51 protein-coding genes and 3 tRNA genes (1 of these 54 running past the window's edge) are annotated in these 57,671 nt (G+C 66.2%); 15 read left to right on the top strand and 39 right to left on the bottom strand.

The features are described from left to right. Nucleotides 1-265: 265 nt before the first annotated feature. A tRNA-Met gene (locus ACYVF5_RS09120) sits at nt 266-339 on the bottom strand. Between the two features lie 35 nt (nt 340-374). Further along, nucleotides 375-446 (bottom strand) — tRNA-Thr (locus ACYVF5_RS09125). A 177-nt stretch (nt 447-623) separates the two neighbouring features. Here ACYVF5_RS09125 and ACYVF5_RS09130 point away from each other — a divergent pair. Next, nucleotides 624-2,387: a glycoside hydrolase family 13 protein gene (locus ACYVF5_RS09130; RefSeq protein WP_460945542.1), complete on the top strand. Its 1,764-nt coding sequence runs from the start codon at nt 624-626 to the stop codon at nt 2,385-2,387. A 120-nt stretch (nt 2,388-2,507) separates the two neighbouring features. On the opposite strand, the gene ACYVF5_RS09135 is transcribed toward ACYVF5_RS09130, so the two are convergent. The 17 genes from ACYVF5_RS09135 to ACYVF5_RS09215 all read right to left on the bottom strand — a co-directional run bounded on the left by ACYVF5_RS09135 (nt 2,508) and on the right by ACYVF5_RS09215 (nt 21,956). After that, nucleotides 2,508-3,623, bottom strand: coding sequence for a fatty acid desaturase family protein (locus tag ACYVF5_RS09135; RefSeq protein WP_460945808.1), 1,116 nt, complete (start codon nt 3,621-3,623; stop codon nt 2,508-2,510). A 315-nt stretch (nt 3,624-3,938) separates the two neighbouring features. After that, nucleotides 3,939-4,754, bottom strand: a complete 816-nt coding sequence (locus ACYVF5_RS09140) for an inositol monophosphatase family protein (protein WP_460945544.1) — start codon at nt 4,752-4,754, stop codon at nt 3,939-3,941. Nucleotides 4,755-4,976: 222 nt separating this feature from the next. Further along, nucleotides 4,977-5,723, bottom strand: a complete 747-nt coding sequence (locus ACYVF5_RS09145; protein WP_460945546.1) for a cupin domain-containing protein — start codon at nt 5,721-5,723, stop codon at nt 4,977-4,979. After that, entirely contained in the window at nt 5,720-7,090 is a 1,371-nt protein-coding gene (locus tag ACYVF5_RS09150) for an NAD-dependent succinate-semialdehyde dehydrogenase (protein WP_460945548.1), read from the bottom strand. Before ACYVF5_RS09150 ends, ACYVF5_RS09145 begins: the two co-directional genes overlap by 4 nt. 34 nt (nt 7,091-7,124) lie before the next feature. Further along, entirely contained in the window at nt 7,125-7,754 is a 630-nt protein-coding gene (gene otnC / locus ACYVF5_RS09155) for a 3-oxo-tetronate 4-phosphate decarboxylase (protein ID WP_460945550.1), read from the bottom strand. Next, the gene (gene otnK, locus ACYVF5_RS09160) at nt 7,741-9,030 is read right to left on the bottom strand and encodes a 3-oxo-tetronate kinase (protein ID WP_460945552.1); all 1,290 of its coding nucleotides are present in this window, start codon (nt 9,028-9,030) and stop codon (nt 7,741-7,743) included. The genes otnC and otnK overlap by 14 nt, the downstream gene beginning before the upstream one ends. Then, a complete protein-coding gene (locus tag ACYVF5_RS09165) occupies nt 9,027-9,701 on the bottom strand; it encodes a hypothetical protein (protein WP_460945554.1) in 675 nt (224 codons plus the stop codon). Before ACYVF5_RS09165 ends, otnK begins: the two co-directional genes overlap by 4 nt. Nucleotides 9,702-9,761: 60 nt before the next feature. Then, complete coding sequence (locus ACYVF5_RS09170; protein WP_460945556.1) at nt 9,762-10,844, bottom strand: isocitrate/isopropylmalate dehydrogenase family protein; 1,083 nt, start codon at nt 10,842-10,844, stop codon at nt 9,762-9,764. Between the two features lie 207 nt (nt 10,845-11,051). Continuing rightward, nucleotides 11,052-12,224 (bottom strand): MFS transporter, encoded by a 1,173-nt coding sequence (locus ACYVF5_RS09175; protein WP_460945558.1) that lies wholly within the window; start codon nt 12,222-12,224, stop codon nt 11,052-11,054. Then, nucleotides 12,221-14,851, bottom strand: a complete 2,631-nt coding sequence (acnA, locus tag ACYVF5_RS09180) for an aconitate hydratase AcnA (RefSeq protein ID WP_460945559.1) — start codon at nt 14,849-14,851, stop codon at nt 12,221-12,223. Before acnA ends, ACYVF5_RS09175 begins: the two co-directional genes overlap by 4 nt. After that, a complete protein-coding gene (locus ACYVF5_RS09185) occupies nt 14,848-15,180 on the bottom strand; it encodes a putative quinol monooxygenase (RefSeq protein ID WP_460945561.1) in 333 nt (110 codons plus the stop codon). Before ACYVF5_RS09185 ends, acnA begins: the two co-directional genes overlap by 4 nt. Then, on the bottom strand, nt 15,180-16,241 hold the full coding sequence (locus tag ACYVF5_RS09190; RefSeq protein ID WP_460945563.1) for an Ldh family oxidoreductase: 1,062 nt from the start codon (nt 16,239-16,241) through the stop codon (nt 15,180-15,182). Before ACYVF5_RS09190 ends, ACYVF5_RS09185 begins: the two co-directional genes overlap by 1 nt. Nucleotides 16,242-16,315: 74 nt before the next feature. Beyond that, nucleotides 16,316-17,485, bottom strand: a complete 1,170-nt coding sequence (locus ACYVF5_RS09195) for an ABC transporter substrate-binding protein (RefSeq protein WP_460945565.1) — start codon at nt 17,483-17,485, stop codon at nt 16,316-16,318. A gap of 50 nt (nt 17,486-17,535) precedes the next feature. Further along, complete coding sequence (locus ACYVF5_RS09200; RefSeq protein WP_460945567.1) at nt 17,536-18,246, bottom strand: aspartate/glutamate racemase family protein; 711 nt, start codon at nt 18,244-18,246, stop codon at nt 17,536-17,538. 2 nt (nt 18,247-18,248) lie between these two features. Then, the gene (locus tag ACYVF5_RS09205) at nt 18,249-19,376 is read right to left on the bottom strand and encodes an ABC transporter ATP-binding protein (RefSeq protein ID WP_460945569.1); all 1,128 of its coding nucleotides are present in this window, start codon (nt 19,374-19,376) and stop codon (nt 18,249-18,251) included. Between the two features lie 2 nt (nt 19,377-19,378). Next, entirely contained in the window at nt 19,379-21,142 is a 1,764-nt protein-coding gene (locus ACYVF5_RS09210) for an ABC transporter permease (RefSeq protein ID WP_460945571.1), read from the bottom strand. 127 nt (nt 21,143-21,269) lie between these two features. Next, on the bottom strand, nt 21,270-21,956 hold the full coding sequence (locus ACYVF5_RS09215) for a GntR family transcriptional regulator (RefSeq protein ID WP_460945573.1): 687 nt from the start codon (nt 21,954-21,956) through the stop codon (nt 21,270-21,272). 194 nt (nt 21,957-22,150) lie between these two features. On the opposite strand from ACYVF5_RS09215, the gene rraA reads away from it, so the two are divergent. Beyond that, the gene (rraA, locus tag ACYVF5_RS09220) at nt 22,151-22,618 is read left to right on the top strand and encodes a ribonuclease E activity regulator RraA (protein WP_460945575.1); all 468 of its coding nucleotides are present in this window, start codon (nt 22,151-22,153) and stop codon (nt 22,616-22,618) included. Continuing rightward, nucleotides 22,605-23,369 carry a FadR/GntR family transcriptional regulator gene (locus ACYVF5_RS09225; protein ID WP_460945577.1) on the top strand — a complete coding sequence of 255 codons (765 nt, stop codon included), beginning with the start codon at nt 22,605-22,607 and terminating at the stop codon, nt 23,367-23,369. The genes rraA and ACYVF5_RS09225 overlap by 14 nt, the downstream gene beginning before the upstream one ends. A 239-nt stretch (nt 23,370-23,608) precedes the next feature. Here ACYVF5_RS09225 and ACYVF5_RS09230 read toward each other — a convergent pair. From ACYVF5_RS09230 to ACYVF5_RS09240, 3 genes are all read right to left on the bottom strand, one after another. After that, nucleotides 23,609-23,693, bottom strand: a tRNA-Tyr gene (locus tag ACYVF5_RS09230). 113 nt (nt 23,694-23,806) lie between these two features. Then, complete coding sequence (locus tag ACYVF5_RS09235) at nt 23,807-24,703, bottom strand: carbohydrate kinase family protein (RefSeq protein ID WP_460945579.1); 897 nt, start codon at nt 24,701-24,703, stop codon at nt 23,807-23,809. A gap of 277 nt (nt 24,704-24,980) precedes the next feature. Further along, complete coding sequence (locus ACYVF5_RS09240; protein WP_460945582.1) at nt 24,981-25,688, bottom strand: lysozyme family protein; 708 nt, start codon at nt 25,686-25,688, stop codon at nt 24,981-24,983. A 163-nt stretch (nt 25,689-25,851) separates the two neighbouring features. On the opposite strand from ACYVF5_RS09240, the gene ACYVF5_RS09245 reads away from it, so the two are divergent. Further along, nucleotides 25,852-26,340 (top strand): YajQ family cyclic di-GMP-binding protein, encoded by a 489-nt coding sequence (locus ACYVF5_RS09245; protein WP_460945584.1) that lies wholly within the window; start codon nt 25,852-25,854, stop codon nt 26,338-26,340. Nucleotides 26,341-26,389: 49 nt separating this feature from the next. Here the strand turns inward: ACYVF5_RS09245 and ACYVF5_RS09250 are convergent, their stop codons facing one another. The 6 genes from ACYVF5_RS09250 to ACYVF5_RS09275 form a co-directional block, all read right to left on the bottom strand. Continuing rightward, nucleotides 26,390-27,721 (bottom strand): APC family permease, encoded by a 1,332-nt coding sequence (locus tag ACYVF5_RS09250; RefSeq protein ID WP_460945586.1) that lies wholly within the window; start codon nt 27,719-27,721, stop codon nt 26,390-26,392. Between the two features lie 59 nt (nt 27,722-27,780). Further along, the gene (locus ACYVF5_RS09255) at nt 27,781-28,806 is read right to left on the bottom strand and encodes an alpha/beta hydrolase (protein ID WP_460945588.1); all 1,026 of its coding nucleotides are present in this window, start codon (nt 28,804-28,806) and stop codon (nt 27,781-27,783) included. 15 nt (nt 28,807-28,821) lie between these two features. Next, on the bottom strand, nt 28,822-29,643 hold the full coding sequence (locus tag ACYVF5_RS09260; protein WP_460945590.1) for a hypothetical protein: 822 nt from the start codon (nt 29,641-29,643) through the stop codon (nt 28,822-28,824). A gap of 68 nt (nt 29,644-29,711) precedes the next feature. Then, nucleotides 29,712-31,076, bottom strand: coding sequence for an FAD-dependent oxidoreductase (locus ACYVF5_RS09265; RefSeq protein ID WP_460945592.1), 1,365 nt, complete (start codon nt 31,074-31,076; stop codon nt 29,712-29,714). 24 nt (nt 31,077-31,100) lie between these two features. Next, entirely contained in the window at nt 31,101-32,093 is a 993-nt protein-coding gene (locus ACYVF5_RS09270) for a polyprenyl synthetase family protein (RefSeq protein WP_460945810.1), read from the bottom strand. Nucleotides 32,094-32,256: 163 nt separating this feature from the next. After that, nucleotides 32,257-32,958: a demethylmenaquinone methyltransferase gene (locus tag ACYVF5_RS09275; protein WP_460945594.1), complete on the bottom strand. Its 702-nt coding sequence runs from the start codon at nt 32,956-32,958 to the stop codon at nt 32,257-32,259. 72 nt (nt 32,959-33,030) lie between these two features. Between ACYVF5_RS09275 and ACYVF5_RS09280 the strand changes: the two genes are divergently transcribed. Next, entirely contained in the window at nt 33,031-34,287 is a 1,257-nt protein-coding gene (locus ACYVF5_RS09280) for an isochorismate synthase (protein ID WP_460945596.1), read from the top strand. 6 nt (nt 34,288-34,293) lie between these two features. On the opposite strand, the gene ACYVF5_RS09285 is transcribed toward ACYVF5_RS09280, so the two are convergent. The 3 genes from ACYVF5_RS09285 to ACYVF5_RS09295 form a co-directional block, all read right to left on the bottom strand. Next, nucleotides 34,294-35,154, bottom strand: coding sequence for a PPK2 family polyphosphate kinase (locus tag ACYVF5_RS09285; protein WP_460945812.1), 861 nt, complete (start codon nt 35,152-35,154; stop codon nt 34,294-34,296). 129 nt (nt 35,155-35,283) lie between these two features. Further along, nucleotides 35,284-36,984: a 2-succinyl-5-enolpyruvyl-6-hydroxy-3-cyclohexene-1-carboxylic-acid synthase gene (gene menD, locus ACYVF5_RS09290; protein WP_460945814.1), complete on the bottom strand. Its 1,701-nt coding sequence runs from the start codon at nt 36,982-36,984 to the stop codon at nt 35,284-35,286. Beyond that, the gene (locus ACYVF5_RS09295) at nt 36,977-37,471 is read right to left on the bottom strand and encodes a PLDc N-terminal domain-containing protein (protein ID WP_460945598.1); all 495 of its coding nucleotides are present in this window, start codon (nt 37,469-37,471) and stop codon (nt 36,977-36,979) included. Before ACYVF5_RS09295 ends, menD begins: the two co-directional genes overlap by 8 nt. Before the next feature lie 132 nt (nt 37,472-37,603). On the opposite strand from ACYVF5_RS09295, the gene ACYVF5_RS09300 reads away from it, so the two are divergent. From ACYVF5_RS09300 to ACYVF5_RS09320, 5 genes are all read left to right on the top strand, one after another. Further along, complete coding sequence (locus ACYVF5_RS09300; RefSeq protein ID WP_460945600.1) at nt 37,604-38,764, top strand: DUF3500 domain-containing protein; 1,161 nt, start codon at nt 37,604-37,606, stop codon at nt 38,762-38,764. After that, entirely contained in the window at nt 38,761-40,107 is a 1,347-nt protein-coding gene (locus tag ACYVF5_RS09305; protein ID WP_460945602.1) for a HupE/UreJ family protein, read from the top strand. Before ACYVF5_RS09300 ends, ACYVF5_RS09305 begins: the two co-directional genes overlap by 4 nt. Before the next feature lie 8 nt (nt 40,108-40,115). Beyond that, entirely contained in the window at nt 40,116-40,841 is a 726-nt protein-coding gene (locus tag ACYVF5_RS09310) for a response regulator transcription factor (protein ID WP_460945816.1), read from the top strand. Next, nucleotides 40,838-42,280 (top strand): sensor histidine kinase, encoded by a 1,443-nt coding sequence (locus tag ACYVF5_RS09315; protein WP_460945604.1) that lies wholly within the window; start codon nt 40,838-40,840, stop codon nt 42,278-42,280. Before ACYVF5_RS09310 ends, ACYVF5_RS09315 begins: the two co-directional genes overlap by 4 nt. Before the next feature lie 116 nt (nt 42,281-42,396). Further along, a complete protein-coding gene (locus ACYVF5_RS09320) occupies nt 42,397-42,726 on the top strand; it encodes a DUF4229 domain-containing protein (protein ID WP_460945606.1) in 330 nt (109 codons plus the stop codon). A 52-nt stretch (nt 42,727-42,778) separates the two neighbouring features. On the opposite strand, the gene ACYVF5_RS09325 is transcribed toward ACYVF5_RS09320, so the two are convergent. Further along, nucleotides 42,779-43,768: a 1,4-dihydroxy-2-naphthoate polyprenyltransferase gene (locus ACYVF5_RS09325; protein ID WP_460945608.1), complete on the bottom strand. Its 990-nt coding sequence runs from the start codon at nt 43,766-43,768 to the stop codon at nt 42,779-42,781. A 259-nt stretch (nt 43,769-44,027) separates the two neighbouring features. Between ACYVF5_RS09325 and ACYVF5_RS09330 the strand changes: the two genes are divergently transcribed. Next, nucleotides 44,028-44,468 carry an Hsp20/alpha crystallin family protein gene (locus tag ACYVF5_RS09330; RefSeq protein ID WP_460945610.1) on the top strand — a complete coding sequence of 147 codons (441 nt, stop codon included), beginning with the start codon at nt 44,028-44,030 and terminating at the stop codon, nt 44,466-44,468. A 198-nt stretch (nt 44,469-44,666) separates the two neighbouring features. Here ACYVF5_RS09330 and ACYVF5_RS09335 read toward each other — a convergent pair whose 3' ends face one another. The 3 genes from ACYVF5_RS09335 to ACYVF5_RS09345 all read right to left on the bottom strand — a co-directional run bounded on the left by ACYVF5_RS09335 (nt 44,667) and on the right by ACYVF5_RS09345 (nt 47,979). Then, on the bottom strand, nt 44,667-45,788 hold the full coding sequence (locus tag ACYVF5_RS09335; protein ID WP_460945612.1) for an AMP-binding protein: 1,122 nt from the start codon (nt 45,786-45,788) through the stop codon (nt 44,667-44,669). A gap of 163 nt (nt 45,789-45,951) precedes the next feature. Further along, entirely contained in the window at nt 45,952-47,301 is a 1,350-nt protein-coding gene (locus ACYVF5_RS09340; RefSeq protein ID WP_460945614.1) for an MFS transporter, read from the bottom strand. Between the two features lie 162 nt (nt 47,302-47,463). Beyond that, a complete protein-coding gene (locus ACYVF5_RS09345) occupies nt 47,464-47,979 on the bottom strand; it encodes a flavin reductase family protein (RefSeq protein ID WP_460945616.1) in 516 nt (171 codons plus the stop codon). A gap of 142 nt (nt 47,980-48,121) precedes the next feature. On the opposite strand from ACYVF5_RS09345, the gene ACYVF5_RS09350 reads away from it, so the two are divergent. Then, a complete protein-coding gene (locus tag ACYVF5_RS09350) occupies nt 48,122-49,438 on the top strand; it encodes a PucR family transcriptional regulator (protein WP_460945618.1) in 1,317 nt (438 codons plus the stop codon). On the opposite strand, the gene ACYVF5_RS09355 is transcribed toward ACYVF5_RS09350, so the two are convergent. The 3 genes from ACYVF5_RS09355 to ACYVF5_RS09365 are packed head-to-tail and all read right to left on the bottom strand — an operon-like array spanning nt 49,439 to nt 53,712. Further along, complete coding sequence (locus tag ACYVF5_RS09355) at nt 49,439-50,782, bottom strand: aldehyde dehydrogenase (protein ID WP_460945620.1); 1,344 nt, start codon at nt 50,780-50,782, stop codon at nt 49,439-49,441. 18 nt (nt 50,783-50,800) lie between these two features. Beyond that, nucleotides 50,801-52,495: a thiamine pyrophosphate-binding protein gene (locus tag ACYVF5_RS09360; protein WP_460945622.1), complete on the bottom strand. Its 1,695-nt coding sequence runs from the start codon at nt 52,493-52,495 to the stop codon at nt 50,801-50,803. Continuing rightward, nucleotides 52,492-53,712: an acyl-CoA dehydrogenase family protein gene (locus ACYVF5_RS09365; protein WP_460945624.1), complete on the bottom strand. Its 1,221-nt coding sequence runs from the start codon at nt 53,710-53,712 to the stop codon at nt 52,492-52,494. Before ACYVF5_RS09365 ends, ACYVF5_RS09360 begins: the two co-directional genes overlap by 4 nt. 332 nt (nt 53,713-54,044) lie before the next feature. Between ACYVF5_RS09365 and ACYVF5_RS09370 the strand changes: the two genes are divergently transcribed. After that, a complete protein-coding gene (locus ACYVF5_RS09370) occupies nt 54,045-55,325 on the top strand; it encodes a hypothetical protein (RefSeq protein WP_460945626.1) in 1,281 nt (426 codons plus the stop codon). A gap of 23 nt (nt 55,326-55,348) precedes the next feature. On the opposite strand, the gene ACYVF5_RS09375 is transcribed toward ACYVF5_RS09370, so the two are convergent. Beyond that, a complete protein-coding gene (locus ACYVF5_RS09375) occupies nt 55,349-56,263 on the bottom strand; it encodes a 1,4-dihydroxy-2-naphthoyl-CoA synthase (RefSeq protein WP_460945628.1) in 915 nt (304 codons plus the stop codon). Nucleotides 56,264-56,457: 194 nt separating this feature from the next. On the opposite strand from ACYVF5_RS09375, the gene ACYVF5_RS09380 reads away from it, so the two are divergent. Both ACYVF5_RS09380 and ACYVF5_RS09385 read left to right on the top strand, forming a co-directional pair. Continuing rightward, nucleotides 56,458-57,558, top strand: coding sequence for an alpha/beta hydrolase (locus ACYVF5_RS09380; RefSeq protein WP_460945630.1), 1,101 nt, complete (start codon nt 56,458-56,460; stop codon nt 57,556-57,558). A gap of 93 nt (nt 57,559-57,651) precedes the next feature. Continuing rightward, on the top strand, nt 57,652-57,671 hold the 5' portion of the coding sequence (locus ACYVF5_RS09385) for an o-succinylbenzoate synthase (protein ID WP_460945632.1). The gene runs 970 nt beyond the window's last position; the window shows 20 of its 990 coding nt (coding positions 1-20); its start codon is at nt 57,652-57,654; its stop codon lies beyond the right edge, outside the window.

A 57,671-nucleotide genomic window follows, 5' to 3' on the forward strand; every position in this document is an offset into this window, starting at 1 on the left:
GCTGATTGTGGAAGAGACGGCAAAGTAGGATCCCGACAACAGCGCTATCAAGAAGCTCCTGCTACCACTGCGAGGTGCCCTGTACCTCTGCGGTCGGCTCTGGCGTGGGAGCGGGAGCAAGCGCACTGATCACGCAGCTTATGGCATGAGATGAAAGCGTCGAATGGTCCGCGACCGGCACAAAACCGGCACAGGGATACACCTTGGGGTACACCGCAATCACCCCAGATGCAGAAAAACCCCGGAAATCCGGGGTAATCTCCTGTAGCAGGAGCGGGATTCGAACCCGCGACCTCACGATTATGAGTCGTGCGCTCTCACCAACTGAGCTACCCTGCCGCGAATCTCTCTTCTGGCGAGAGAAGAGAGAGACGAGCCCCGAGTCGGGTTTGAACCGACGACCCCTTCCTTACCATGGAAGTGCTCTACCACTGAGCTATCGGGGCGCACGCCATCGAAATGGCACCAGTAGAGAATAGCATCACATTGAGGCCGGTCCGAAACGTGCCGTCACAGGGTCGCGGCCCACCCGCCACCCACTCCGGCCCGCTGTTCGCCGCCTCTTCCACCGCGTACCGAGGCACCGTATTCCGAGGTTCACACGACTGTCGTAGGGTGTGCCCATGACTACTGCGAGCAATCAGACTCTTCAGCACAACGCAGCCGGCCAGACCACCCCAGACCCCCGCGATGCACAGCAGCGCAGCGAGTGGTGGCGCTCAGCGGTGATCTACCAGATCTACCCACGCTCGTTCGCGGATGCCGACGGTGACGGCATCGGCGACCTGCCGGGCATCACCTCGCGGCTCGACGCTCTGAAAGAGCTCGACATCGACGCCATCTGGCTCTCGCCGTTTATGACGAGCCCGCAGAGGGATGCCGGCTACGACGTCGCCGACTACTGCGACGTCGACCCGATCTTCGGAACCCTCGACGACTTCGACATCATGACGGCGAAGGCGCACGAGAGCGGCATCCGGGTCATCATCGACCTCGTTCCGAACCACTCTTCCGATCAGCACGAGTGGTTCCAAGCCGCGCTCGCGGCTCCGCCGTCGTCGCCCGAGCGCAACAGGTACATCTTCCGAGACGGCCGAGGCGAAGAGGGCGAACTCCCCCCGAACAACTGGCAGAGCGTGTTCGGGGGCCCCGCGTGGACGCGGATCTCGGAGCCGGACGGCACGCCGGGCCAGTGGTATCTGCACCTGTTCGACTCGAGCCAGCCCGATTTCGACTGGTCGAACCCGGAGGTGTGGGATCTCTTCAGAAACGTGCTGCGCTTCTGGCTCGACAGGGGCGCAGACGGATTCCGTGTCGACGTGGCCCACGGCATGGTCAAGGCGGAGGGTCTTCCGGACTACACACCGCCCATGGCCGCGGGAAGCATGGGCGGCGGAGGCGGCGGGCCGCTCGGGCTCGAACCCGAGATCGACGTCACTCCCCCTGGCGCTCCATACTGGGGCCAGGAGGGTGTGCACACGATCTTCCGCGACTGGCGCCGTGTGCTCGACGAGTACCCGGGCGACCGTGTGCTCTGCGCAGAGGCATGGGTCGAGCCGCTCACCGAGACCGCGAAGTGGGTGCGCAGCGACGAGATGCACCAGGCGTTCAACTTTCCGTACCTCGAGACGCCGTGGGAGGCATCCGCTCTTCGCACGGTGATCGACGAGTCTCTCAGCGCGTTCGGCGAGGTCGGTGCGCCGAGCACGTGGGTTCTCTCGAACCACGACGTCGTTCGGCACGCGTCACGACTCGCGCTCACCGCAGAGAACCCGCAGGGCCACGGCATCGGACCGAAGAGCCCGGGCAAGCCCATTCCAGAGATCGGTCTCAGGCGCGCCCGCGCTGCGAGCATGCTGATGCTCGCGCTGCCGGGCAGTTCATACATCTATCAGGGCGAAGAGCTCGGTCTGCCCGAGGCCGTCAACCTGCCGGACGATGCCAGGCAGGACCCCACCTGGTTCCGCACGAACGGCTCACGCTACGGGCGTGACGGATGCCGTGTGCCGATCCCCTGGGAGCCGCACGGCCCCGCATACGGCTTCAGCGCGACGGGCAGGGCCTGGCTGCCGCAACCGGACGACTGGAACGACTATGCGCGTGCCGCGCAGGCGGGGAAGGAAGGGTCGACCCTCGAACTCTATCGACGGGCGCTCCGGGTGCGACGCGAGCACAGTCTGGGGCTCGGAAGCCTTGCCTGGATCGATGGGTTTCCAGAGACCGTCGTCGCCTTCCGCAACGGAGCGGTCACCGTGATCGCGAACACCGGCGAGAGGCTCGCTCGCCTGCCCGTCGAGCTCGCCTCGGCCGACCTGCTGCTCACGAGCGGCGAGTTCGATGGCGGGTCTGTCGCGCCGGACACCACACTCTGGCTGCGCACGCCCTGATGCCGGCTAACGAAATCATCCGTTCCGGACGTATTCACCCGTGATGCGGGATGAAAACGTCCGGAACGGATGATTTCGTGCGGCGCTGGTGCGCCAGGCCGGCAGGCTTCGGCGATCGGCTCAGTCGCGCGGGCGGTATGAGTTGACCATTGGGCAGTCGAACGGGTCACGAGCGGCGAGGCCGACCTCGTTGAGGTATCTGATGACGATCCCGTATGACTGCAGCATGGTGGTCTCTGTGTACGGCACGCCGTTCTCTGTGCAGTATGCACGAACGATCTCCTGGGTGCGGGCCAGCGCCGGGCGCGGCATGCTCGGAAAGAGGTGGTGCTCGATCTGGTAGTTGAGTCCGCCCATAAACGAGTCCATAAAGCGCCCTCCGCGGATGTTGCGCGAGGTCAGCACCTGGCGTTCGAGAAAGTCGACGCGGGCGTTCTTTGGCAGAATCGGCATGCCCTTGTGGTTGGGCGCGAACGATGCGCCCATGTAGACGCCGAAGACGGCGACATACACACCGAGGAACGCGATGGCGATCGGCGGCGACATGATGAGGAACGCGAGGGCGGCGAAGCCGACGAGGCGCACAGCGATGAGCACGAGTTCGAGTGCACGGTGCTCGGCCTTCTTGCCCGTGACGAGGTGCGTGATCGCGTGCTTGTAGAGGTTCAGGCCCTCGAGCAGCAGCAGCGGAAAGAACAGATAGCCCTGTCGTTTGGTCAGGAACTTCACGAATCCGGTGCTTTCGGCGGCATCCTCTTCGATGAACGAGATGGTGTCTTTCTCGATATCGGGGTCTTTGCCGATGACGTTCGGGTTGCCGTGGTGGCGCGTGTGCTTGTTCTGCCACCAGCTGTAGCTCATGCCGACCAGCAGGTTGCCGATGAACAGTGACGCCCAGTCGTTCTTCTTGCCTGAGGCGAAGATCTGGCGGTGCGCACCCTCATGCGCCATAAAGGCGAACTGGGTGAAGATGATGCCGAAGACCGCTGCCGGGACCAGCTGCCACCAGGAGTCGCCGATCATGACGGATGCCGTCAGAGTCGCTCCGAATGCGGCCACCCAGAACAGGAACTTGCGCAGGTAGAAGCCGACCTTGCGCTCGAGCAGGCCTTCGGCCTTGATCTGGCGCGAGAGCACCGCGAAGCCACTCGCCTGCGGGTCGCCTTTCGGTCCGCGCTCGGCGGCTATCCGCTCACCTTCGAGACGGCGTCCGGCGGTTCTGATGACGGGTGTCATCGTGCCGGAGTCCGGCTGCGGTCGGGTGGGTGTGTCGATGCTCAATGCTGCTCATTCCATGCCTGCAGAACGTGGGTGACCGGTGTCTGCGGGCGGATTGCGGTGAATCGGTCGGGGGATTGCGTTGGATCGGTTTTCGATCTTCCTGAAGCGTAAGGAGATCATCCCCACCTGGGCATCACCCCGGCGTCCCATTTCGAACCCCTACTGTCGTAGGGGTCAGCTGCTCGGGTGAAGGAGAAAGCCGCGGGCATAGGACGCAGATCTCCAAAACGCCCTCTCCTCGCGGCTTTTCCTCTGCCCGAGTCGACGACGTCAGCCCTCTTCGTCTGCACCGGCAGCGATCAGAAGGTCGTGCAGTTCCTCGAACAGCTGAGCGTCTGCCACCAGCGTGAAGTTCTTCTGCGCCGGCGTGCCGTGCAGGCCGCCCACACGAGCACCGGCCTCGGCCGCGATCAATGAGCCAGCCGCCATGTCCCATGGATTCAGCCCGCGCTCGTAATACGCATCGATGCGACCGGCTGCGACGTAGCAGAGGTCGAGCGCGGCAGAGCCGAAACGGCGGATGTCGCGGACGTGGCTGATGAGCTTGGTGACGACGCCCGCCTGCCAGACACGTCTGGCCGACGAGTACGAGAACCCGGTTCCGACCAGCGCGAGCGCGGGGCGAACGCCGCGGTTCACTGTGATCGGCCGGCCGTTGAGTGTGGCACCGGCACCGAGGCTGGCCGAGAAGATCTCATTGCGGGAGGGGTTGACCACAACGCCGGCGAGTGCGCGCCAGGTCGCCGGGTCAGGCTCGCCCTCGACGACTCCGATGCTGACGTTGAACTCGGGGATGTTGTAGAGGTAGTTGACGGTTCCGTCGATCGGATCGACCACCCAGGTGATGCCGGAGCTGCCCGGCGCTGCCCCTGTCTCTTCACCGAGGAAGGCGTCATCCGGCCTGGCGGCGGCCACTCGCTCTCGGATCAGGGCTTCCGACTCGCGGTCGGCGGCGGTGACGATGTCTTCGGGGGCGGACTTCGACTCTGCCACCTCGATGTCGCCCTGGCGACGGCGGGCGATCAGATCGCCCGCCTCTGCGGCGATCGTGCGGGCGAGCTTCTCGAACTCTGCGTATTCGGTCACGTGTTTCCTCTCTCACCGGCAGCCGGCGATATCGCCGCTGCTGCTCTGCAGATGGAGGGGCCGCCTCGCTCTCTGTGCGGGTCTCAGTCTAGGCGGATGCCGTGAAGCACGAAAACGTCCGACTCCATCGGCTCATGACGCCCGGGCGCCCGATCGGGACAACAGGCGCGGCCTGGAGCTACGGCACTCCCGGAACAGCCGTCGCAGTGGGCGACTTGGGGATCAGAACGCCGTCAGCACAGTGGTGAGGTGCTCGACTTTCGGCGACGCCGCGAGGTGGTCTTCGATCAGTTCCCGCCACACGAGAAAGTCCGCAGACCGACGGAACCTGATCATGTGATCGTCGGCGCTCTCCCACCCGACGATGAGGCGGTATCGCTGCGGGAACTCCTCAGACCGTTCGAGTGTCATGGTTCGTGATCCGCACGCCCGCTGAAAGAGGTGAGCCGCCGCGCTGACCGCCGCCTCGAACGCGTTCTCATGTCCGCGCTTGACCTCGATCTCGGCCAGCTCCTTCACGATCCTGACCCGCGACGCGGTGTTGCCGCCGGCGTGCTCTGCGTCGATCCGGCCCGTCTCACCCGTCTCGATGAGGGTGCGAGTGGCGTCGAGGGATCCGTAGGTCCAGAAGATCTTCATCTCCTCGGTCTCCGACGCGTTCTCGAAGTGGTGAGGAACGTTCGCCGGCACAAGCGTCGTGTCGAAAACGCGCAGTTCACTGCGCACCCCGTCGATGTCGACGATGGCTCTCCCGGTGATGATCATCACCGACTCCGAGACGTTGTGCGTGTGGTGCGCGATCGCAGAACCGGGCTGGAACGTGGTGATTCCGTTGAGGTAGGTGGTCGCCCCTCGCGCCGCGGTGACCAACGGCACCGTCCGCGCTCCCGAGCCGCGCTCCGTGAACGGCAGATCGTCTGGCCGCAGGATGCCTGGCCGCCGGCGGACCGTTTCGCTGGCGGAGGTCATGCTCGAGGACCGACCCAGACGGTCTTGACGTTGACGAACTCTCGGATGCCGTACTCCCCGAGTTCCCTGCCGTATCCGGACTTCTTGATCCCGCCGAACGGGAGTCGTGCGTCCGAGGCGACCTGGCCGTTGACGAACACGGCCCCCGCATCGATCCGCGGGATCATCTCTCTCGCCGCGGCGAGGTCCGACGTCCAGATCGTCGCTGCGAGCCCGAACTCGCTTCGGTTCGCCAGCTCGATCGCCTCGTCGGCGTCTGCGACGCGGGTGACGCTCGCAACGGGCCCGAACGTCTCCTCGCTGAATGCGGCCGCGACCGGGCTCACGTGGTCGAGGATCGTGGGCGGGTAGAAGAAGCCGGGACCGGCGACGGGTCGGCCCCCGAGGAGTACCGCGGCGCCCGCGGCGACGGTTCGCTCCACCTGATCATGGAGTGTGTCACGCAGGTCGGCCCGCGCCATCGGCCCGATCGTCGTCGAGGAGTCAAGAGGATCGCCGAGGGTGAGCTCACCGGCCTTCCGGACGAAAAGCTCAACGAATCGGTCTGCGACGCTCTCTTCGACAAGGAATCGCTTCGCGTTGACACAGCTTTGCCCGTTGGCCGTGAAACGTGACGTCACGGCCGTTGTGGATGCGGCTTCGAGGTCCGCGTCGGCGAGGACGATAAAGGGGTCTGAGCCGCCGAGTTCGAGTACCTGCTTCTTCAGCGCGCCACCGGCCTGGGCTGCGACGATCGCTCCGACGTGGGTCGAACCGGTCAGCGTCACGGCGGCGATCCTGCTGTCCTCGATGATCGCTCTGACGTCAGCCGAGTCGATGAGAAGCGACGTGAAGAGACCCTCGGGCCCGCCCGCGGTGCGGAAGACCTCTTCGACGAGCTTCGCGCACTGGGGGACGTTCGCTGCGTGTTTCAGAATCGCGCCGTTCCCCGCGGCGAATGCGGGAGCGGCGAAGCGGAAGAACTGCCAGAACGGGTAGTTCCAGGGCATGATCGCGAGCACAACGCCGAGGGGGTCGAACATCATACCGCTCTCCGTCGCGTTGGACGGGATCGCTTCGAAGGCAAGGTAACGTTCCGCGTTCTCGGCGTAGTGCTCGAGAGTCACCGCCGACTTCTCGATCTCATGTCGCGCTTCGATGAGGGGTTTGCCCATCTCGACGGTGATCGCCCTGGCGAATCGCTCACTGTCGTTCCGCAAGGCCTCTGCCATGCGCGTGAGCAGCTTCACACGCTCGCCGAGGGGTTCCCGACGCCACTCGCGCTGCGCTTCGACAGCGGCGGTCAATGCGGAGTCGACGTCCGCGGGGGTGTGCAGCGGGAACTGCGCGATCTGCTCCCCCGTTGCTGGGTTGATCGAGTAGAACATCGGCACTCCTTCGGTGCGTGTGGTCACGTGTTCGCTACGGAGCGGCGAGGGCGTTGACCTGGTCGTGAGTGAGAGGGCGAACGTCGCGGCCGTGGAGGAGAAGAAAGAGCTTGGCGGTCTCCTCGAGCTCTTCGATCGCGTCCATCGCGGAACCCAATGAGGCTCCCGCCACCACAGGACCGTGGTTGCTGAGCAGCAATGCGCGGGTCGTTCGAGCAGCCCGTTCCGCGAGCGGACCGAGGGCGTCGTCGCCCGGTGCGTGGTACGGCAGAAGGGGAAGTCTGCCGATTCGCATCGCAAAGTAGGCCGTCAACGGAGGAATCGCGTTGTCAGGGTCGAGCCCGGCAAGGCACGAGACGGCCGCGCTGTGCGTGGAATGCGTGTGCACAACGGCCAGGTCGTTCTGACGTGCGCGCAGCACAGCGGCGTGCAGGAAGGCCTCTTTCGATGGGCGAGGACCGTCCAGGTGGGCACCGGTCAGGTCGATGACCGAGAGGTCGTCCGGCTCGACGGTTCCGAGACTGCTGCCGGTGGGCGTCACGTAGATCCGTTCACCGTCGCGGACACTGATATTGCCCGTGCTGCCATGGGTGAGGCCGCGGGTGAAGAGCGAGCGTGCGGCGTCGACGATCTCATGCCGCAGGCGAGTCTCATTCGTGGTCATGCGTCGCTCCCTGAATCTGTCCTGTCTGAACCGCTTTGAGGAGAAGATCTCGCGCGCCGAAGTTGCCGGATTTGAGGAGCAGAGCCCGTTGGGGCTCGCTCGTCGTGAAGATCCAGGGCACGCCCGGTGCTGGTTCTGAGCCGATGACGCCGCCGCCAACGTCGAGTGCGGAGACGACCGCGCCTGCCGTCTCCCCTCCGGCGACGACGAGTCGGCGAACGTCACGGGCGATGAGTCCCTGCGCGATGAGCGCCATCGCGCCCTCGAGGATTCTCGACGCGCGATCGGCGCCGAGCGCCTCTTGGGTCGCTCTGAGCTCCTCTGCGGGAAGCGACGAGTAGATGAGCACAGGATCAGGTTGGGGCAGCGCGTCGAACCACTCCAGGGCGTCTTCGGCGAGCCGCCCGGCGTGAGGGGATGCGACCGCGTCCAGGCGATATGAGGGGCAGCAGCGCCGCATCTCGGCGATCTGCTCGAGCGTGCGAGCCGAACAGCTGCCCGCGAGAACCACTGCACGGACGCGACCCACGGGATCGGACTCCTCGGAGCCCTCTGCCCCCCAGATGCCGCCTCGGCGTGCGACGGCAGCACCAAGCCCGCCCGCCAGCCCCGCCCCACCGGTGACGAGTGGCGCGTCGACGACAGCTTCCCCGATGGCTGCCAGGTCGGCATCCGAGACGGCGTCCACAACAACATACCGTTCGCCCGTGCGGGACGCGTCGATCAGGGTCTCGGCAATGGCGCCCGCGCCATCCTGCACGGTTCGATGGTCGAGCAGGGCGACCTGTCGGCTTGTCTGCGACCGCAGGACGCGGGGGATGAACGAATCGGTCATCGGGGTCACGGGATGATGCCGCATCGACGACTCGCTCAACAGCTGCGTACCGACGAAGAGGTGGCCCATGAACTGACGCCGGTCATGTCCGGGCGAACTGGGGACGACAACGGTCACGGACGAGCCGGCAAGGTCGGCGAGGGCGTCTGCGACGGGCCCGATGTTCCCCTTCGGCGTGGAGTCGAAGGTCGAGCAGAACTTGAAGAACAGCTGCCTGGCACCGCGTGCTCGGAGCCAGGCGGCAGCGTCGAGGGATTGCTGTACCGCCACAGCGGCTGGAATCGTCCTGGATTTGAGCGAGACGACCACGGCGTCGGCGGCAGGAACGTCGATGTCACCGATCGGTGGCCCGAACAGGATGACCGTGCGAAGGCCCGCCCTCCGAAACGCAACGGCGACATCGGTGCCGCCCGTGAAATCATCTGCGATCGCGCCGATCACCGGGCGGCCCCACCCAACCGGGCTCGGAGCGACCTGGCAGCCATCTGGGGGCCGGCGAAGACGGGAAGGTCCGTGAGCTCCGCGAGACGCATGGCGGCCGGCGCAAGAGAATACTGGCCCAACAGGATCGCATCCGCCTCAGGCGCGTCGCCTATGCCATCCGCGAGGGCGCGCGCGAGAGCGTCGACATCGCCGGAGCGGGCGGCGATGAAGGCCTCTGACACCTCGACCCCGTGCACGGTGACATCGGCGCCTCGGCTCTCGCTGTGTGCGGCGAAGCGCGCGACGGAATCGTCGAGAGGCGCCTTCGCCGACGAGAGCAGCGCAACCGTTGTATGGCCGGCGTTCACGACAGCGTCGAATGCAGCCTCGTCAGCGGCCTGCGCGGGCACCGTGACGTGTGCCGACTGCAGTGCGCCACCGTACATCGAGCACGTCAGAAGAACGCCATCGGCACCCTCGAGAACGGCGTGACGGATCAGTCGGCGCATACGCTCGGTGAGTCCGGGCGTCAGACCGCCGGCCGCATCGGCCGACTGCAGCAAGCGGTCGTCGAGGATGTTCCACAGGTGCGCCTCGGGGAACAGCTCGGCGAAGGCCTGCTCGACGGGAGGAATTGCGACCGGAGTGGCGCTGATCAACGCGATCAGCGGCGCTCGTGTGCTGTTCATGTGTTGTCTCCTCTGACGGGTCCGTCACGCGGTGGGCGGGCCACTCGCCTGACCCTTGATTCAGACGCGCGAGACGGCGTCGACCACTGCGGCGGTGAAGTCCTGCGTGCTGGCGGTCCCACCCATGTCGGGCGTGACCGTGCCTTCGCTGACCGCGAGCTCCACAGCGGCTTCTGCCGTTGCCGCCGCCGCGACGATCTTCTCGTCGGCGAACTTCTCGCCGAGCCAGCGGAGGACCATCGCGGCGGACAGGATCATCGCGATCGGGTTCGCGATGTTCTTGCCGGCGATGTCAGGTGCGCTGCCGTGTGACGCCTGCGCCATGGCGTGGGTATCTGAGGAGTTGATCGATGGGGCGATGCCGAGCGACCCGGCGACCTCTCCGGCGAGATCCGAGAGGATGTCGCCGAACATGTTCTCGGTGACGATGACATCGAACGTGTCCGCGCGGCGGACGAGGTGCACTGTCGCGGCGTCGATGTGGAAGTCGTTCACGGTGACCTCCGGGTACTCCCGGGCGACGTCGCGGCAGACGTCCCGGAAGAGTCCGGTCGTCATCTTGAGAACGTTGGCCTTGTGGACGATGGTGACCCGCTTGTCGCGGGTCATCGCCAGGCGGAACGCTGCGTGAGCGATGCGTGTGGTCGCCGCACGCGTGATGATCCCGTGCATGATGGCGACGTCCGGTGTCGGCATCATCTCGCCGGTTCCCGCGAACGTGTTCCGGTCGGCATAGAAGCCCTCCGTGTTCTCTCGAACGATCACCAGGTCGGTGTTCTCGACGATGGCGTTCCCACGGGGGAACGCTTTTGCGGGCCGGATGTTCGCAAAGAGCTGGAAATGCTTCCGGATGGTGCCGGATGGGTTCAGTTCGGACGTGTGCGGCTCGGGGTAGCTGGCGCTGTCGTGGGGGCCGAGGAGCCATGCGTCGACGTCGGCGAGGGCGGCGAGCGTCGACTCGGGAACGGCGCTGCCGTGTGTGTCGATCGCCGACCGCCCGAGGGGAAGCTCCGTCCAGTCGATCGCCGACCCGCCGACCGCCGCGACAGCTGCGTCGACGACGGCGACGGATGCGGGGACGATCTCGGGGCCGATGCCGTCGCCTTTGAGGACGGCGAGGCGGTATGTCTTGTCAGTGCTCACAGTCTGTCTTCTTTCTCTCTGCGCTCGGCCTTGTACGGACCCGCGTTTGTTTCCGGAGACGTCTGCCCCGGAGCGGAGTCTGCCTGGCCGACGGCCGGGCGATTCCAGTGTAACCGAAAGTGGTCGACCAGTCGACCACTTTCCCATGCTCTTTCCCCATGCTCTTTTCCCGTGCTTTTTCCCGGTGCTCTGGCAGGCCCGTGTTTCTCATCGGTTCTGCCGTCTTCCTCGAGAGACGGCCGCCGCGGCTACAAGCGAGGCGGCGGTGAGAACGAGCACACCAACGGCACCGGCGGCCGGCGCGACTGTCCCGACCACAAGCGGGATACTCGACTGACCGACCCTGTTGCCCGCGAGCCTCAGTGACATCGCCATCCCCTGCTGCCCGTTCGGGGACTCGTCCGCCAGCCAAGACATGGTGATGGGCTGGCATACGCCGATCGCCAGGCCATACACGGCGGCCATCGCGACCAGAACAACAACAGGCGCGGGCAGGGCCGTGCCCGCAAGCGCCGCAGCGGCGAGGCCGAGGGAGGACGCCAGCAGAATCGGGCGTCTGACACGGCGCGCGACAAACGGCAGAAACCCGCGCGACGCCATCGTGCTCAGGGCCCGGGCGGCGAGCATGGCACTGATCACCACAACGGGAAGATCGCGTTCCTCACCGAGAGCCGGCCAGAAGGCGAGAGTGACGTCAACCGATGCGAGCGCCAGACTGCTGCTGATGAGGGCCCGCACGACGCCTTGTGAACGGAGGAGCCCCGCTGACGACGCAAGCATGCTCGGCGGCTCCGTCCGGGACTCGTGGGCGGCGGAGCGCATCACCGAACTGCTGACGGTCAGCGCCACGGCGACGGCGATGCACACACAGAAGAGCACACTCAGCCAGGGGCCTTTGTGGTCAGGGTGCGGAAGCGCCAGCAGGAGGGGTCCGAGGATCTGACCGATCGACGTGCAGAGCGAATAGAGGCCGAAAGCCGATTCCCTGCTGCCGGCGACCGAGCGGTTGGCGACCGAGGCCTGCTCGCTGACGACGCTGAGCAGATGTCCCACTCCGAGGAGGAACGTGGCCGCGAAGAGCAGAAGAGTGCTCCCCAGACCCACGAATGCGACGGCAGCGGCGGCGGCCAAGGTCACCGCGCCGACGACGGCGACGGCGCGTTCCCCGATCTTGTCGACGATTCGGCCGGACGGGAGGGCCAACACGAGGGCCGGCACGGCGAAGATCGTGCCGATGACGCCGAGGAGAGCGACCGATCCCCCGGCCTCCAACACCCCGTACGACAGCGCGGGACGGAACGCGTAGGTGAAGATCTGGACGAGCACCGCGTGGACGAGAATCGGAGCCCACCCGCCGAGTCCGGTCCGCGCAGACATCATGCCGTCATTTTGCGGAGCACATAGTGAAGGATTCCGCCGTGTCTGTAGTAATCGCGCTCGCGCTGTGTGTCGAGGCGGACCCGTGCACGAAAGGATGTGCCGCCGGCCACGACGTCCACCTCTGATGCGGTTGCGTCGTCGCCGAGCCCACGGATGTCGAACGACTCGAGTCCGGTCAGGCCGAGCGTCTCTGCGTTCTCACCGGTCGGATACTCCAGCGGGAGCACACCCATGCCGATGAGGTTCGAGCGGTGGATGCGCTCGAAGCCCTCTGCCAGCACAGCTTTCACACCGAGCAGAGCAGGGCCCTTGGCTGCCCAGTCGCGCGACGATCCCGCGCCGTAGAGGGTTCCCCCGAGAATGAGGAGCGGCACCTCATGGGCCGACGCGATCATTGCAGCGTCGTAGATGGTCCGTTCGCCCGTGCCCTCGACGAGGTCGAGGGTGAAACCGCCCTCTCGTTCGGGGACGAGGTGGTTCCGCAGGCGGACGTTGGCGAGCGTTCCGCGCATCATCACCTCGTGATTGCCCCGACGAGACGCATACGTGTTGAGCTCGAAACGCTGCACACCGCGATCGAGGAGATATTGCCCCGCCGGAGTATGGACGGGGATCGCTCCGGCCGGCGACAGGTGGTCCGTGGTGATCTGGTTGCCGAGCTTGGCAAGCACGCGAGCGCCGACGATGTCACCGGTCTTGGGCGAGATCGGGGTCATACCGTCGAAGTAGGGCGGGCGGCGAAGGTAGGTGGATTTCTCGTCCCAGTCGTAGAGCGCCGTGGTCGGAGCGTCGATGGCCTGCCAATTGTGGTCGCCGCGGAACACCTGCGAATAGGCGTCGGCGAACATCTGCGGATCCACGGAGGCGTGGACGAGAGCCGCGGTCTCTTCGTCCGACGGCCAGATATCGCGCAGGTAGACCTCGTCACCCCGGGGATCCACTCCGAGGGGCTCGGACGCGAAATCGAAGTCGACAGTGCCCGCGAGGGCATACGCCACGACGAGCGGAGGCGAGGCGAGGTAGTTCAGGCGGACGTCCGGGTTGATTCGCCCGTCGAAGTTCCGGTTGCCTGAGAGCACGGCGGCGACGCTCACTCCGTCGCTCCGCACTGCCTCCTGCACCGCCTCGATGAGCGGCCCGGAGGCCCCGATGCAGGTCATGCACCCGTAGCCGGCGAGGTTGAAGCCCAGCGTGTCGAGCGGAGCGGTGAGCCCGGCCAGATCGAAGTAGTCGGTGACCACCCGCGACCCGGGCGAGAGGCTCGTTTTCACCCACGGTTTGGTGGACAGCCCTCGCGCGACCGCGTTTCGGGCGAGGAGGCCCGCCGCCACCATCACACCGGGGTTGGACGTATTGGTGCATGAGGTGATGGCGGCGATGGCCACGCTCCCGTTGGGCAGCGACACCCGATGCTCTCCGATGTCGATCGTCGGAGCAGTGTCGTCTGGGCTCTGGTGCGTCAGTTCGCGCAGGTCTGCGCGGAACCTCTCTCGAGCGACGGCGAGGGGCATCCGGTCCTGGGGGCGTCGTGGTCCGGCGATCGACGGGACGATCGTCGACAGATCAAGGCCGATCTCTGCGGTGTAGTCGATCTCGGCGGTCGAGTCGTACCGGAGCCCCTGTTCCCGCGCATAGGCCTGCACGAGGTCCACCTGTTCCTCTGGTCGTCCCGTGAGACGCAGGTAGTCGACGGTGGCGTCGTCGATCGGGAAATAGGCGCACGTGGCTCCGAACTCCGGGCACATGTTCGAGATCGTGGCGCGATCGGCCACCGTCATGGTGCGAAGCGCGGGGCCGAAGAACTCGACGAAGCCGTCGACGACACCGTGCTCTCGAAGGCGCTCGGTGATTCGCAGGACGAGGTCGGTCGTTGTGGCGCCCTCCGGCAGCCGCCCGGTGAGCCGCACTCCGAGCACCGGAGGAACGATCATGGTGAATGGTTCGCCGAGCATCACCGCCTCTGCCTCGATGCCGCCGATTCCCCAGCCGAGCACGCCGAGTGCATCCACCATCGTCGTGTGAGAGTCCGTTCCGAGGCACACATCGGGAAAGGCCCACCCGTCCTTGTGCTCGATCACCCGTGCAAGGTGCTCGATGTTGACCTGATGCATGATGCCGGTGCCGGGAGGGACAACCGCGAAGTCATCGAAGGACTGTTGTCCCCAGCGCAGAAAGCGGTAGCGTTCGGCGTTGCGCTCGAACTCGATCTCGACGTTCCGCTCGAATGCGTCGCCCGTGCCGAAGATGTCAACGATCACGGAGTGGTCGATGACGAGTTCGGCGGGAATCTGCGGGTTCACGAGCGCGGGATCCGCGCCGAGCGCCGCGGCGGCATGTCGCATGGCGGCCAGGTCCACAACCGTCGGAACACCGTTTGTGTCGTGCAAGAACACTCGCGTGGCATGCAGGTCCACGGCTTCATGTCGCTCAGCCGCGCCCTTCCAATCGAGAAGCGAGGCGACTTGCTCGTGCTGAGAGCCGTAGTGCCGCACAACCGATTCGAGGATCGGGCGAAGGCTGTATGGCATGCGTGCGTAGTCAAGCCCGCTCAGGTCGGTGATGCGCACCGTCTCGGCGCCGGCCTCGATCGTCCGCGACCCGTGCTCGAGCTCACGCCCGTGGTTCATTTCCGCGGCTCGGTGTGCTCGGGGATATCCTCTGGAAAGAGGGGCACGGCGTAGGTGTTCGACTGGCTTCCGTCCACAACGCACCTGGCCACAACACCTCGCCACACGGCGTAGTGCGGCGCCGCCCTGTGCTCGATCTCGAAGGCGTCGCGGTCTACATAGATCTCGTAGAAATAGAACCGAGTCGGACTGTCCGCGGCTCGGTGCACGTCGAAGCGGATGCAGCCGGGTTCATCCCTCAGCGATGCTCGGGAGTTCGCCTCGATCCCCGCGATGAACTCGTTGATCCGGTCCTCGTGCACATCGAGCGTCACCATAACCGTGTACATCACACCTCCACGGAGTCGAGTGTGAACTCGATGCCGGCGTCGGCGGCGAGGACGCGTAGTTCGTTCACTGTTTTCGCCGGAAGGAAGACGCCCTCCGTCGACGCGCGGGCGTAGGCGCGGTCTTCGAGCTCGCCCGGGTAGAACACCTCGTCGACTCCGGCGGCCAGGGGAACGCTCTTCGTGAGCCGGATCAGCTCATCGATGCGCCGGTCGAACTCCCCATGGCCGATCATGGTCTCGATGTCGAGCGCGATGACCAGATGCCCGCATTCGCTTCGACGGTCAGGCACGTATGGCCCAACGACGTTCGGCCCGAACCCGCTCCCCGTGAGAACGCCGGACAGGATGTCCATCATAAACGAGATCCCATAGCCCTTGTGGCCGGCCATCGGCAGGATCAAACCGTCTATGGCGGCCTGGGGATCGACCGTCGGGACTCCGTCGGCATCCAGCGCCCACGACTCGGGGATCTGCTCGCCTTTTTGAAGCGCGCTGTAGATCTTCCCGCGCGCCACAACGATGTTTGCGATGTCCAGGACGACCGGGCCGCGGGAACCGCCTGGAGTGGCGATCGACCACGGGTTGGCGCCGACGGTCTTCTCGCGGCCTCCCCAGGGAGCCATCGCCGGGCTGCCGTTTGTGGTGAGGATGCCGGCCACTCCTTCGGCTGCCATGCGGCGCGTCCAGAAGGCGGCGGTGCCGAAGTGGTTGCTGTTGCGAACGCCGACGACTCCGACACCGTGCTGCTTCGCTCGCGCCACTGCGCTCGAGCACGCGCGCTCGGTGACGATCTGGCCGATGCCGTCGTTGCCGTCGACCACGGCCAGCGCCCCCACGTCGACGACTGTCGTGATCTCGGTGACGGGCTTCATGACCCCTGTCCTGAGACGGGCGGCATACCAGTCCAGTCGGAGCATGCCGTGTGACGGGTGCCCCCAGGCGTCCGCCGTCACGAGGCTGTCGGAGACGAGCCGGGCATCAGGCGCCCGCACTCCATGGGCTTCCAGTATGCGGACGCCGAGGTCGGCCAGCCGGGGCATCGAGACGATCTGGTCACTCATGTGGACTCCTCTGTATAGAGCGGTAATGGACGCGCGCGGGGTGCTCCGACCGGTTGTCGGAGCACCCCGTCGGATCAGCCGAGCAGGCCGTTCCACCTCTCGATGAATGCGTCGACCTCTTCCTGGGGAATGGTCTCGTAGCTTCCGATGATGATCTGGTCCTCACCCACGGCGTCGACGACTTCTTGATAGGTGTGGCGGCCTTCGGCAGCCTCCACGGAATCGCGGTAGGAGGTCAGCCCGCCTTCAGCGACAGCATTCTGTCCTTCGTCCGAGAGAACGAAGTCCAGGAACAGCTTCGCCGTGTTGGAGTGAGGAGCCTCAGGCGTGATCGCGATAGCGCGGGGCAGGACGACTGTGCCGTCTTCGGGGAACACCACGTCGTAGAGACCACCGCTGCTCTCCACGATCGGATACGACGGCGCAGTGCTGATGAAGAAGCCGGTCACGTACTCGCCGGCGAGGATCTTCTCGCCCTGCGTTCCCGACGAGCTCTCGGGAAGCGCGTTGGGGAGGATCGTCTCCATGTACTCCCATGCCTCGGGTCGAGCGTCCATGAATGCCTGGGTCACCGTGAAGCCGAACGAGCCGGTGACGTCGCGCGTGGTGATCTTGTCAGCGTAGGTGTCCGGATCCTCTTCGATCTTGTTCGCGAGGTCCTCGAAGCCGGTGGGACCGTCCGGCAGCAACGATGTGTTGTAGGTGATTCCGGCTGGGTCCATGGACATGGCGTATACGTTCGGCAATGGCTGTGCGAACTCAGGAAGCTCACCGAGCTCGGGAGATTCGTACGGGGTCACCATCTCCTCGCCGCTGTCCATGTAGTTTGCCCAGGCCTGCGCTGCGTTCGAGACGAGGATGTCGGCGTCGCTGCCCCCTGTCGCCTGCTCGCTCAGCACTCGCTGGAACACTTCGTCGCTATCGAGGTTGTTCGCGTTGATGGTCGTCACGAACGGGTACTTCTTCTGGAAGTCACGGAAGATCGGCGCCCAGTTCTCCTGATCGGTGTTGGAGTAGATCTCGAGGGTGCCGCCCTCCTCCTCAGCCGCGTCGACGAGGTCCTGATAGTCGCTCGGATAGTAGTCGGGGTATTCACCCGTGGCGATGTCGTTGGTCGGGGCGGCCGTCCCGCCGCCACCGCTGCAGCCGGCGAGCACGGTCGCCGCGACGACGGTGGCCGCTGCTGCCGGGAGCCAACGCCGTGATCGGGGACGCATTGCGAAGAGAGGGCTGTGTTTCTTCATGAGTGCACTTCCTTGTGTCGATTGTGAGGGATGGAACTGAGCAGCGAAGGTCATCGGACCTGGTCACTGCGGCTCCGCGAGCTGCGTGAGAGCGTTTCGCGGAGGCTGTGAGCGGCATGCGCCGGCCCGTCGATGACCGGGCGGGCGACACCGATGCTGACGCGGTCGGCGGCGTCAGCCAGGGAGTAGTTCGCGAGGAGTACCGCATCGGCGTCACGGGCAGACGCCTGAATCGCCATCGTGATCGCGTCCGCCACCCCTGCATGGTCGCCTCGAAGGCTCGGCGCCCGGGCGCCCTCCGCGAGGATCGGAACGATCGCCACGTCCGCTCCTTTCGCGGCGAATGCAGCCGCTGCGCGTTCGACGGCGTCTCGGAGAGCCAAGTCCACACTGGCAACGAGGTAGATCGACGTGAGCCCGCGCAAGACGACCTCCTGAAGCGCGGCGTCATCCGGACCGTGCACCGGGACTCCGAAGCGCTCCGAGGCCGCCGGTGCGAGAAACCCGTACACGGAGCACGTCAGCACGATCGCATCGGCTTTCTCGAGCGTGGCGTGCTCGATCAGTCGCATCATCCGGTCAATCAGCCCGGTGGACACCTGTCCGGCCTGCATCGCATCGGAGACCAGCCGGTCGTCGAGGAGATTCCACAGGTCGGCTTCGGGCAGAACCTCGCCGAACGCTCTCTGTGCGGGCGGTATCGCCGCTGCCACCCCGCTGATCAGGGCGATCAGCGGTCGCTCAATGACCTCTCGGGACATCGTCAGACCGCGGTCGCCATCAGAGCTTCGACATCGTCTGAGACAACGTCTGCTCGGGGGTAGATACGAACGCCGTCGGTGGGCACGGCGACACCGACGGTCCCGGTGAAGTTGCCGCGGTAGTGATCCACGAGCAACGTGCGCTGTCCGAACCGGATTGAGTACTCAACACGGGACCCCACATATGAGGCGGCGAGCACGTCTCCTCTGAGCACCACAGACGCCTCGGGCGGAACGGCGTTGCTGTCGAAGAGCGTGGCGAGCTCAGGTCGGAAGGCGATGGTCACCAGGTCGCCGACGCCATAGCCTTCTGCGTCGATCTCGAACTTCTGGTCGCTGCCCTCGAGTGAGATTCGGACGCGGGAGTCGTGCGACTCGGCGATGACGCCGTCGATGAAGTTGGACCTGCCGATGAATGCCGCGACCTCGGCTGTCGCCGGCCGTTCGTAGATGTCCTCCGGTGTGCCGATCTGCAGAAGGTCTCCGGCCGACATCACCGCTATGCGATCGCTCATGGCCAGCGCCTCTTCCTGGTCGTGCGTCACATAGATGGTTGTGATGCCGAGATCGGTCTGCAGCCGTTTGAGCCACACCCGCGCCTGCTCGCGCAGTTTGGCGTCGAGGTTCGACAACGGCTCGTCCAGCAAGAGCACACGCGGGGAGTAGACCAGTGCCCGGGCAAGCGCGATGCGCTGCTGCTGGCCGCCGGACAGCTGGTGGGGATAGCGCTTCATGAGGTGCGCCATACCGACCTTGTCGAGAGCCTCGTGGATGAGCTTCCTCTGCTCGGCCTTGGGCACCTTGCGGATATTGAGTGGCATGGCCAGGTTCTGTTCCAGCGTCATATGGGGCCACAGCGCATAAGACTGGAACACCATACCGAGGTTGCGCGCCTCCGGCGGCACATACGTGTTGTTGTCACCGTCGAAGAAGACTGCATCACCGATGGAGATGTGGCCCGAGGTCGGTTTCTCCAGGCCGGCCAGGCAGGCGAGCGTTGTGGACTTGCCGCAGCCGGAGGGGCCGAGGAGGGTGAAGAACTCGCCGTCCTTCACGTGGATATCGATATCGGTGAGGACTACGTTCCCGTTGAACTCCTTGTGGAGTTGGGAGATGACGACGTCAGGCATGGTCAGTCCTTCTTTCCGCGCATAAGCAGGCCGGCGACGCCGACGAACACTGCTGTGATGACGATCTGGATGGTTGCGAGAGCGGCGACGGAGCCCGAGTTGCCCTGAACCCAGAGCTCGAGCATCGTTGTGCCGATGATGTTGGTCTGAGCGGAACCCAGGAAGATCGCCGGTGAGTATTCCTTGAGCATCGTGACGAAGGTCAGAATGAGTGCCGCGCCGAACGCCGGTGTCAGAAGTTTGGACAGGATTCGTGTGAAGGTTCTGATCCAGTCCGCGCCCGAGACGCGTGCCGCGTTGTCTATCTCCTCCCCGATCTGCATCACCGCGGGGGCAATCGATCCGAACGCGCTCGGTAGCGCTCTCAGTCCGAAAGCGATGATGATGGCGGCAAGTGTTCCCTGCACCAGCCCTCCGAGACCGAATGGCGCGTATGCGAACGCCCAGAAGAAGCCGATGCCGATGATGAGGCCGGGCATCGCCTGCGGGGCAAGCGCGAGGTACTCGATGATCCTGCGGTAGCGGAAGGTCGAGCGTCGCGCGACGACCACGGCGATCGTGGCGAGGAGAGAGACCACAACAGCACCGACCGAGGCGACGATCAAGCTGTTTCGGATCGATGCGACGTAGACGGGAAACTCGATGATCCGCATGTAGTTGTTTATGCTCAGCGCGTTGAACGGGTTCGCCAGCGGCGTGAAGAAGGTCGCGAAGGAGCGGAACACCAGTCCGCCGATCGGAATGAGAGCGCCGAACACGAGATAGATCGTCACGAACGCAACTGCCACCCACTTGACCCACCCCAGATCGAGGAGGCGGGGCCGAGTGGCTTTGCCCCGGACTGAGACGAAGCGCTTCGCGTCCTTCAAGAGCTTCGCTTGGACGGCGACGAGCAGAATGGTGACGAGCAGAATGATGGTGGATGCCGCGCCGAGGATTCCGTAGTCAGGGTTGATCGACTGCAGGCCGTTTTTGTAGAGGAATGTCGCAAAGACCGTGATGTCGACGGGCTGCCCGTAGAGAAGCGGGATGCTCAGCGTCTCGATGGACATCGAGAAGACGAGGATCGAGCTGTAGACGACGGGCGGCCGAAGCATCGGGATGACGACGGAACGCAGGATCCTGAACGGTCCGGCGCCCACGGTCTGCGCGGCTCCCTCAAGGCTCGCGTCCGCGTTTCGGAGCGCATTCGCACAGAACACATACGCGATGGGCGCAAGGGCAACGGCTTCCGTGATCGCCATACCCGGAATCGTGTACAGATCCCATGGCACCGTTCCCACTGCGCTTCGCACCCATGTGCTGACGAACCCAGCAGGGCCGTACATCGTGATCCAGCCGAAACCGAGGATCAGCGACGAGATGAAGAAAGGCCACTGCATCCCCGCTCCGAAGAACCGGCGGCCGGGGATGTCGGTTCGTACGACGACGATCGCCATGGGGATGGCGATGAGCAGAGTCAGGGCCGTGGTCAGCCCGGCAAAGGCCACAGTGTTGAGGGCGACCTGACCGAAGCCTGCCTCGGTGAACAGCTTGGAGAAGTTGTCGAAGGTGAATATCCCGCCCTGCTCGTACAGCGGGCGGTCGACCAGCGCCTGAATGAGGGTGGGGACAACCGGCGCAAGCACGAAAAGCGCGAGCAGTACGACAACGACCCAGTAGAGCAGGGTGCTTCGGTCGACTCCGAAGATCTTTCGGTAGCGGGGCGTCGGGTACTCGTCGACCGGCCGCGCCTTCTCAGCCGGCCGTTCGGTCACGGCGGTCACGGCTGCTGTCCGTCGAGCCGCGTGCGCTGGTCTGGGTTACTCACATCTCTCCTTCGAGTGCGTGTGCCTTGTGGCGTGACCATGATCTAATCACAAAGTGGTCGACCAGTCAACCAGTCGACCATTTTCAGGGGCTGGTCTCCGCCCGCGTCCCGGCGCCCAGCCGACGCGCAGCCTTCGCACCGAGACTCACGGTGATATGGGTTCTCATAACATCGGCGGCCCCTTCGGCATCGCCGGCTATCACCAGGTCGAGCAGCGAATGGTGCTCCCGCGTCCGCATGTCGCGCTCCTCCTGGTCGCGCTTCACCTCAAGCCCGACGATTCGGTACCTGTCCGCTTTGTCCCACAACCCGTCGAGGGTTCGAATGAGCGCTTCGTTGTGCGAAGCGCTGTAGAGGGATCGGTGAAATTCTCGGTGTGCCACCAACTGGGCCAATGACGGCGTGTTCGGAAGAGCGGTCATGCCGGCTTGCGCAGCCCGCATCCGGGCAATGTCCGCTTTCGTCCGTCGGTCGGCGGCGAGCGCCACCGCGAGCGGATCGAGAGCGAGTCGGAGCTCAAGCAGGTCTCGAGCGCCCTCCGCGGTGAGCTCTGTCACCCGAGCATCGCTGTGTGATCGCAACTCGACAAGATCCTCGGACTCGAGCCGGCGGAGGGCCTCGCGAAGCGGTGTCGTGCTGATGCCGAGCTCCTGAGCGAGCGCCGCCTGGTTGAGGGGCTGACCGGGGAGGTACTCGTGGCGAAGAATGCGCGACCGCACCACGTCATATGCAAACACACTCTTGGTGCTGGCGGATATCGTCGACGTCATGGGTTCCTCCGATACCAGAGCGTACAGGTTATAACCTGTTTTGACGAGTAGATCCCGTAATCTGCCGGATTCTGAGCGATCTAGAACATACTGAAATTCGCTGGTTATAACCTTTCGAACATCTCATCGCGCAGGGGATTGAAAGTGGTCGACCAGCCAACCAGCGCTGTATGCTCTCAGAGAGAGGGGAAGACATGACAACGACAACTGCTGATCTTTATGACGAGCTCGGTGAGGACATTCAGTCGTTGCCCCTTCAACTTCAGCTGTTCGGCGCCCACTCGAGGTTTGAGGGGCCGATCCGGACGGTCAAATGCTTTGAGGACAATGCACTCCTGAAGTCCGTCGTCTCTTCACCTGGCGATGGAAGCGTACTCGTCGTGGACGGCGGCGGTTCCGTCGAACGAGCGCTCATGGGCGACATGATTGCCAAGATCGCTGCCGACAACGGCTGGGCCGGGGTTGTGATCAACGGCGCGATCCGCGACCGGCTCGCGATCTCCGACATCCGGATCGGGATCAAAGCGATCGGCACGAACCCACGCAAGAGCACAAAGACCGGAGAGGGCGAGGCCGATGTCACTCTCCAGTTCGGTGGAGTGACGTTCCGGCCTGGTGCGCGGCTCTATAGCGATGAGGATGGCATCCTTGTCGAGCGCTGACCCAGACACGAACACGATCGTCGGACTTCGTCCGGTGAATGTCGTTCGTCATGATCCGGCGTCGACAGAGGTCGCTCGAGCGCTGCTCGACTACATCCTTTCCGGCCACGTCGGCCCCGGTGAGAAACTCCCCTCCGAGCGGGCGCTCAGTGAGTCCCTCGGGGTCGGCCGGTCGATCGTCCGCGAAGGGATAAAGTCGCTCGGCCTGCTGGGTCTCGTCGAGTTCCGCCACGGCGGTGGGACCTACCTGCGGAGCTCCGAGTCGGAACTGCTTCCGAAGGTCATCGAGTGGGGCCTGCTGCTCGGTGAGCAACGAGTCGCCGACCTCATCGAGGCACGCAAACACCTCGAGGTCATCGTCGCAGAGCTTGCCGCCGAGCGACGCACCGATGATCAGCTGAAGCAGATCGAAGGCGCGATGACCGCGATGGACGAAGCGCAGACGACAGAAGAGTTCGTGGACGCCGATGTCGCATTCCACCTCGCAGTCGCCTCTGCCTCGAACAATGGCGCTCTGACCAACATGCACAGCAGCATCGCGTCGCTCCTTCGGGTCTGGATTCACCGGAACATGGACGCCGCCACCTCGTTCGAGCCCTCTCGCAGCGAACACGTGCCCATCCTTGACGCGATTCGTCGGCAGGACCCGGCTGGCGCGGCAGAGTCGGCTCGAACCCACATGGCCGCTGCGAGTCTCCGGCTCAAGGCGACGCTCGACGAATCGGGAGCAGTGCGCGAGCGGGTGCGATGACGTCGATACGATCGTCGACGTCCTCAACTTCTTGGCAGACCCGCCTCCCGCACAACCGACGATGTGACTGACACGAAATCCCCACGAGATCCGGTCGCCGGCGGATGCCCGAATCCCTGCGCCGTGAGAGCGACGCACGTTCGACATTCTCGGCATCACCAGCGGTGACAACGACGGAGAAATCTCGCAAGCGCACGATGTCTCGGGACATATATGACCTATGTCCCGAGACAACACGATGGTGGCGAGTGAGGGATTCGAACCCCCGAAGGCTGAGCCGTCTGATTTACAGTCAGATCCCTTTGGCCGCTAGGGTAACTCGCCAGGTGCGCGCTCGACCAAACTTTCTCAGCCAACCGAAGGCGCTCACAAATTGTAGCCCGGCGATCGCGCACGACGAAATCGAGCAGGCGCCCGACGCGACGTCCTCCTTCAGGCTAGTCGGCCGGAGGCAATCGCAACAGGGCGCCTTCGGCCCGACAGGTCGCCGCCGCGATCAACATGGCGCGTTCGAGCAGTCCGCGCGCGGCGTCCTCGTCGGCAGGAACACCGTGGGCGAACACGTGCTGCACCGTCGAGGCCAGCGTCGCGTCACCTGCGCCCATGGTGTCGACGACGGCACCGGGCAGCGTCGCGATGGGTGCAGAGACCGTCACCGACGACGAGGCGAATGACGCCCCGTCGCGGCCGGCAGTCGCCAGCACGCTGCCTGCACCGCCCGCGAGCAGTCGGTCCCTCAGGGCGTGCAACGATTCGCCGTAGAGCATCTCGGCATCTTCATCACCCACCTTCACGACCATCGAAACGGCCGCGAGACGCTCGAAGCCGCGCACGAACTCAGCGCTGTCGCGCATCATGCCTGCGCGCGGGTTCGGGTCGATCACCAGCCTGGACCGCGGATCGGAGACTGCGGCTTCGAGCGTGGCAGCCTGCTCTGCATCGTCGAAGGGAAAGCAGCTCACCACCACAAGGCCGGCCGTGGCGAGTGCTTCCCTCTGAGCGGCATCGAAGGCGATCTTGCGGTTCCTGGCCGCCTGGTTGAACGTGTAGCGCGGCTCGCCGTCTGCGCGGTCACTCGTCGCCCGGGAGGTTCCGTGCGGACCGGTGTTCGCCACGAGCTCGACTCCGTGCTCTGCGAGCATCGCGCGGATCCGCTCCCCGTCTGCGTCGTCCCCCACCATCGCGACGAGCGTTGCCGGCACGCCGAGGCGGGCAAGCCCGACGGCCACGTTGAGCCCGGCGCCTCCGACGAATTCGCGCGAACCGGATGCATCCCGCAGTTCGTCGATGAGTGCGTCGCCGACAACGGCGACCTTGCCTGGAGCAGAAGTCATGCTCGCAATTTTAGTGGGATGAGCAGGAGCCCTCGGTGTCACCGCAGAGCCTCGACCGATCTGCTCGTGAGGCACGAGTTGCGGAGAACCGTTGTCCACCACGCTGAATCTGCCACCAAACCCCGCACCTCACAACACGCGAGCGGATCGAGTTGCGGAGAAGTGCTGCGCTGCGATCGAACTGCGGAACCAGCGACTCAGAGCGACGACCTGCAGCGGAAACCGCGCACGGGAAACCGACACGCCGGCGAACCGGCGAGCAGCACCGTGAGCGGGTCTACTCCTGCGCCGCGCTCCGCGCATACTCGTTGGCGGCATCCGCAACCTTCTGCACATACTCCTCGTTCGGGTTGAACGCGTGGATGCCATCGAGCCAACCCTCCTCGTGCGCCATGTCACCGGACGCACGGCACACGTAATTCGCGGCCGCGAGCGCTGAGTCATCGATGTTCTGCGGGTCTTCCCTGCCGTCTGCGTTGGCGTCGACGTGCCAGTTCTGCCAGGTCTGCGGAATCAGCTGGAATGGACCCATCGCGCGGTCGTGCTCGCTGTCACCGTCCAGTTCGCCGTCGTCCGTATCCGGGACCGCAATGGTGCCGTCGCCGTCGAGGGGAACACCGAAGATCGGTGGTGAGACGGTGCCGTCGTCGGCGAGGGCAGAACCGCCGTGCCGGCCGTGGTCGCTCTCAGCGTGTCCGATCGCAGCCAGTGTGTTCCAGCTGAGGCCGCACCCGGGCATCTCCGCGGCCTTCGACAGAGCCGCACCGGCATATGCCTCGAGCGCCCTCGGTGGGATGCCCGTCTGCTCGCTGGCCTCTGCCACCCAGTCGGGGTCGACAAGCGCCGTGATGCCCGGCGTATTCGGACTCTCGGCGGCTACGGGCTCCTGGGCCGGCGCGCCCCACGGCGACGGCTCCTCTTCCGGAGTTGCGCACGCGGCGAGCGCCAGTGCGACGGCGCACACGATCGCGCCCACCGTCGGCATTCTCGATCCCCTGGCCATACCTCCATGCAACCACACCTTCAGTCGCCCCGAGAGCGGGATACCCGGCTCCCGGCGGCAGAGCGTGTCGGTTCTCGTCTCGTTGCGGCCCGGTTGTCCGCTGCCGGCCGGACCCGCTCGATCCGCTCGGCGGTAGCATGGGCACATGGCAGATTCATCATTTGACATCGTCAGCAAGGTCGACAAGATGGAGGCGGACAACGCCGTCAACCAGGCGCGCAAAGAGGTGGAGCAGCGCTACGACTTCAAGGGCACGGGAGCCGAGGTCGCCTGGAGCGGCGAGAAGATCCTCATCAAGGCGTCGACGGAAGAACGCGCGAAGGCCGTTCTCGACGTTGTGCAGTCCAAGTTCATCAAACGCGGCATCTCGCTGAAGAGCCTCGACGAGGGCGAGCCCTATGCGAGCGGCAAGGAGTTCCGCATCGAGGTCGCGCTGAAAGACGGCATCTCGCAAGAGAACGCGAAGAAGATCGGCAAGATCATCCGCGACGAAGCCCCGAAGGGCGTCAAGAGCCAGATCCAGGGCGACGAGCTTCGGGTGCAGTCCAAGAGCCGTGACGATCTGCAGGCCACGATCGCCCTGCTCAAGAGGTCAGACCTCGACCTCGACCTGCAGTTCGTGAACATGCGCTGAGCAACCGGGACGGCTCCACGAGACGACGGCTCCGGTGGTCGACGCTCCGCTACACGCCGCGCAACAGCAGGCGCCCGACCACGCCGACCGCGATCACCACAACGCCGGCCACGATGCCGATAGGAGGCAGCGTGACCACGAGCACAAGGCATCCGACCATGCCGACGATCTGCACGGCTCGCGGCACACGCCTCGCGTCGGCCTTCTGGGTGAACGCCGCGAGGTTCGCGACGAAGTAGTACAGCAGCACACCGAACGACGAGAACGCGATGGCTTCGCCCAGGTCGGCGAGAAGCACCACAGCGCAGACGACGACGGCGAGCGCGATCTCGGCCCGGTGTGGAACCTGGTAGCGCGGATGCACGGCAGAGAGCACACGCGGAAGGTCGCCTTCCCTCGCCATCGCCAGGCTCGTACGGCCGATGCCTGTGAACAGCGCGAGCAGCGCGCCGAGCGAGGCCGCCGCAGCGCCAACGGTGATGACCGGAGCCGTCCACTCCCACCCCCGAGCGGCGTCAACGAGAGGCTCGAGCGACGTGGCGAGCCCGAGCGGGCCGAGCGCCCAGAGAAGTGCGAGCCCGACAACCGCATACACGACCACGACTATCGCGAGCGCGAGCGCGACCGCACGGGGAATGGTCTTCGACGGATCGCGCACCTCTTCGCCCATGGTGGCGATGCGGGCGTAGCCGGCAAAGGCGAAGAACAGCAGACCGGCCGACTGCAGGATGCCGTAGGGCCCGGCCGCGAAGAGACCGCCTCCCAGCATGCCGGGGACGACAGCGGTGAGTGCCGTGGACACCGGCGACCCCGAAACGGACCCCTCGCCCTGCACGAGAGCGAAGAACCCCTCCTGGCTCTGCGGGGACCCGTCTGCCTCGGGTCCGCTGAGGGCGGCGGCCACACCGATGGCGAGCGCGAGCAGCGCGACGACAACGAGGATCCTCGTGAGCTGCGCCGTTCGCGTCACCCCGAAGTAGTTCACGCAGGCGAGGGCGATCACCGCGGCGACGGCGACGGGCTTCTGCCATCCGACAGGGGCTGCGTACGCGGCGAAGGTGATCGCCATCGCCGCGCAGCTGGCCGTTTTGCCGATGACGAAGCTCCAGCCGGCGGCGAAGCCCCACCAGTCGCCGAGCTGACGCCGGCCATACACATAGGTCCCGCCGGACTCCGGGTACTGTGCGGCGAGCTGGGCGGACGAGGTCGCATTGCACCACGCCACGATGGCGGCGATCACCAGACCGATCAGCAGGCCCGCTCCTGCAGCTGCCGCCGCCGGGACGAAGGCCGAGAAGACCCCGGCTCCGATCATCGAGCCGAGGCCGATGAAAACGGCGTCGCCGAGGCCGAGTCGACGTGAGAGTGGCGCACTGGTCATCAGGCAAGCAAACCACGTGCCGGTGAATCATCGGAGAACAGATGCCGACGCGCCAGGTTTCAGTATGCCCGGCGCACGAGATCAGAGGCAGGGACGTATCCGGTCAGCCAGCGGGTGATCTCGTGCTCCGCCCGCCGGCGCACAGGCTTCTTCGACAGCATCACGTCGTGGATGGCATGGTCGATCCGGACCACCGTGACGGCCGCGCCGAGTTTCAGCGAGCGCTCCGCGATGTCGTCGACGTCGAGAACGCTGTCGCTCGTCAGCATGCGGTCGGACCAGGTGAAGCCGAGCGACGAGCGTGTCGACAGCAGGCTGAGCACAGGCGCCGCGATGGACAGACCGGATGCCACACGTCGATGGCCGGTCAGAACCGCGGCGAGCCAGTCCGGATAGGCGACGAATCCCCGTTCGGGACGCCAGTCGCTGTTGTACTCCCACTCACCGTCGTATGCGCGGGAGACGGTGCGGGTGTAGAACCCCAGGTCGACCTGGGGCAGGAGCCCGTGTGGTCGATACCTCGCCTGCAGGCCGACGAACGGCATCAGCGCCTCACGTCCGAAGCTGCCCGCCTGAAACTCGAGCCACGGGCTGTTGAGCACGAGGGCATCGGCTCGACCGGGGTGACGGTCGAGCCAGAGGCTCAGGATCAGCCCACCCGTCGAGTGCCCCATCAGGATCAGTCGGCGCGATCGCGAGCCGTTCTCGCTGTGTCCCATGGCGTTGAGGGCCGCTTCGATGTCTTCGTCATAGACGTCGAGGTCTTTTGTGTGTCCGGGCGTCTGGTGCGACCGCAGGCTTCGACCGTATTTGCGAAGATCAAGTGCGAAGAACCGTGCTCCCAGAGCCTGCCAGTACCTCGCGAGCTCCGTCTGGAAGAAGTAGTCGGACCAGCCGTGCACATAGAGCACGTCGGCGTCGTGCAGGGGCGAGAACATCCGGTCGAGCGCTGCGGACCATCGTCGCCCTCGTATGCGAACGAGCGTCGCGACGACCTCGCCCTCGTCATCGGGCTCGAGTGCGAGCTCCAGATGCTCGAATGGAGCGCCGAGAAGATCGGCGCTCCATTCAGGGTGTGCTGCCATGTCGGCCGCAGATGCCTACGGTTGCGGAGGGTACGGCGGCTGCTGGGGCTGGTACGAACCCGGCGCGGCCGGCTGCTGGCCGGGAGCCGGGTTGTTCGGCACAGGGGGCGGGCCTGACGCCGTCGGCTGGCCAGGAGCAGGCGGCTGCTGGGGCTGGTACGTCTGACGTGCCTGCTGCGGCTGGTACGTCTGTTGCGGGTGGCCGGAGGCCTGCCGCGGCCTCGCCGGCAGCGCGCGGGCGATGAACACACCGAGCGCGAACAGCAGAGTGTAATAGAGGCCGCCGACGATCGTGCCGACGATGGCCACCTGAACGAGTCTCTCGGCGAAGTGGCTTCCGCCGCCCAGAAGCGACCCGAGCAGGTTGAGGAGGAAAACAAGTGCCGTTCCGATCAGGCCGGCGATGGCGAGCTTCTTGAGCAGGTCGACGGTGTCTCGCGCCTTCTCGATCGGTGCGATGTACAACGCACTGAGCCCGGCGCCGACGATGAACAGCACAGCGCCGAAGACCGTGCCGAGGAACGAGAAGATGATCTCGGGGTAGAAACCGATGTACACGGCCTGACCGATGAGCTGCAGGATGGTCACCACGATCTCCACGCCGAGCACGATGACCGCGCCGAAGACGAGCTGCCTGAAGATCCCCCTGTCAACGGGCTTTCTGGGGGCAGCCTGCTGCGGAGGGTATCCCTGACCCGGCTGGCCGTACTGCGGCTGAGCGGGCTGGCCGTACTGCGGCTGGGGCTGAGCGGGCTGGCCGTACTGCGGCTGGCCGTACGGCTGGCCCTGCTGGGGCGGCTGGCCGTAGGGATTCGCGGGAGGCTGTGCGTTCGACATGAGACCACCCTATCGGGGGACACACTCATTCCACAGCAGAACGTCGAGAGGCGTGGGGACGCCAGACGTCACCCGGCGTCGCCGCGCGAGATCCGCACCATGTCGTCTCGCGGCACGACCTTGACGCGAGCGCGTCCCTCCGCCTCGCCGAGGGCGATCTCGTGCTGGTCGAGATTGTGCCATCCGCTCAGGTCTGTATAAACGACGCCGCGCGAATCGAGCATGGCGGTGATCGCCTCTTCATCCGGTTCTTCAGGCGACCACCAGTTGCCCTGGTCGTTGATGACGTGCCTGACCGTTTCCATCGCGTCTGACTTGGTGTGCCCGATCAGGCCGACGGGCCCTCGCTTGATCCACCCCGTGGCATAGACACCAGGAACGGGATCGTTGCTGCCCCTGTGCAGCACCTGGCCCTCGCGGTTCGGCAGCACACCGTGTCTCTTGTCGAAGGGCACTCCCTCGAGAGGTGAGCCGAAGTAGCCGACGGCGCGATAGAGGGCCTGCACCTGCAGCTCGCGAATCTCACCGGTGCCTTCGATACCGCCCTGGCCGTCTGGACGCGTCCGTTCATAACGGAACGCACCGACGCGGCCGCGGGCATCCGGTGTCACCTCGACCGGCCGCGCCCAGAAGTGCAGGTGCAGTCGACGAGACGCCTGGCCGGTGGGACGCTGGCGCCACTGCTGCAGCACCCGGTTGATCACCATCACCTGCTTGTTGCTCTCGACGGCGGCCTGCGAGGCCTCGTCGTAGTCGAAGTCCTCGTCATAGAGGATCATGTCGACATCGCGCAGTTCACCGAGCTCGCGCAGTTCGAGAGGCGTGAACTTGACCTGGGCCGGGCCGCGCCGGCCGAAGACGTGCACATCGGTGACCTGTGAGCCCGTGAGCCCCTCGTAGACGTTCTGCGGGATCTCGGTGGGCAGCAGGTCGTCCGCATGCTTCGCGAGCATTCGCGACACGTCGAGTGCGACATTTCCGTTGCCGATCACGGCCACGGACTCGGCATCGAGCGGCCAGGTGCGCGGTACGTCGGGATGCCCGTCGAACCAGCTCACGAAATCCGCAGCGCCGTATGAGCCCGGAAGGTCGATGCCCGGGATGGCGAGGTCGGCGTCGCGCACGGCGCCCGTCGCGAAGATGACCGCGTTGTAGTGCTTCTGCAGGTCGGCGAGTGTGATGTCAGACCCGTAGTGCACGTTGCCGAAGACACGGATGTCTCCGCGGTCGAGCACCTCTCTGAGGGCGCCGACGATGCCCTTGATACGAGGGTGGTCGGGGGCTACGCCGTAGCGCACGAGGCCGTAGGGGGCCGGCAGCTGCTCGAAGAGGTCGATCGACACGTCGAACTTGCGCTCGGCCTTGAGCAGGATGTCTGCGGCGTAGATTCCAGCGGGTCCTGCGCCCACGATGGCAAGCCTGAGTTTGGTCACGTCGTCTTGTTCCTCCGGTCCGGGTCAGCTGCTGCGTTCGACGAGACGCCCGGCAAAACCGATGAGCGCCTGCTTCACGGAGCCGGCGGGGACCGGCTCGAGGGCGTCGACAGCTTCTCGCGCCCATCTGTGAGCTTCGTCGAGGGTTCTGGTGGTGACGTCGTGCGCGCGAAGTTCGGCGATGGCGACGGCGAATCGCGCGGAGCCCTCACTGTCTGCGTCTTCTTCGATACGACTCACGAGATCCGCCGCAGCCGGATCGGTCTGAGCGAGCTCCTTGAGATAGATCATCGGCAGGGTCGCGACGCCAGCCCTGAGATCGGTGCCCGGCACCTTGCCGGTGTGCTCCGGCTGGGGCGACAGATCGATGACGTCGTCGATCAGCTGGAACGCGATGCCGATCTTCTCGCCGTATTCGCGCACGGCCCCCTGCAGCGTCTCCGGTCCGCCAGAGAAGAGCACACCGGCCTGCGCCGCCGTCGCGATGAGGGACCCGGTTTTGTCTGCGAGCACCTGGATGTAATGGCTCTTCGGGTCTTCGCCGTCCTGCGGGCCGACGGTCTCGTGCAGCTGTCCGAGCACCAGCCGTTCGAAGGTGTCCGCCTGCAGGCGGATGGCCCGTTCGCCGAGGGCGGCCATCAGCTTGCTCGCCCGGGAGAACAACAGGTCCCCCGTCAGGATCGCAACGGAGTTGCCCCACACGGTGTGCGCACTGGGGACCCCTCTTCTGCGGTCTGCGTGGTCCATAACGTCATCGTGATAGAGAGAGGCCAGGTGCGTGATCTCGATCGCCTTCGCTGCAGAGATCACTTCTGACGTGTTTCCGCCGCCGAGCTGTGCCGCGAGCAGCATCAGCATCGGCCGCACCCGTTTTCCGCCTGCCTCGAGCAGGTAACGGCTCGCCGTGTCCGCCACAACGTCTGTGAACGTGAGATCGCTCTCGAGCTCGCTCTCGATGAGGGCGAGACCGTCGTCGATAGAGGCGATCAACCGCTTCATCTGCGGGGTCGCCAGCATCCGTTCGGTCAGTCCCAGCTGGCTCGACAAACTCGTGTCGCGCCGGGCGGTGCTCAGGTTCACCCGTCCAGCCTACCGGGGGTCATGGCCCTGGCCCGATCCGTCAGCAGGCAGAGATCTCAGAACCTGCGGTTGCGCGCGACGAGCGTCGGCGCGACAGCCCTCACCGCTTCGTCGCGCGGTGCAGCGCCACAATGCCTCCGGTGAGGTTGCGGTAGCGCACGTCTGACCAGCCGGTCTCACGCATCCACGCGGCGAGCTCGCGCTGCGCCGGCCACGTCTGGATCGACTCGTTCAGGTACTCGTATGCGGCCGGGTTCGAGCTGGTCACCTTCACCAGGATCGGCATGACGGCGCGCAGGTAGCTGTCATACGCCCATTTGAACAGTCGATTCGGCGGTGTCGAGAACTCGCAGACCACAATGCGGCCACCCGGTTTCGTGACACGAAGCATCTCGGCGAGCGCGTGCTTCGGCTGGTTGACGTTGCGCAGGCCGAACGAGATCGTCACGGCGTCGAAGTGGTCGTCGCCGAACGGGATGTCCGTGGCGTCGGCGAACGAGAACCGCAGGTTGCGAACGCCAGCGTATTTGCGACGGCCGACCTCGAGCATCCCCTCTGAGAAGTCGGTGGCGACGACAGCCGCCCCCGACTTCGCGATCGACGCGCTCGAGGTCCCGGTGCCCGCCGCGAGATCGAGGATGCGTTCGCCCGGTTTGGGGTCGATCGCGCGTGTGGTCGCCACCCGCCAGAGCACGTCGTTGCCGACGCTCAGCACGGTGTTCGTGCGGTCGTAGTGCGTCGACACCTCGTCGAACATGGCCGAGACCTGTGTCGGCTGCTTGTCGAGGTGCGCGCGATTCATGCTCTCGAGTTTACGCGGCGAGAGGGCCGGCCATGCGACGTCGGCCCGGCTTCGGCGGCGTACGCTTGAGGAGTGACATCTTCTGACACGTTGGCGGGGCCTGACGCGCGCACCCTCACCGTCGAGACGACCCGCATCGACGACTCGCGTCGGCTCATTCCCTTCACCGACCCTGAGCATCCGCTCGTCTGGAGCCGAAAAGGCCAGGGCATCGTGGGCATCGGCGAGGCGATCCGCCTCGAGTTCTTCGGCGCGTCACGGTTCCGCGACGCGGTGGCCGCCTGGAAGCAGGTGGTGACTGCGTCGAGCGTGAACGACGAGGTGAGGATGCCAGGCACCGGCCTCGTCGCGTTCGGAGCGTTCACCTTCGCCGATTCGAGCACCCGGTCGAGTGTGCTCATCGTTCCCCGTGTGATCGTCGGCCGTCGCGGTGACACGCATTGGATGACAACGGTCCGCGCGGCGGGTGACGAAGCAGTGCCGCCGGTCACGCCGACCCCCTACGGCGACGAGTACCGCATCACGCTGGTGCCCGGCCATGAGACACCAGAGAGCTACACACGCCACGTGACGGATGCCGTCGACCGGATTCTCGGAGCCAGGCTCAGCAAGGTGGTGCTCGCCCGCGACCTCGTCGGCCATCTGCCCGCCGGCGCGGACCTGCGACGTGTGCTCTTCGAGCTCTCCCTCGGGTACCCGGACTGCTGGACGTACGCGGTCGACGGCCTGGTCGGGTCATCACCAGAGACACTGGTGAGCGTCAACCACGGTGTCGTCGGTGCACGGGTGCTGGCCGGAACGACCTCGCGGGGCAAAGACGCACTCGCCGATCACGACGCCGCCATCGGCCTGGTCACAAGCACCAAAGACCAGGATGAGCACCAGTTCGCCGTGCAGAGTGTGCTCGCGTCGCTTCGTCCGCACACGGCACACCTCACGACGAGCGAAGTCCCGTTCGCGCTCAAGCTGCCGAACCTGTGGCACCTCGCCACCGACGTCGAGGGCACGCTCAGCGACGGGTCGACATCCCTCGACCTCATCGCGGCGCAGCATCCGACGGCCGCCGTCGCCGGCACACCGACGAGCGATGCCATCGCCGTCATCGAAGAGCTCGAACCTTTCGACCGCGGACGCTATGCGGGCCCGGTCGGCTGGGTCGGCGCGGACGGCGACGGCGAATGGGCCATCGCGCTGCGAAGCGCACAGGTCGCCGGCAACGGCGACATCACGGCGCATGCGGGATGCGGGATCGTCGCGGGGTCCGACGCGGCTCGCGAGCTCACCGAGACGCGTATGAAGTTCAGGCCGGTCGTCGAGGCGTTCGGGTAGCACGCGCTACGAGGCGGCCAGGCGCTCCCGCTCGAGGTCGATGTCGAAGTCGGCGGGCGGCCACTGCGGGTCGATGTCACCGAGCACGTCGAGCAGCAGGTGCTGCACGGCGATCCTCGCGTACCACTTGTGGTCGGCCGGAACCACGAACCACGGGGCGTGCTCCCTGTCCGTGCGCTCGAGCGCAAGCTGGTAGGCATCCTGGTACTGATCCCAGAGCAGCCTCTCGTCCACATCGCCCGGGTTGTACTTCCAGTGCTTGTCCGGCCGGTCGAGTCGCTCTGCGAGCCGTTCGCGCTGTTCCTTTTTTCCGACGTGCAGCAACACCTTGACGATGCGCACACCGCGTTCGGCGAGCGACGTCTCGAAATCGACGATCGCGTTGTATCGCCGCTCGATCTCAGCCGGGTCGGCCAGCTGGCGCACCCGGCCGATGAGAACGTCTTCGTAGTGAGAGCGGTCGAACACCCCGATCATCCCGGCGCGGGGCACCTTCTGTTCGACCCGCCAGAGAAAGTCGTGCTCGAGTTCTTCTGCCGTCGGCGCCTTGAACGCGGTCAGCGCAATGCCCTGAGGGTCGACGGCACCGACGACGTGGCGCACGATGCCGCCTTTGCCCGCGGTGTCCATCGCCTGAAGCACCAGCAGCGCCGAGTCGGTCGCGCCGCCCCCGACCGCCGAGGCATACAGCCGCTCCTGCTGCTCCCCCAGCACGTGTGCCTGCGCTTTGAGCTCGTGCTTCGCATCGTTCTTGTCACCCTCGAACCCCGGCGTGCCGCCGGTGTCGATGTCTGCGAGTCGAAAACCCTCACCCACCCGCAGGGTGTCCCACGGATCGAGCTGGAATGCGTCTGAGCTGTAGGCCATGCCCCATTGTCGCGCCACGCGCCCGACGTTTTCATCTCTTCTGGACGTTTTCACGCGGCACGCCGGGTGAAAACGTCCACAAGTGGTGAAATCACGACGGAGGAGCGTCGAGCGCGCAGTGCGGATCGGCTACCGCGGCAGCGGCACCTCGATGAGCACGGGCGCGGTGACCGGCGCGGTGAGCGCCTGGTCGAGCTGGGCTCGTGTGGTCGCGCGGGAGTACTCCCACCCGTACGCGCGCGCAAGCAGTTCGAGGGTGACCGACTGCGGTGTGTAGAGCACCCTGTCGATGTCTTCCGGTGCCGCGGTGCCGGCCACTTCGAGTGCATCGAAAATGGTGCCGCCGTTGTCGTTCCCGACGATCACCTGGATGCGCGGCGTGCGTTCACCCGCCCCGACAAGCAATCCGCCCACATCGTGCAGCATCGCCAGGTCGCCGAGCACAACCCGCGTCACGCCGGCAGAACCGTCGACCTGGCTCGCGGTCGCGATGCCGAGCGCCGTCGACACGGTGCCGTCGATGCCCGCGAGCCCGCGGTTCGAATGGACGGTGATCTTCTTGCCCGGCACGGTGGCATCCGCTTCGCGGATCAGCCGCGAAGCCCCGAACATCAGACGGTCGTGTGGCCAGGTCGCACGCCACACCGCCTGCACGAGCATGGGGCGATCGAGCGGTGCGCGAACCGCGTCGAACTCACTCCTGACGTAGCCGAGCCTGGTCGCCGGATCGTGTGACCGCGCGGCCTCGATGTCTGGGGCGACATCACTCGAGCGTTCCTCGACGAGTGCACGAGACGCGGTGACCCAGGCGCCGAGCCAGGCGCGGTCGACAACTCCCTCTGACACGCTCGCCGACCCGACGATGTGCGCCGCACGTCGCCCGGGGTTGTAGACCTCGGCGCCCGTCGGGGCGACGACGATCACCTCGACGCCCTCACGCTGCAGCAGGGCGGGAACCTCACGGCTCAGCGTCGGGTGCCCGAAGACGATGGCGCGTTGCACACGGCCGCCGAGTTGTTCGTCCGCGATCAGGTCCCGGTATGCGACGATCACGTTGCGCCCGAAACGCGCCCCACTTGAGACTTCGGCGATCAGAGGCCATCCGCCCGCGTGGGCGAGGGACTCGGCGAGTGCCCCTGATCCGTGACCGGCGATGACGAGCGTGCGAGGTTCCCGGTCGAGGAGGATGCCGGCACGCTCGATACGCGCAGCATGTGCCGTCGGTCGGGTCGTCCTGTCGACGGGGTCGATGGCTTCGAGCTCGCCCAGTGGGCTCGAGAGCGGTTCGCGGAACGCCAGGTTGAGGTGAACGGGGCCCGCGCCCGCTTCGCCGATCCCCTGTGCCGCATCGACAGCACTCGCCGCGAGCTCCTCAGCGTCTGCGGTCTCTGACGACCTGCCCGTCGGAGCCGTGACATCCCGGCTGAAGCGCACCGATTCGCCGAAGATGCCCATCTGCCGTGTGGTCTGGTTGGAGCGGATTCCTCTCAGCTCATCTGGCCGGTCCGCGGTCAGCAGAAGCAGGGGCACAGCCGAGTGGTGCGCCTCGAGCACTGCAGCGTGAAGATTGGCGACAGCGGTTCCGCTTGTGACGATCACGACGGCGGGCGCGCCCGTTTCGATCGCGAGCCCCAGGGCGAAGAACCCGGCTGATCGCTCGTCGATCCGCACGTGAACACGCACGGAATCGGCGCGCTCGAGCGCTGCGGCGGCAAGCGCGAGCGCCTGCGAGCGCGATCCGGGGCAGACGACGACCTCGCGCACCCCGCGACGGGCAAGCCCGGTGAGCAGGGCCAACGCATAGACGGTGGCCGGGCTCTGGTTATGCATCCGCGGCGTCACCGCGGTCGTCGCGTTTGCTCGTGTGGTCACCCCTGTCTGGCGCGGCACCGGGGATGCCCGGCCGGCCCGGCGTGCCGGAGCCCTCAGCCGTGTCGTCGCGCTCGGGCGCGGGAGCTGGCGGATCGGGCGTCTGGGCAGGCTCGGCGGTGTCGTCGGACTCGTCGTCGAGAGCCGCGAGCTCTTCTTCGAGCTGGCGGATGCGCTCGTCCTGCTCCGGATCATGCGGGCGGACGGTGCCGAGAAAGTGGGGGTCGTCGTCTGGGGCCAGCCGCTGAGAGACGACACGTCCCGCCTTGCCGCGCCCGATGAAGAACCACAGCAGAAGGCCGACGACGGGGATGACGAGAATCACAACGAGCCAGGCCGGCTTCGACAACCCGCGAACGCGGTCGTTCGCGATCATGGCGCAGTCGATCACCGCATAGACCGTTGCAACGACGACAACGACCGAGATTCCAAGAAGAAGTCGGGCCATACCCACATCGTAGTCCGCGCGGTTGCGCGCTATCTGGGAGTGGTGGTCGGAGCCGAGGCACGCGCACCGCTCTTAGCAATCACCAAGGTTGGCGCAAGCCGGGTCTTGGTGAGCTGGGCGAACATCGTCGACATGAACATACAGAACCCCCTCCGCTTCTTCCGTCCAGACGAGACCGGTGCATCCGGCAACAGCTCTCGCCGTATGCGTCCCGTCATCGGCGCCGTCGCCTGCATCACCCTCGTCGGCATCCTCACCGGGTGCGCCATCGGCGCAGAGACGGCGACATCGTCGACAAGCAGCTCGTCGTCGTCCGAAGACACAACGACGGCAGCGACCGAAGCGTCGAGCGACTCCAACACCGAAGAGGTCACGGCCGCGGCGAAGGCGTTCCTCGCCACTCTGGACGACACCCAGCTCGACGCCGTCTCATACGACTACTCGGATGACGACGCGAAGTCGAACTGGTCGAACCTGCCCGAGGGCTCCGTGCAGCGCAACGGGCTCTCGATCGGCGAGATGACCGACGAACAGCACAACGCTCTCCTCTCGCTCCTGCAGGCGATGCTGAGCGACGACGGCTACCAGCAGGTCCTGGAGATCATGGAGGCCGACGACGTACTCGCCGAATCCGGCGGCGGCGGACTCGGCTGGAGCAGCGACAACTACTACATCGCGTTCTTCGGCGAGCCGTCCACCGCCAGCGCCTACCTCATCCAGTTCGGCGGGCACCATCTCGCGCTCAACATCGACTACTCCGGCGACACCGTCACCATGACCCCCGAGTTCGTCGGCGTCGAGCCGCGGACCTGGACACGCGACGACGGCACCGCTGTGGAACCGCTCGGTGAGATGCAGGATGCCGTGTTCTCGCTTCTCGGAGGCCTCACCGAGGACCAGCTGAGTCAATCGGAGCTCAGTGCGATCTACGACGACGTTGTGATGGGCGCGGGAAACGACGACGAGGCCTACCCGGACGACGGCGGGCTCCTCGTGAGCGAGCTCCCGCAGGAGCAGCAGGATCAGGTCACCGAGGCGATCCGCCAGTGGGTCGGCGATCTCGATGAGGACGTGGCCGAGCAGATCATCGCGGCGTACGTCTCGGAGTACGACCAGACCTCTCTCTCCTGGTCCGGATCGACCGACGCCGACGCCGAGGGCGCCTATTTCCGCATCAGCGGCCCGAGCGTGTGGATCGAGTACGTCAATCAGTCCGGAGTCGGGTTCGACGACGTGCACATCCACACCGTCTACCGCGACAAGACCAGCGACTACGGGACGGTGAGCGAGTGAATCGCTCCCGCTTCGCGACGCTGGCCCTCGGCGGGCTCGCGGCGGGGCTCGCCCTGGTCGGGATCCCGGCCGCCGCCGAGGCGCATCCCTCCGAGACGTCAGCCGTGTTGCTGACCGTGCACGAGAGCGAGGTCGACCTCGCTCTGCAGATCCCGCTCGACCGCTACACGCTCGCCACGGACAGCGACGTGGACGCGACGGAGGACGGCGTCGAGGCGGCTGCGACAGCGATCGAGGAGTACGTCGCCGATCATCTGACGCTCACCGACGAGAACGGCGAGTACAGCGTCGAGGTCGAGACGGTCTCTCTCGGCACGGTCAACGATCTGCCGACGATCCTGGTCGAGGTCGAGGCCGTCCCTGCGGGCGAGTCCGTCGGCGAGGTCGTTCTCGACTACGACGCGGTCTCCGAACGCATCGCGACGCACGACGTGTACGTCTCGGTCGTCAGCGACTTCGCCGGCGGCACCCTTCCAGAGGGTGAACCCGAGTTGCTTGCCGTCCTCACCACAACCGAACACACTGTCGCTCTGGATCGCGGCGACGCCTCGTTCTGGACGGGCGTCGGATCGACTGTTGTGCTGGGGATGCGTCACATCGCCGAGGGCACCGACCACCTGCTCTTCCTGGCCATGCTCCTGCTGCCCGCACCGCTGATCGCCTCCGGCCGCGGCCTTCGGGCTCGCTGGCAGGACCGCAGACAGCTGGCGCCGACGCTCAAACGCGCCGGCCTCATCGTCAGTGCGTTCACAGTCGGTCATTCGCTGACCCTCGCAGCGGTCTCCCTGGGGCTGCTCACGCTCCCGGCGCAACCGATCGAGGTCCTCGTGGCCGTCTCGATAGCGGTCGCGGCCGTGCACGTGATCCGCCCGCTCCTCCCCCGCGGCGAGGTGTGGATCGCCGGATTGTTCGGCCTGGTGCACGGCGCCGCCTTCGCGACGACGATCCTCGAGCTCGACCTCGATGCCGGCACAACGATCGCGGCAGTTCTCGGCTTCAACGTGGGCGTCGAGCTGGCTCAGCTGATCGCGATCGCGATCGTCCTGCCCTTTCTGGTGATGATGAGCCGCTCTCGCGCCTACGCCGGAGTCCGCGTCGCACTGGCCGGCTTCGCCGTCGTGGCCGCCGCGGGCTGGACGGTCGGCGTCGTCACCGGAGGCGATTCGGTATTGCAACCGGTTTTCGACCTCATTGCGTCCCATCCGGTCGTCGCCCTGGCGATCCTGGCGTCGGCGTCGGCCGGCCTGTGGGCGTTCCTGCCCGTGCGGAGCGCTGTCACGGTTCCGGCGGATCCGATCGGGTTCACGCGTCAACGGCGTGAACTCGGGCATAAAGCGAGTTAACTATGACCATGACACTCTCCGGCTCCCGCGCAACGCACCTCACACGCCCGGACGGGACGCCCATTCGCGCGCTCGTGGTCGACGACGAGGCGAATCTGAGCGAGCTGCTGCGCATGGCCCTGCGGAACGAGGGCTGGGACGCGCGCACGGCATCCAACGGACAAGAAGCGCTGAACCTGGTGCGGGAGTTCGAGCCGGATCTCGTTGTGCTCGACATCATGATGCCTCAGCTGGACGGTATGGAGGTCCTGCGGCGGGTGCGTGCCACGGGGAACGATGTTCCGGTGCTCTTCCTGACGGCGAAGGACGCCGTCGACGACCGGATAGCCGGCATCTCGGCCGGTGGCGACGACTACGTCACCAAGCCGTTCAGTCTCGAGGAGGTCGTCGCCCGGCTCCGCGGTATCGCCCGTCGCCACGTCGCCGCCGACACCGACCCGAAGCTTCGAGTGGGCGATCTCGTCCTCGACGAGGAGACCTACGAGGTCGAGCGGGCCGGCGCCTCCGTCACGCTCACCGCGAAGGAGTTCGAGCTCTTGCGCTACCTCATGCAGAACCCGAGGCGAGTGCTCAGCAAAGCTCAGATCCTCGATCATGTCTGGAGTTACGACTTCGGTGGCCGCTCAAGCGTCGTCGAGATCTACATCTCTTACCTGCGCAAGAAGATCGACACCCTCGGCGAGCCGATGATCCACACGGTGCGCGGGGTCGGCTACACCATCAAGCCAGCGTGAGCAGGCCGCGGCGGTGGACGCTGAGACGACAGCTGGTGACCGGCGTCAGCCTGTTGGTCGGGGTGGTGTTCGTCATCACCAGCATCGTCACCGTTCTCGCACTGCGCTCGTCTGTCATGGAACGTCTGGACGAGCAAGTCCTCGACACGCTGAATGTCGCCTTCGACCCGCACGACGGCGCTCCGGACGGCGACGAGCGGGGGCCGCAGCCGCGCATCGGCTCTCTGCAGGTCGTTTTCGACAGTGAGGGATCTGTGCTCAGTTCCGCCTATGTCGCCGACGACGGCACGGAGGTGTCGCTGACCGCCGCTCAGCTCGGCGTCTTGCGAGATCAGCACGTCGAGGAGCGACGCCCGGTGACGGTCGATCTCGGCGGCGACCTCGGCGCTTTTCGCGTCGCATCCGCCTCACGGGGCGGCGACACGGTCATCGCGGGAAACTCGCTCGACGACGTCGCCGCGACAACTGGCGCTCTCGCACTGATCCTGGCCGGCGTGATGGCCGTGGCGTTGCTCGCAGCGATCGTCGGCGCTGTCCTCTTCATCACACGAGCGCTGCGTCCTCTGAAACGTGTCGCGTCGACAGCGGAGCGCGTTGCACAGCGTCCGCTTGCAGCCGGCGAGGTGAGAATGCCAGAACGCGTGGCGGAGGAGGACACCGATCCCGACACCGAGGTGGGCCGCGTCGGGTCGTCGCTCAACACGCTGCTCGGTCATGTTCAGTCGGCGCTGGTGTCCCGCCAGAACAGCGAGGAACAGCTGCGCCGTTTCATCGCAGACGCGAGCCATGAGCTCCGCACGCCGCTCGCCTCCATACGCGGCTACGCCGAGCTCTCCCGCAGAGAGAACGCCCCGATGACGACGACCCAGGAACGATCGCTCGAGCGGATCTCGGCCGAAGCGGTCCGCATGAGCTCTCTCGTCGAGGACCTGCTGCTTCTGGCCCGTCTCGACGCGGGCCAACATCTGCGTCGAGATCCCGTGGACCTGACGATGCTGACCATCGATTCCGTCAGCGATGCCCATGCCGCCGACCCGACTCACGAATGGCTGCTCGACCTCGACGAGCAGATCGAGGTCCCCGGCGATGAGAACCGTCTGCGCCAGGTGGTCGTCAACCTGCTCGCCAATGCGCGGATGCACACGCCGGCTGGCACAACAGTGGTGGCCGAGGTGAGTCACGACGATGACCACGCGGTCCTCCGCGTCGTCGACGACGGTCCGGGAATCCACCCGGACACACAGGAACGGCTGTTTCAACGCTTCGCGCGCGGGGATAGCTCGCGAAACAGGGACGCGGGGAGCACGGGACTCGGGTTGTCCATCTCTCGAGCCATCGTCGAGGCGCATGGAGGCCGGATCACCGCCGAGAGCAGGCCGGGACGAACAGTCTTCACCGTTATGCTGCCGCTGGAAAGGCGCGATGACACAGCTGCTTAGGCCGTCGCCATAAGAGGAGCACCCTCTCGGTGAGCCCGGCTCTGCGGAACACCAGCCCGCAGACCGGCGGAACACCACCGGCCGAAGCGCACAGACTCGCGGCATAAACTGGGCGGGTGAAACGCATTCCCCCCGTCGTCTCTTACACGGTGCTCCGCCTGCTCGCTTTCATCGTGCCGCTCGGGGTGCTGCTCGCGACCGGTTTCAATCCCTACATCGCCGCCCTGACCGCCGCGCTGATCGGGCTGAGCCTGTCGATCCTGGTGCTGCGCCGGCCCCGCGAGGCCATTTCGCGTGACCTGTATGCCGTGAGACACCGCGAGACCCCGCCATCGTCCCCTGATGAAGATGTCGAGGATGCGATCGACATCGCCGGGACGACTGCCCCGGCAGACGATGCACAGCCGAGCGAGCGATCGGCAGAATCACACCACGACGAACGCTGACGCGACACGGCGTATGACGAACACCGAGGCCTTGACCCCCTGAGACCCGGGGCTACTTGAAGAACGCCCAGAGCATCACGATGCCATAGAGCAGCTGCACGAGCCCGGTGAGCTTGAGCGCGAGCACGAACTCCTTCGCCGTGCGCGCCGTGGCGACGATCATGGCGGCCGGAAGAGCGGCGAGCAGGATGAACAGCGACAGCCAGGCGATCGGATAGAACAGCGCGAACCATACAGCGATGCCGAAGGGCACGAGTATAAAAACGATGTAGAGCACACGGGATGCCACGTGGCCGACGAGCACACTGAGCGTGCGTTTTCCGGCGACGCGGTCCTGGGCGACGTCGCGCAGGTTGTTGGTGAGCAGGGTGGCGACCGAGATCAAGCCGACCGCGACGGCCCCGAACCAGGCCTCCTGGTTCACGGTCAGCACCTGCACGAATGTGGTGCCGACCGTTGCGACCAGTCCGAAGAAGACGAAGACGAAGAGCTCGCCGAGCGCGTAGTAGCCGTATGGCCGTTTGCCGCCCGTGTAGAACCACGCGGCCGCAATGGCCGCGGCGCCAACGGCGATCAACCACCACTGCTGGGTCAGAACCGTCAACGCGAGTCCTGCGACAGCGGCGATCCCGAAGAACACGAGGGCGACGACGAGCACCGTTCTCGGTTTCGCCCTGCCGCTTCCCACGAGCCGGAACGGCCCCACGCGGTCACGGTCGGTGCCGCGAATACCGTCTGAGTAGTCGTTGGCGAAGTTCACGCCGATCTGCAGGCTCACCGCCACGGCGAGGCAGAGGAGAGCGCGCACCCAGTGGTAGACCCCCGGATCACTCGCGACCATCGCCGCCCCGGTGCCGACCAGCACCGGCGAGACCGACATCGGCAGTGTGAAGAGACGCGCGCCGGCGATCCAGTCCCTGGCCGTTGCGGGGCGGATGTCGCGATACGGCCGGGCAGCCGGGTTTCCGCTCCTGACCGTGCGCTTGCGGGTTTTGCGCGCTTTTTGCTTCGTCGCCACTCGGCAGCCTCCGTCTGTGTTCATACGCCCGTGCGGGCGCCTGCAGTTCCCGTTGGATTGTACGGCAGATCGCCTCGACCCTGCCGCCTCTGGCGTTTCACGAACACCGGGCAGAGACCTTCAAGAGCGCTCAGAAGATGCTTTACGTTCACCCAAAGCCTGCACAGACCACTTAGCACTCTCCTGGGCCGAGTGCTAATCTGAAGACAAGTTGAGCGACATCCACTCAACTGAGGAACCAGAGTCAGAATCACCCTCGTTCACCCAGAAGGAGCTGATGAACATGGCAATGAATTTCGATCCTTTCCGTGACCTCGACCGTGTCGCCAACGCCCTCTTCGAGGGCCGCGGACCTCGGCTGATGCCCGTGGACCTCTACCGGGACGGCGATCACTACGTGTTGAGCGCCGATCTGCCCGGAATCGACCCCGGCTCGGTCGACATCGATGTGGACGGTCAGCTGCTCACCATTCGCGCGGAGCGCACACTCGCCGCGGGCGACGGCGTGAAGTGGATCTCGCGCGAACGGACGGGCGGCTCGTTCCTGAGGCAGCTCAACCTCGGCCAGGGCGTCGACACCGAGAACATCACGGCCAGCTACACGAACGGTGTGCTCAGCGTGACGATCCCGGTGAGCGAGCAGGCGAAGCCGCGCAAGATCGCCGTCTCGACCGACTCGCCTGAGACCGTCGAGGTGTCAGAGCAGCGCCGCGTAGAGGCTTGATCTCGCACGCATCCGCACGCATCGCCCAGGGGAGTTCGGGGCCGGGGAGAACGCTCCCCGGCCCCGTTCGTGTATAGCGGTTCGCATTCCCGACTGATGCGGGCACCGGCTTGCGGGCAGATGCGGGCACCGGCTTGCGGGCTGATGCGGCCTTCTCGGCTGATACGGCACAGGCGGCTTCCGCGCCGCGCCGCGTGCTCACGCCTCGCGGGCGAGAGCGGCGATCTCGTGCCTGTCCGGTTTCCCTGAGACGAGCGTCGGCAACGTCTCGACGCTGATGACCTTTGCCGGGCGCGAAGGCGTGCCGAGAGCATCAGCCACCGTCTGTGCGATCACCTCGAAGCGCGGGTGCGCACCGGCGACCACCACAACCGGCACCTCGCCCCACCTCTCGTCGGGCATGCCCACCACCACTGCTTCGCTCATGCCCCTGATGCCGCGGACCACCTGCTCGACACGGTCGAGCGACACGTTCACACCGCCAGACACGATGACGTTGTCCGCGCGACCGGTGACGCGGAGCACACCATCGGCGAACTCACCCGTGTCTCCCGTCCTGTACCAGCGCTGACCGTCGTCTTCGACGAACACCGCCCGGGTGAGCGCGTCATCACCCAGGTATCCCTCCGCGAGCACCGGGCCGGCGAGCTCGATCTTCCCATCGGTGATGCGCACGTGGACGCCGGGCAGCGGAACACCGTTGTAGACGCATCCGCCGCACGTTTCGCTCGATCCGTAGGTGCGGAAGACCGGCAGCCCGAGCAGCTCGATGCGGTCCCGAAGGGCCGGAGGCGTTGCCTGCCCGCCCACGAGGATCCCGTCGAATCGCCTGAGGGCCGCGACGCCCGAACGGCTTTCGAGCAGTCGCGCGAGCTGCACGGGAACCAGAGACGTGTAGTGGCGCTCACCGCGCATGGCGCGAGAGGCCTCGATGAAGTCGGCTGGCGTGAACCGCCCGGGCGTCAGCACAACGGGCACGGTCTCTGCGGCGATCGAGCGCACGAGCACCTGCAGGCCGGCGATGTAGTGCGCGGGCAGCGCGAGCAGCCACTGCCCTTGCCCGCCCATGGTCGTCGCGGATGCCCCGGCGCCGGCAAGCAGGGCGTCGCAGCTGAGCGCGACCCGCTTGGGCACCCCCGTCGAACCGGACGTCGCGATCACCACGCCGACGGGTTGCGGCACGGTTCCGACCCTGTCCGGGTGCGGCGGAGCGCCAACGACGGGCATGATCGCCTGGCCTGATCTGTCGAGCGCCGACCGCAGGGCGCCGAGCAGCTCGAGCGGGTCGTCCGCCGACGCAGCGATGAGCGTCCTGGTCATAGCGCCAGTCTACGAGCTGGCCCGATCGGCTGGCCACGTCGCCACCTGGACCTTCTGACGATCGTCGAGGGGCGGAACGGCGCTCACGCGCTGTCAGCCGCTGCGGTTGCGGGCCGAGCCGTCGACCGCAGCCGACAGCCCAGCCCGCAACAGGTCAAGCGCTTCAGGCGGGTTCCGCCGCTGTCACCGGATGCGCCGGTTCAGAGGGCGACGCAGAGACACGTCGAGCGCTCAGCATCCCGAGAGCGACGAACGACACCGCCGAGACGACGGCCGGAATCCCGAAGAGCAGGTAGATCGCGGCGAGAGACCAGCCGGCTTCGAGAAGCAGGCCTGCAGCGACGGGACCGATGATCGCGGCGAGGCGTCCGACACCCAGGACGATGCCGAACCCGGACGCTCGCGCGTGCGCCGGATAGAGTCCGGGGATCAGCGCGTAGAAGCCCGTCACACCGGCGAGGCCCATAAACGCCCCGGCGACAGCGAAGGCGACGATGGCACCGACGGCGCTGGTCGACACAGCGACTCCGATGAGCGCGACGCCCGCGAGGACTGTCGAGACCGTGCCGAGCACCCAGAGCTTGACCCAGTTCGAGATGAGACCGAACAAGAGACTGCCGACGATGCCGCCGAGGCCCATAAACACCGACGACGTGATCGACAGTTGCGGAGAACCGCCCGCGATCGCCACCGCCTGCGGCGTCCAGGTCGTCACAAAGATGAACGAGACCTGGAGCAGCGCGAACCCGACGATCGCCAACAGCGTCAGAGAAAGGACGCCGGCGCCGAAGATCTCACGCAGGCGGCCCTTCGGCGCCTCGACTCGTGCGGGAAGGGCAGGCAGAGGCGCTGCGCCGATCCGCCCGATGACCCGGTTCATCCGCTCGAGCGCGTCAGCGTTCTTTCGGGTGGCCAGGAACTCGAGGGACTCGGCGAGCGCGACGATCGCCAGCACCATTGCGAGACCGGTGAGCACAGCCCCGACGATGAACCCGGCTCGCCAGCCGGATGCCAGCACGATCGGGCCGGTCAACGCGCCCCCCAGCGCCCCGCCGAAGCCGAAGCTGGCCGAGAACAGTCCCATCACGAGTCCGAGGCGTCGCGGCGAACTGTACTCCTTGAGGATCACCCCGATCGACGACATCAGCCCGCCGATGCCGATCCCGGTGGCGATTCGCGCCGCGACGAGCGCTTCGATGCCCGGGGCGAAGGCGGCGAGGAGCATACCCGAAGCCGCGAGCGCCAAGCTCACGACCGTGATGGTGCGGCGTCCGACGCGGTCCGCGAGTGGCGCCAGGGTGAAGGCGCCGATGACCATGCCGATGGTCGAGCCCCCGAGGAGGATCCCGATCTGTGCCGGCGCCGCTGCGAACTCGGTCGTGATGAGCGGGGCGAGGAAGGTGACGACGATGAAGTCGTACCCGTCGACCATCACGATGAACAACGCGACAACGACTGTCAGGATCTGATACCTCGACATCGTGGCGCGACCGGTGAGAGAACTGATATCCATGCGATGCGTACCTTCCGTTGGTGATGTGGTCCACCGGCGTCGTTGCGCGGCGGCCTCCCCGTTGTGCCCGTCAGCCGGCGGCACGACGAGCTCACCGCTACAGGGGTGTCGGTGGTCGTCGGGCTGATCGCACTCGTCTGGCTCGTCTCGGCCATCTGGGCTTCAACTGTCGTCGTCGAGCGGCGAGAACATCCGCCCCCCGCTGAACACGAGCGGGACGCCGTCCGTGCACTCGACCGCCTCCACCTCGGCGATGAAGAGCGTGTGGTCCCCTGCGGTGTGCCGGTCGACCACGCGGCAGATCATCTGAGCGAGCGAGTCGCGGATCACCGGGAAGCCGTCGAGTTCGTCCACGGCGGGAGCGATCTCCTGCGGCCTGCCCCCGAAATGCAGAGCGCAAGCGGCGTGGTGGTGGGCGAGCACGCTGACGGAGTACCGCTCCTGCGTGAGCAGCCGCGCATGGGTGCGCGTGTGGGCGCCGACGGACACCAGGACGAGAGGCGGATCGAGCGAGACGGAGATGAAGCCGTTGGCGGTCATCCCGTGCACGTCGCCGGCGTCGTCGCGGGTGAGCACCACGGTCACACCGCTGGCGAACCTGCCCCACGCGCGCCGCAACTCGGCCGCGTCAGCGGGACGGACGCGGGATCCGGCGGGTTCGAGGATGCTGCTCTGCATAACGTGTCCCTCCTCGGACGGCGATGTGACGAGGCGGTTGCCCTCGATTGAACCGAGGCTAGTTGGGCATCCTGCCCGAGTCATGGGTTCCAGAGGCCAGTATGTGAGCCCGGAACTGTGCGTCGTGCATAATGGTTCTGCGATGATGCGAAACCTTGGAGCGACGATGGGCACCCCTGCGACATCCCCCGGCGGCGTCGACCCGAGGATCCTGAGCGTGGCCACCGGCGGCGTCTTCACCGACACCGCAGACACCGCCGCACGGGAAGGCGCGCTCACCTCGTGGGCGCGCGATGTCGCCCACGATGCACAGGCCGAGATCTTCCATGAGATGGGTCCGATCAACCACGAGGTCATCGGCCCGATCGTCTCGCGCGCGGTCGAGCAGCAGTGCGTCGGCCTCGCACGCTATCTGGCGGGAGACGCCACGTCCCTGCGTCTCAGCCGCGACAACCGCGCTCTCATCGGACAGATGGTGCGTGAGGACCTGAAGATCTTCCCCGGCATCATCCGCGGCATCCGCACGGTCGAGCAGGTCTGGCGCCGATCGTTCATCCACCTCGTCGTCACGAACTTCTCCGGCGACGAGTGCGGTGATCTCCTGGAGGTGGTCGATTCGGAGCTGTCGCGGTATTTCGACCAGCAGATCGACTCGATGTCGGCGATGCACTCCGATGAGGTCGCACGCGCCTACCAGCGTCAGTCGACCACACGCCGTCAGATCGTGGAGCGCCTACTCGGCAACGAGGATCTCAGCCCTCGCCTGGTCAAGGAGAAGCTGGGGGTGACGGCCACCGACTCCCATCTGGGCGTTGTGGTGTCGGCTCGCTCGTCCGCGACCGGACCGCGACCGGTCATCGATCTCGTGCACATCAGCGGCGCCCTCACCGCGCACGCCACCAGTGGTTCGCTGCTGACGGTGCCGAGGGAGGACGAGTCGATCTGGTTCTGGGTCTCAGCGCCGCACCTGGACGTCGCGGCGATCCACACCACCCTCGATCGCTTCGCGCTCGAGCACACCGGCGTGGTCGTGTCCGCCGGCAACCCCGCGCCGGGACTCGCCGGGTTCCGCAGCACCATCCTCCAGGCGCAGGCCGCGCGCACCTCGTCCCAGCTCGTCCCGCGCTCCCAGGGGCTGACGGCCTACCGCGATCACGCGCTGCTGAGCATCCTCACCGCAGATCCGGAACAGGCGACGTGGTTCGTGGATCAGGAGATCGGACCACTGCTCGGCGATGAGCCGACGATGCAGGATCTCCGGGCCACGCTCCTTCGGTTCATCGAGCGCGGCGGCAACATCGCCGAGACCGCGAGCGCTCTCTTCGTGCACCGGAACACCGTGACGTACCGACTCCGGCGAATCACCGACATCCTCGGCCGGGACCCTCTCGAGCGCACCTTCGAGACGCACGCCGCTCTGGTGCTCGACGATGCCCTCGAGCACCGGCGAGGCCGGTGATCAGATCGGGAAGTGTCCTGGCTCGGTCTCGATCGTCACCCACTTGAGATCGGTGAACTCGGCGATCCCCGCCTCTCCGCCGAAACGGCCGTAACCAGACCCCTTCACACCCCCGAAGGGCATCTGAGCCTCGTCGTTCACCGTCGCTCCGTTGATGTGGCACATCCCGGCGTCGATCGCGCGCGCCACCCGGAGCGCCTGACCCACATCGCTTGTGAAGACCGCCGAGCTGAGGCCGTACTCGCTGTCGTTGGCGATCCGCACGGCTTCTTCGGTGTCGCGGGCGCGGATGACGGACACAACCGGTCCGAAGCTCTCGTCGCGATACAGAGCCATCCCTTCGCGAACGCCGTCGACGATGTTCGCCGGCATCGTCCTGCCCTCGCCCGGCCCACCGGCCACGAGCCGCGCGCCCTTTCCGACGGCGTCCTCGATCAGCCGTCGGGTCGTGTCGGCGGCCGATTCCGAGACCAACGCGCCGAGCGGCCCGGATGGTCCCGTCAACATCGTCTCGGCCTTCGCGGCGAATCGGGTGACGAACTCGTCGGCGACGTCATCGACCACGATGATGCGCTCGGTCGACATGCAGATCTGGCCCTGGTTCATAAAAGATCCGAACGCCGCGGCCTTGACCGCCTCGTCGAGGTCCGCGTCGGCGAGGACGAGGAACGGCGCCTTTCCGCCGAGCTCGAGAAGCACAGGTTTGAGGTTGCGCGCCGCACGCTCCGCGATCGTGCGGCCGACGCGGGTGGATCCGGTGAAGTTGACGCGCCGCACTGCTCGATCGTCGATGAGCGCACCGACGACCTCCGCCGCGTCGGCCGGCTCATTGGTGACGAGGGTCACGATGTCGGCGGGAGCCCCAGACCGTTCGATGGCTTCGACGATCAGCCCGTGGGTCCGCGGGCAGACCTCCGAAGCCTTGAGGACAACTGTGTTCCCACACGCGAGAGCCGTGGCGATGGCGCGCACTCCCAGGATCACGGGCGCGTTCCACGGTGCGATCCCGAGGACGACCCCGACCGGCACTCTCAGCGTGAGCGCGACAGTGCCCGGATGGTCAGAGGGAATGGTCTGTCCGCGAACCGCTGTTGTGAGCGCCGCGGCTTCGCGGAGCATGTCGGCCGCGAGGCCGACGTTGAAGCGCGCCCACCCTTCGGTGGCGCCGGTCTCCTCGGCCATCGAGGCGACGAACTCGTCTGCCATCGACGCCAGTCGGTCCGCCGCCGCCGAGAGGACGGCGCGTCTGGCGTTGGGGCCGAGCGCGGACCACGCGTCGAAGGCGCCCTCGGCCCGGCGGACGGCTTGTACGGCAGAGTCGGCGGACATGGTGGTGGGGGACATCTCTCTCCTTAAGGCCTTTTAGGCGAGGGTAGCGCCGAACGCGGCGATTGTGGGGTGTTCTGCCCATATTGTCCGGACATCGATGACAGCGGGCAGGCCCGAGGCGAGCGCACGCCGGAAGGCGGGGCCGATCTCGTCGCGGTCGGTGACGGTCTCGCCGTGACACCCGAATCCCCGTGCGATCGCTGCGTAGTCGGTGCCGCTCAGGTCGAGTCCGAGCTCGAAGCCGGCCGCGCGCTGAGTACGACCGATGACACCCCACAGTGCGTTGTTGTGGATCACGTTGATCACGGGGAGACCGTACCGGCGTGCGGTGTCGAGCTCTTGCACCATAAAGCCGAACGAGCCGTCGCCGGTGATGTTCACGACCGTGCGCCCGGGACTCCAGGCCTTGATGGCGTGGGCGAACGGTCCGCCGAATCCGAGTTGTGCCATCCCCGAGTCGTTGAATCGCGTCCGCGGCTCCGTCGCCGGCGTCAGGTCGTTCGACCAGAACGACGTGTGGCCCCCGTCATAGACGACGAGGCTGTCCGCCGGCAGAGCTGCCCCGATCGCCCGGCCGATCGCGGCGGGATGGAGGCCGGGCGAGTCCGCCAGCGTGGCGAGCTCGCGCTCCCGCTCCCGCTGGAGCGCCACGAGGGAACGCACCCACCGATCGTCCCGTCGATCCGCCCCGGGCGGGAGCGCTTCGAGGATCTGTGAGAGCACCGCCTTCGCGTCGCCGACGAGGCCGATGCCGGCCGGCTGGGACCGCCCGATCGCGACGGGGTCCAGGTCGATGTGGACGAGCTGCTGGGCCGGCCACCCCGGCACCAGCGAAACACCGTGACCACGCGTCCACGAGCCGAACTTGCACCCGGCGGCGATGACGAGATCCGCCTCGCGCATCGCGCGAAGCACCGGCTCGCCGCCAAGCGCCCCCGCGTGACCGATGAACTCAGAACCGGCCGTGGAGACGACGCCGATCGACATCTGCGTGGCGGTCGCTACCGCGCCGACGGCGGTGGTGAGCCTTCGGAACTCTTCGGTCGCCTCGGAGTTGACCACACCGCCGCCCGCGAGAAGAAGAACCCTCTCCGCCGTCGCCGCCGCGTCGGCGACCTGGCGCACGAGCCGAGGATCGGCATGCTGACGCCCGGACGGCAGGTAGGTGTGCCGGGGCGCGTTCAGCTCGGCGACCTCGAACTCCGCCGTGGCCCTCAGCACGTCGCCCGGGATCTCGAGGTGCACAGGGCCTGGGCTTCCCGTGAGGGCTTCGCGCAGCGCCCATCTGACCAGGCTGGGCAGACGGCGCGGGTCGTGAGCGCGCGCGTTCCACTTGGTGACCGCCGCTGTCGCGGAGAGCCCGTCCACCTCCATCATCGTGCCGACGAGCGGATCGACCTTCGAGTCCGGCCAGGTCGAGGTGATGACGAGAACCGGAAGGTGATTGTTGTGGGCGACTCCCAGCCCCGATACGAGGTTGAGGGTTCCAGGACCCATCTCACCGAGCGCGACGGCGACCTCGCCGCTCGCGTTGTAGTGACCCGCCGCCATAAACGCGGCCGCGGCTTCGTGGCGTGTGCCGATGTAGGCCAGGTCGTCTCGTTCGTGGATCGCGCGGAAGATGCCGGTGAGATTTCCCCCGACGATGCCGAAGAAGCGCGAGATGCCGGCGCCGGCGATCGTACGCACGAGTACCTCGGCTCCGGTGAGCTCGATCCGCTCGGTCACCGGGCGCTCCCAGCGGCCTGGGTCTGCTGGACCGACTCGACGACTTCGCCGAAGAGCTTCGCCCCCGCTTTGGTGAAGGCGGCGTCCGTCACCGCCGCATGCTGCCTGGCGACACTGATATCGCGCAGGCGACGCTGGAAGACCGAGCCGTCGAAGGCGGATGCCGCACCGCTGAGCGACCAGACGAGATCAACGATCTCGACGCACGCCTCGGTCACCCACGCGTTCATCGGTCCCGTGAGGTCCGCGACGAGATCCGGATGCTCATCACCGGTGACCGTCTCGAGCTCACCCGCCACCGAATACAGGTACGCACGCGCCGCGCGGAGCTGCGCCTGGGCGTGGCCGATGCGGAACTGGACGACGGGGTTCCGCGACGCCGAGACGACCTGGCCCATCCGCTTCTTCTCGGCGGCGACGTCGGCGAAGTCGTTCATGGCACCCTGGGCGATGCCCAGGATGACCGCGACGATATGGGTGTTGAACTCCGCGATCGGCAGCCGGCCGACACCCGCGACGTTGGGTCGGTCGTGCAGGATGTCGAACGACATGTCCTCGGCGACGAAGACGTCCTCGCAGTGGAAGTGATGGCTCCCGCTCCCGCGCAGACCGAGCGTGCGCCAGGTGTCCTCGATCGTCACCGCCCCGGACGGCATCACCATGGCACGGGTCAGCGGTGTGCCGGGCATCCGCCCGGGAACCCGCTCACCCGCTTCGTCCAAGACGACGCAGTTGCCGAACAGCAGGTCCCAGTTCTGACATCCGGAGGCGAAGCCCCAGCGTCCCGAGACGCGGTAACCGCCGTCGACCCGCCGCGCTGTTCCCGACGGAAGGAAGGTCCCGCCGAAGAGCGGACGATCGGCGGCTCGGAAGAGGCGGTCGTACGCGGCGACGGGAAGCAGCGCCAGGATCTGAGGCGATTCAACGCCGATCATCGTGGCCCATCCCAGTGAGCCGTCGAGGGTCGCGATCGCCTCGATCACCCGGACGCTCTCGCGCACACCCATCTGAAGGCCGTTGTATTCGCGTGGCGTCAGGATGTCGAAGACCCGGTGCCGCTTGAGCTCGGTGATCAGGTCTTCCGGGATGCGCCGCACGTCTTCGAACTCGGCGGCACGGGCACGGATGTCTGTGCTGAGCCGCTCGATGGCGTCGAGCACCTCTGAGGCGCTTCCGTCACGGGTGGTCTCGGTGGTCATATCGTCGATGATGGTCATGGCACTCCTCCGGCACGGCGAGGAAACGCGTGCCACCTAGCGGACGGATCGTCTGAGACCATTGTCGGGATCGGATCGCCGTGCGGTCATTGGGTCGGAGCCCCAACGAGCGACGGGCTGTTGTGCGCGATGACCAATGTTCATGGATCCCGGGACGGGGCGTTGTGGGCATTTGTGCCGTTCGCCCAACCCAGACGTCCTGCTTGTCGGCTCTCGCCAGTGACCGCCGGGGCAGGCACCGGCATGATGGTCACATCGCCCGCACCGAGGGATGGTCCGGGTGATCCCGACAGTCGCGACATGCCATGCGACCCCGACGCGAAAGTTCAACGATGAACTCACTGACCGACTTCTTCCGCAGCAACACCCCGCACGTGCACCCCGGCTGGCGACAGTCGGAGTTCAGCGACTGGCAGGACGAGCAGCTCTCCTGGAAGCAGACCTGCTACGTCGGCGACTGGTCCTTTCTCTGGGATGTCGAGGTGACCGGTCCAGACGCGCTGCGCTTCTTTCGAGAGACCGGCGTCAACAGCGTCGAGGACTTCCCGATCGGGCGGGCGAAGCATCTGATCCAGTGCAGCGAGCGCGGCAAGGTCTGCGCCGAGGGTGTGCTGCTGCGCCTCGGTGAGGATCGCTTCCGCACCCAGGCGGGTCCGGCGATCTGGTCGGCGTTCCTCCTCGAGAAGGGCGGGTACGACGCCGCCTGGCGCGAGGTGCAGACCTTCCAGTTCCAGGTGGGCGGGCCGACCGCTGTGGCGGTGTGCGAGAAGGTGACGGGCGTCTCGCTGAGTGACGTGCCCTTTATGCACTTCGTCGAGGTGACGATCGCCGGCAGGAGCTGTTACGCACTTCGGCAGGGGATGTCGGGCGAGCCCGGGTTCGAGTTCCACGGCGACGCGGCCGACGCCCAGGTCGTCGAGCAGGCGATCTTCGAGGCCGGGCAGGAACACGGCATCCGCCGTCTCGGCCGACGCACGGCGATGATCAACCACCTCGAGGCCTCCTTTCCCACGATCACCTGGCACTACATGCCAGACAACTTCACCCCGCTCGCCGAGGGTTTCGCGCAGTTCCGCGCCGCGCGCTTCGACATGAAGGGGCTCATCCCCACGATCCGCGGAAGCTTCGTCAGCGACGACATCTCGGACTACTGCTACAGCCCCTACGAACTGGGCTGGGGGCGCATGGTCAGCTTCGATCACGACTTCACGGGCAAAGAGGCCCTCGAACGCGAAGCCGCTGAGGGCCCGAAGCACGTGCGGGTGACGCTCGAGTACGACCCGGCGGACGTTATAGACATCTACGCCTCACTGTTCGAGGATGAGCCATACGACTATCTCGACATCCCGCACCCGCAGCGCTGGATCATCTGGGCGGATGCCGTGCAGGTCGCGGGCGAGACGCGAGGCGTCGCGACGGCCCCGGGGTACAGCGCGTACTTCAGAAAGGTGCTCGCCCTCGCGTTCGTCGACCCCGCACTCGCCGAGCCCGGCACACGGGTCGAGGTGATCTGGGGGGCGCCAGGGCATCGGCAGAAGATCATCAACGCCACGGTCGCGCCTGCGCCGTACAAAGCCGATCATCGGCGCGAGGCGCTGACGGCCGCGCCGTGACGGCCGAGAGCATCAGCACCTGTTCAGAACTGCCAGGGGTACGGTCCCCAATCGGGCTCGCGCTTCTCGAGAAAGGCGTCGCGGCCTTCGACGGCCTCGTCCGTGCCATAGGCGAGGCGCGTCGCCTCTCCCGCGAACACCTGTTGTCCGACGAGTCCGTCGTCGACGGCGTTGAAGGCGAACTTGAGCATGCGGATGGCGGTCGGCGACTTGCCGAGGATCGTCTGCGCCCAGTCGAGAGCCGTCTCTTCGAGCTGGGCGTGCGGAACAACGGCGTTGACCGCACCCATCTCGTACGCCCGCTGAGCCGAATACTCCTGTGCGAGAAAGAACACCTCACGGGCGAGCTTCTGGCCGATCTGCCTGGCGAAGTAGGCACTGCCGTAACCGGCGTCGAATGACCCGACGTCGGCATCCGTCTGCTTGAACCTGCCGTGTTCGGCCGAGGCGATCGTGAGGTCGCAGACGACGTGCAGCGAGTGTCCGCCGCCGGCCGCCCATCCCGGGACGACGGCGATGACGACCTTCGGCATCATACGGATCAGCCGCTGCACCTCGAGGATGTGCAGTCGCCCGGCAGCTGCGGCACCGTGCGATCCCTCGACGACAGCGGTCTCTGAGTCCGAATACTTGTAGCCGTCCCGCCCGCGGATGCGCTGGTCGCCCCCGGAGCAGAACGCCCAGCCGCCGTCTTTGGGGCTCGGTCCGTTTCCGGTGAGCAGCACCACACCGATCCGCGGGTTCGTCCGTGCGTCCTCGAGCGTCGCGTAGAGCTCGTCGACGGTGTGGGGCCTGAAGGCGTTGCGCACCTCGGGCCGGTTGAAGGCGACTCGCGCGATGCGTCCCGAGACATCGTGGTGATAGGTGATGTCGCTCAGCTGCTCGAATCCGGGTACGTCTGTCCACCGGGTCTCGTCGAAGATCTCAGACACGCTCATGCGTCGAGCCTAACGAGCATCCGAGTCAGGATGCCCGCCGCGCACGGCCCGCTCCGGCGCCCGAAGAGAAGGAAACCCGGGCGGCAGCGGGAGTTCGAGGCGTTCGTCTCGGGCTCTCGACCCGAAATCCCGCTGCCGCTACCCATCTGGCCTCCCGCTTTCTGCCACACTGATGAACGGACTGAGGGGGATCGATGGCGCGTTCGCAGCAACCGGAGTTCGGCACGGGCATAAGACTGACGAGGCGCGGGCGACGCTGGGCGAAGGCGGTCGGCGCCGTTGCCGTCGTCTGCCTGGCCATCGGCATCGTCGGCTCGGGCACCCCGTGGCCCTCGGCCATGCTCATCCGCAGTGTGTTCGAGGCCGGCGGCCGCGCAACCGCCGAAGAAACGGCGAAATACGTTCCAGACACCCCGCTCGACGAGCGGCTCGGCGTCGCGTACGGCACGGACAGCGCCGATGAGACCCTGGACGCCGATATGACCTTGGACGTGTTCAGTCCGAAATCGGCGACAGGACCTCTGCCGACGGTGGTATGGGTGCACGGCGGCGCCTGGATCTCCGGTGACTCGTCGAACGTCGACCCGTACCTGCGCGTCCTCGCATCGCACGGCTACACGACCATCGGCCTCAACTACACACTCGGCCCAGAGGCCACCTACCCGACGGCGGTCGTGCAGCTCAACGACGCGATGGCCTATATCAACGACAACGCGGCCGACCTCCGGGTCGACACCTCGCAGATCGTTCTCGCGGGCGATTCGGCCGGCTCGCAGCTCGCCAGCCAGCTCGCGGTGCTCGCCACGAATTCGGACTACGAGCACCTTCTCGGTATGACCTCGTCACTCGACGCAGACCAGCTGGCCGGCATCGTGCTCAACTGCGGTGTCTACGACATGAGTGCGATGGCCGAGCTCACGGGAATCGTCAACTGGGGTTTCAAGATCTCGCTGTGGGCATACACCGGCACCAAGGACTGGGCTGAGACCTATGCCGGCAGCACGATGTCGACGATCAATTTCGTCAACGAGGACTTTCCCACCACCTACATCAGCGGCGGCAACGGAGACGGTCTCACCTGGCTGCAGTCGATCCCGATGGCGAACGCCCTCAAGGCACAGGGCGTCGACGTGACCGAGCTGTTCTGGGAGGAACAGCACAGGCCGGCGCTCCCCCACGAATACCAGTTCCATCTCGACTCACCCGACGCCCAGACGGCGCTGAAGAAGACAATCGGCTTTCTCGACGGCATCACGGATGCCGTCGATCCCGACGGATCTGCAGCCCAGGGCTGAGGGCGCGCACCGGCCGACACGGCGTTCAGCGACACCACCATCAGCGACACCCCAGTGAGCGACACCACACGAGACAGACACGGAACGGGTGATATGCCGACACACCTCCCCTC

The sequence above is a fragment of the Okibacterium endophyticum genome (genome assembly GCF_054780075.1).

Bases quoted from the DNA above. Each gene is read 5' to 3' on its own strand.
- ACYVF5_RS09250 (WP_460945586.1), bottom strand. From the start codon at position 27,721: ATGACCAGTGCGCCACTCTCACGTCGACTCGGCCTCGGCGACGCCGTT.
- ACYVF5_RS09200 (WP_460945567.1), bottom strand. From the start codon at position 18,246: ATGTCCCGAGAGGTCATTGAGCGACCGCTGATCGCCCTGATCAGCGGG.
- ACYVF5_RS09325 (WP_460945608.1), bottom strand. From the start codon at position 43,768: ATGAACACAGACGGAGGCTGCCGAGTGGCGACGAAGCAAAAAGCGCGC.
- ACYVF5_RS09175 (WP_460945558.1), bottom strand. From the start codon at position 12,224: ATGATGTCTGCGCGGACCGGACTCGGCGGGTGGGCTCCGATTCTCGTC.
- ACYVF5_RS09370 (WP_460945626.1), top strand. From the start codon at position 54,045: ATGAACTCACTGACCGACTTCTTCCGCAGCAACACCCCGCACGTGCAC.
- ACYVF5_RS09245 (WP_460945584.1), top strand. From the start codon at position 25,852: ATGGCAGATTCATCATTTGACATCGTCAGCAAGGTCGACAAGATGGAG.
- ACYVF5_RS09340 (WP_460945614.1), bottom strand. From the start codon at position 47,301: ATGGATATCAGTTCTCTCACCGGTCGCGCCACGATGTCGAGGTATCAG.
- acnA (WP_460945559.1), bottom strand. From the start codon at position 14,851: ATGAACCACGGGCGTGAGCTCGAGCACGGGTCGCGGACGATCGAGGCC.
- ACYVF5_RS09135 (WP_460945808.1), bottom strand. From the start codon at position 3,623: ATGACACCCGTCATCAGAACCGCCGGACGCCGTCTCGAAGGTGAGCGG.
- ACYVF5_RS09275 (WP_460945594.1), bottom strand. From the start codon at position 32,958: ATGAATCGCGCGCACCTCGACAAGCAGCCGACACAGGTCTCGGCCATG.
- ACYVF5_RS09150 (WP_460945548.1), bottom strand. From the start codon at position 7,090: ATGTTCTACTCGATCAACCCAGCAACGGGGGAGCAGATCGCGCAGTTC.
- ACYVF5_RS09190 (WP_460945563.1), bottom strand. From the start codon at position 16,241: ATGAGTGACCAGATCGTCTCGATGCCCCGGCTGGCCGACCTCGGCGTC.
- ACYVF5_RS09195 (WP_460945565.1), bottom strand. From the start codon at position 17,485: ATGAAGAAACACAGCCCTCTCTTCGCAATGCGTCCCCGATCACGGCGT.
- ACYVF5_RS09130 (WP_460945542.1), top strand. From the start codon at position 624: ATGACTACTGCGAGCAATCAGACTCTTCAGCACAACGCAGCCGGCCAG.
- ACYVF5_RS09295 (WP_460945598.1), bottom strand. From the start codon at position 37,471: ATGGCCCGACTTCTTCTTGGAATCTCGGTCGTTGTCGTCGTTGCAACG.
- ACYVF5_RS09380 (WP_460945630.1), top strand. From the start codon at position 56,458: ATGGCGCGTTCGCAGCAACCGGAGTTCGGCACGGGCATAAGACTGACG.
- ACYVF5_RS09270 (WP_460945810.1), bottom strand. From the start codon at position 32,093: ATGCTGGCGACCCCGCAGATGAAGCGGTTGATCGCCTCTATCGACGAC.
- ACYVF5_RS09260 (WP_460945590.1), bottom strand. From the start codon at position 29,643: ATGTCGAACGCACAGCCTCCCGCGAATCCCTACGGCCAGCCGCCCCAG.
- ACYVF5_RS09300 (WP_460945600.1), top strand. From the start codon at position 37,604: ATGAACATACAGAACCCCCTCCGCTTCTTCCGTCCAGACGAGACCGGT.
- ACYVF5_RS09185 (WP_460945561.1), bottom strand. From the start codon at position 15,180: ATGTACACGGTTATGGTGACGCTCGATGTGCACGAGGACCGGATCAAC.
- ACYVF5_RS09285 (WP_460945812.1), bottom strand. From the start codon at position 35,154: ATGGCCTACAGCTCAGACGCATTCCAGCTCGATCCGTGGGACACCCTG.
- ACYVF5_RS09145 (WP_460945546.1), bottom strand. From the start codon at position 5,723: ATGACCTCCGCCAGCGAAACGGTCCGCCGGCGGCCAGGCATCCTGCGG.
- ACYVF5_RS09240 (WP_460945582.1), bottom strand. From the start codon at position 25,688: ATGCCGACGGTGGGCGCGATCGTGTGCGCCGTCGCACTGGCGCTCGCC.
- ACYVF5_RS09310 (WP_460945816.1), top strand. From the start codon at position 40,116: ATGACACTCTCCGGCTCCCGCGCAACGCACCTCACACGCCCGGACGGG.
- otnC (WP_460945550.1), bottom strand. From the start codon at position 7,754: ATGACCACGAATGAGACTCGCCTGCGGCATGAGATCGTCGACGCCGCA.
- ACYVF5_RS09255 (WP_460945588.1), bottom strand. From the start codon at position 28,806: ATGGCAGCACACCCTGAATGGAGCGCCGATCTTCTCGGCGCTCCATTC.
- rraA (WP_460945575.1), top strand. From the start codon at position 22,151: ATGACAACGACAACTGCTGATCTTTATGACGAGCTCGGTGAGGACATT.
- ACYVF5_RS09205 (WP_460945569.1), bottom strand. From the start codon at position 19,376: ATGCCTGACGTCGTCATCTCCCAACTCCACAAGGAGTTCAACGGGAAC.
- ACYVF5_RS09165 (WP_460945554.1), bottom strand. From the start codon at position 9,701: ATGAACAGCACACGAGCGCCGCTGATCGCGTTGATCAGCGCCACTCCG.
- ACYVF5_RS09375 (WP_460945628.1), bottom strand. From the start codon at position 56,263: ATGAGCGTGTCTGAGATCTTCGACGAGACCCGGTGGACAGACGTACCC.
- menD (WP_460945814.1), bottom strand. From the start codon at position 36,984: ATGCATAACCAGAGCCCGGCCACCGTCTATGCGTTGGCCCTGCTCACC.
- ACYVF5_RS09330 (WP_460945610.1), top strand. From the start codon at position 44,028: ATGGCAATGAATTTCGATCCTTTCCGTGACCTCGACCGTGTCGCCAAC.
- ACYVF5_RS09355 (WP_460945620.1), bottom strand. From the start codon at position 50,782: ATGTCCCCCACCACCATGTCCGCCGACTCTGCCGTACAAGCCGTCCGC.
- ACYVF5_RS09350 (WP_460945618.1), top strand. From the start codon at position 48,122: ATGATGCGAAACCTTGGAGCGACGATGGGCACCCCTGCGACATCCCCC.
- ACYVF5_RS09235 (WP_460945579.1), bottom strand. From the start codon at position 24,703: ATGACTTCTGCTCCAGGCAAGGTCGCCGTTGTCGGCGACGCACTCATC.
- ACYVF5_RS09335 (WP_460945612.1), bottom strand. From the start codon at position 45,788: ATGACCAGGACGCTCATCGCTGCGTCGGCGGACGACCCGCTCGAGCTG.
- ACYVF5_RS09345 (WP_460945616.1), bottom strand. From the start codon at position 47,979: ATGCAGAGCAGCATCCTCGAACCCGCCGGATCCCGCGTCCGTCCCGCT.
- ACYVF5_RS09365 (WP_460945624.1), bottom strand. From the start codon at position 53,712: ATGACCATCATCGACGATATGACCACCGAGACCACCCGTGACGGAAGC.
- ACYVF5_RS09215 (WP_460945573.1), bottom strand. From the start codon at position 21,956: ATGACGTCGACGATATCCGCCAGCACCAAGAGTGTGTTTGCATATGAC.